44 protein-coding genes are annotated in these 57,671 nt (G+C 64.7%); 22 read left to right on the top strand and 22 right to left on the bottom strand.

From position 1 onward, the window contains the following. Positions 1-187: 187 nt before the first annotated feature. Entirely contained in the window at positions 188-1,414 is a 1,227-nt protein-coding gene (locus AWB75_RS27020; RefSeq protein WP_061127097.1) for a BaiN/RdsA family NAD(P)/FAD-dependent oxidoreductase, read from the bottom strand. Between the two features lie 75 nt (positions 1,415-1,489). Here AWB75_RS27020 and tsaD point away from each other — a divergent pair, with 75 nt between their 5' ends. Next, a complete protein-coding gene (gene tsaD, locus AWB75_RS27015) occupies positions 1,490-2,515 on the top strand; it encodes a tRNA (adenosine(37)-N6)-threonylcarbamoyltransferase complex transferase subunit TsaD (protein ID WP_061127096.1) in 1,026 nt (341 codons plus the stop codon). Positions 2,516-2,518: 3 nt separating this feature from the next. On the opposite strand, the gene AWB75_RS27010 is transcribed toward tsaD, so the two are convergent. Continuing rightward, positions 2,519-3,145, bottom strand: coding sequence for a glutathione S-transferase family protein (locus tag AWB75_RS27010; RefSeq protein WP_061127095.1), 627 nt, complete (start codon positions 3,143-3,145; stop codon positions 2,519-2,521). Between the two features lie 37 nt (positions 3,146-3,182). Then, the gene (locus AWB75_RS27005) at positions 3,183-4,403 is read right to left on the bottom strand and encodes an MFS transporter (RefSeq protein ID WP_061127094.1); all 1,221 of its coding nucleotides are present in this window, start codon (positions 4,401-4,403) and stop codon (positions 3,183-3,185) included. Positions 4,404-4,507: 104 nt separating this feature from the next. Here AWB75_RS27005 and AWB75_RS27000 point away from each other — a divergent pair, with 104 nt between their 5' ends. Continuing rightward, positions 4,508-5,425, top strand: coding sequence for a LysR substrate-binding domain-containing protein (locus AWB75_RS27000; protein ID WP_061127093.1), 918 nt, complete (start codon positions 4,508-4,510; stop codon positions 5,423-5,425). Between the two features lie 6 nt (positions 5,426-5,431). Here AWB75_RS27000 and folE2 read toward each other — a convergent pair whose 3' ends face one another. The 4 genes from folE2 to AWB75_RS26980 form a co-directional block, all read right to left on the bottom strand. Continuing rightward, positions 5,432-6,238 carry a GTP cyclohydrolase FolE2 gene (folE2, locus tag AWB75_RS26995; RefSeq protein ID WP_061127092.1) on the bottom strand — a complete coding sequence of 269 codons (807 nt, stop codon included), beginning with the start codon at positions 6,236-6,238 and terminating at the stop codon, positions 5,432-5,434. Positions 6,239-6,382: 144 nt separating this feature from the next. After that, positions 6,383-8,299, bottom strand: coding sequence for a 1-deoxy-D-xylulose-5-phosphate synthase (dxs, locus tag AWB75_RS26990; RefSeq protein WP_061127091.1), 1,917 nt, complete (start codon positions 8,297-8,299; stop codon positions 6,383-6,385). Between the two features lie 93 nt (positions 8,300-8,392). Then, on the bottom strand, positions 8,393-9,280 hold the full coding sequence (locus AWB75_RS26985) for a polyprenyl synthetase family protein (protein WP_061127090.1): 888 nt from the start codon (positions 9,278-9,280) through the stop codon (positions 8,393-8,395). Then, on the bottom strand, positions 9,277-9,612 hold the full coding sequence (locus AWB75_RS26980) for an exodeoxyribonuclease VII small subunit (RefSeq protein WP_061127089.1): 336 nt from the start codon (positions 9,610-9,612) through the stop codon (positions 9,277-9,279). Before AWB75_RS26980 ends, AWB75_RS26985 begins: the two co-directional genes overlap by 4 nt. 312 nt (positions 9,613-9,924) lie before the next feature. Here AWB75_RS26980 and AWB75_RS26975 point away from each other — a divergent pair, with 312 nt between their 5' ends. Both AWB75_RS26975 and AWB75_RS26970 read left to right on the top strand, forming a co-directional pair. Beyond that, a complete protein-coding gene (locus AWB75_RS26975) occupies positions 9,925-11,031 on the top strand; it encodes an aromatic ring-hydroxylating oxygenase subunit alpha (protein WP_061127088.1) in 1,107 nt (368 codons plus the stop codon). A gap of 106 nt (positions 11,032-11,137) precedes the next feature. Then, complete coding sequence (locus AWB75_RS26970; protein ID WP_061127087.1) at positions 11,138-12,007, top strand: sulfurtransferase; 870 nt, start codon at positions 11,138-11,140, stop codon at positions 12,005-12,007. A 7-nt stretch (positions 12,008-12,014) separates the two neighbouring features. On the opposite strand, the gene AWB75_RS26965 is transcribed toward AWB75_RS26970, so the two are convergent. The 3 genes from AWB75_RS26965 to polA form a co-directional block, all read right to left on the bottom strand. Continuing rightward, positions 12,015-12,890, bottom strand: a complete 876-nt coding sequence (locus tag AWB75_RS26965; RefSeq protein ID WP_061127086.1) for a dienelactone hydrolase family protein — start codon at positions 12,888-12,890, stop codon at positions 12,015-12,017. A 192-nt stretch (positions 12,891-13,082) separates the two neighbouring features. Further along, positions 13,083-14,447: an NAD(P)/FAD-dependent oxidoreductase gene (locus AWB75_RS26960; RefSeq protein WP_061127085.1), complete on the bottom strand. Its 1,365-nt coding sequence runs from the start codon at positions 14,445-14,447 to the stop codon at positions 13,083-13,085. A 160-nt stretch (positions 14,448-14,607) separates the two neighbouring features. Next, entirely contained in the window at positions 14,608-17,346 is a 2,739-nt protein-coding gene (gene polA, locus AWB75_RS26955; protein ID WP_061127084.1) for a DNA polymerase I, read from the bottom strand. Between the two features lies 1 nt (position 17,347). On the opposite strand from polA, the gene AWB75_RS26950 reads away from it, so the two are divergent. After that, positions 17,348-18,097, top strand: a complete 750-nt coding sequence (locus AWB75_RS26950) for an LOG family protein (RefSeq protein WP_061127083.1) — start codon at positions 17,348-17,350, stop codon at positions 18,095-18,097. A gap of 55 nt (positions 18,098-18,152) precedes the next feature. Here AWB75_RS26950 and AWB75_RS26945 read toward each other — a convergent pair whose 3' ends face one another. Continuing rightward, positions 18,153-19,679, bottom strand: coding sequence for an AMP nucleosidase (locus AWB75_RS26945; RefSeq protein ID WP_061127111.1), 1,527 nt, complete (start codon positions 19,677-19,679; stop codon positions 18,153-18,155). Between the two features lie 231 nt (positions 19,680-19,910). On the opposite strand from AWB75_RS26945, the gene AWB75_RS26940 reads away from it, so the two are divergent. The 3 genes from AWB75_RS26940 (at position 19,911) to AWB75_RS26930 (ending at position 22,236) form a co-directional block, all read left to right on the top strand. Beyond that, positions 19,911-20,321, top strand: a complete 411-nt coding sequence (locus AWB75_RS26940) for a hypothetical protein (protein WP_061127082.1) — start codon at positions 19,911-19,913, stop codon at positions 20,319-20,321. 117 nt (positions 20,322-20,438) lie between these two features. Then, the gene (locus AWB75_RS26935; protein ID WP_061127081.1) at positions 20,439-21,407 is read left to right on the top strand and encodes a homoserine kinase; all 969 of its coding nucleotides are present in this window, start codon (positions 20,439-20,441) and stop codon (positions 21,405-21,407) included. Positions 21,408-21,414: 7 nt separating this feature from the next. After that, on the top strand, positions 21,415-22,236 hold the full coding sequence (locus AWB75_RS26930) for a BPSS1780 family membrane protein (RefSeq protein ID WP_061127080.1): 822 nt from the start codon (positions 21,415-21,417) through the stop codon (positions 22,234-22,236). Positions 22,237-22,428: 192 nt separating this feature from the next. Here the strand turns inward: AWB75_RS26930 and AWB75_RS26925 are convergent, their stop codons facing one another. Both AWB75_RS26925 and AWB75_RS26920 read right to left on the bottom strand, forming a co-directional pair. Beyond that, positions 22,429-22,602: a DUF3563 family protein gene (locus tag AWB75_RS26925; protein WP_087086880.1), complete on the bottom strand. Its 174-nt coding sequence runs from the start codon at positions 22,600-22,602 to the stop codon at positions 22,429-22,431. 138 nt (positions 22,603-22,740) lie between these two features. Next, the gene (locus AWB75_RS26920; RefSeq protein ID WP_061127079.1) at positions 22,741-23,907 is read right to left on the bottom strand and encodes an extracellular catalytic domain type 1 short-chain-length polyhydroxyalkanoate depolymerase; all 1,167 of its coding nucleotides are present in this window, start codon (positions 23,905-23,907) and stop codon (positions 22,741-22,743) included. A gap of 332 nt (positions 23,908-24,239) precedes the next feature. Here AWB75_RS26920 and AWB75_RS26915 point away from each other — a divergent pair, with 332 nt between their 5' ends. Further along, the gene (locus AWB75_RS26915) at positions 24,240-24,926 is read left to right on the top strand and encodes a phosphatase PAP2 family protein (protein WP_061127078.1); all 687 of its coding nucleotides are present in this window, start codon (positions 24,240-24,242) and stop codon (positions 24,924-24,926) included. A 28-nt stretch (positions 24,927-24,954) separates the two neighbouring features. On the opposite strand, the gene AWB75_RS26910 is transcribed toward AWB75_RS26915, so the two are convergent. Further along, a complete protein-coding gene (locus AWB75_RS26910; protein WP_061127077.1) occupies positions 24,955-25,779 on the bottom strand; it encodes a TOBE domain-containing protein in 825 nt (274 codons plus the stop codon). 39 nt (positions 25,780-25,818) lie between these two features. Continuing rightward, entirely contained in the window at positions 25,819-26,613 is a 795-nt protein-coding gene (locus AWB75_RS26905) for a CHAD domain-containing protein (RefSeq protein WP_327219902.1), read from the bottom strand. A 420-nt stretch (positions 26,614-27,033) separates the two neighbouring features. Between AWB75_RS26905 and AWB75_RS26900 the strand changes: the two genes are divergently transcribed. Next, positions 27,034-27,192, top strand: coding sequence for a DUF3309 family protein (locus AWB75_RS26900; RefSeq protein ID WP_041731911.1), 159 nt, complete (start codon positions 27,034-27,036; stop codon positions 27,190-27,192). Between the two features lie 85 nt (positions 27,193-27,277). Here AWB75_RS26900 and AWB75_RS26895 read toward each other — a convergent pair whose 3' ends face one another. Together AWB75_RS26895 and AWB75_RS26890 are read right to left on the bottom strand one after the other, a co-directional pair. Next, positions 27,278-27,586, bottom strand: a complete 309-nt coding sequence (locus AWB75_RS26895) for a hypothetical protein (protein WP_061127076.1) — start codon at positions 27,584-27,586, stop codon at positions 27,278-27,280. 17 nt (positions 27,587-27,603) lie between these two features. Then, the gene (locus AWB75_RS26890) at positions 27,604-27,840 is read right to left on the bottom strand and encodes a hypothetical protein (RefSeq protein ID WP_061127075.1); all 237 of its coding nucleotides are present in this window, start codon (positions 27,838-27,840) and stop codon (positions 27,604-27,606) included. Positions 27,841-28,115: 275 nt separating this feature from the next. Between AWB75_RS26890 and AWB75_RS26885 the strand changes: the two genes are divergently transcribed. The 3 genes from AWB75_RS26885 (at position 28,116) to AWB75_RS26875 (ending at position 29,650) form a co-directional block, all read left to right on the top strand. Then, entirely contained in the window at positions 28,116-28,388 is a 273-nt protein-coding gene (locus AWB75_RS26885; protein WP_087086878.1) for a DUF2866 domain-containing protein, read from the top strand. Positions 28,389-28,481: 93 nt separating this feature from the next. Beyond that, complete coding sequence (locus tag AWB75_RS26880) at positions 28,482-28,919, top strand: MbcA/ParS/Xre antitoxin family protein (protein WP_061127074.1); 438 nt, start codon at positions 28,482-28,484, stop codon at positions 28,917-28,919. Positions 28,920-28,924: 5 nt separating this feature from the next. Next, positions 28,925-29,650 carry an RES family NAD+ phosphorylase gene (locus AWB75_RS26875; protein ID WP_061127073.1) on the top strand — a complete coding sequence of 242 codons (726 nt, stop codon included), beginning with the start codon at positions 28,925-28,927 and terminating at the stop codon, positions 29,648-29,650. A 34-nt stretch (positions 29,651-29,684) separates the two neighbouring features. Here the strand turns inward: AWB75_RS26875 and AWB75_RS26870 are convergent, their stop codons facing one another. From AWB75_RS26870 to AWB75_RS26850, 5 genes are all read right to left on the bottom strand, one after another. Next, on the bottom strand, positions 29,685-31,004 hold the full coding sequence (locus AWB75_RS26870) for a DNA topoisomerase IB (protein WP_061127072.1): 1,320 nt from the start codon (positions 31,002-31,004) through the stop codon (positions 29,685-29,687). Positions 31,005-31,098: 94 nt separating this feature from the next. Next, positions 31,099-31,836, bottom strand: a complete 738-nt coding sequence (locus tag AWB75_RS26865; protein WP_061127071.1) for a metallophosphoesterase — start codon at positions 31,834-31,836, stop codon at positions 31,099-31,101. A 153-nt stretch (positions 31,837-31,989) separates the two neighbouring features. Further along, positions 31,990-33,213 carry a cytochrome c gene (locus AWB75_RS26860; protein WP_061127070.1) on the bottom strand — a complete coding sequence of 408 codons (1,224 nt, stop codon included), beginning with the start codon at positions 33,211-33,213 and terminating at the stop codon, positions 31,990-31,992. Beyond that, the gene (locus tag AWB75_RS26855; protein ID WP_061127069.1) at positions 33,210-34,805 is read right to left on the bottom strand and encodes a GMC family oxidoreductase; all 1,596 of its coding nucleotides are present in this window, start codon (positions 34,803-34,805) and stop codon (positions 33,210-33,212) included. Before AWB75_RS26855 ends, AWB75_RS26860 begins: the two co-directional genes overlap by 4 nt. A gap of 40 nt (positions 34,806-34,845) precedes the next feature. Continuing rightward, positions 34,846-35,325, bottom strand: coding sequence for a sugar dehydrogenase complex small subunit (locus tag AWB75_RS26850; RefSeq protein ID WP_061127068.1), 480 nt, complete (start codon positions 35,323-35,325; stop codon positions 34,846-34,848). Positions 35,326-35,409: 84 nt separating this feature from the next. Here AWB75_RS26850 and AWB75_RS26845 point away from each other — a divergent pair, with 84 nt between their 5' ends. From AWB75_RS26845 to treY, 9 genes are all read left to right on the top strand, one after another. Further along, on the top strand, positions 35,410-36,066 hold the full coding sequence (locus AWB75_RS26845; RefSeq protein ID WP_061127067.1) for a DUF1345 domain-containing protein: 657 nt from the start codon (positions 35,410-35,412) through the stop codon (positions 36,064-36,066). A 292-nt stretch (positions 36,067-36,358) separates the two neighbouring features. Then, the gene (gene glgA / locus AWB75_RS26840) at positions 36,359-38,020 is read left to right on the top strand and encodes a glycogen synthase GlgA (protein ID WP_061127066.1); all 1,662 of its coding nucleotides are present in this window, start codon (positions 36,359-36,361) and stop codon (positions 38,018-38,020) included. 358 nt (positions 38,021-38,378) lie between these two features. Continuing rightward, positions 38,379-41,783: a maltotransferase domain-containing protein gene (locus tag AWB75_RS26835; RefSeq protein WP_087086876.1), complete on the top strand. Its 3,405-nt coding sequence runs from the start codon at positions 38,379-38,381 to the stop codon at positions 41,781-41,783. A 57-nt stretch (positions 41,784-41,840) separates the two neighbouring features. Then, positions 41,841-45,227: a maltose alpha-D-glucosyltransferase gene (gene treS, locus AWB75_RS26830; protein WP_061127065.1), complete on the top strand. Its 3,387-nt coding sequence runs from the start codon at positions 41,841-41,843 to the stop codon at positions 45,225-45,227. Next, positions 45,214-47,439 carry a 1,4-alpha-glucan branching protein GlgB gene (glgB, locus tag AWB75_RS26825; RefSeq protein WP_061127064.1) on the top strand — a complete coding sequence of 742 codons (2,226 nt, stop codon included), beginning with the start codon at positions 45,214-45,216 and terminating at the stop codon, positions 47,437-47,439. Before treS ends, glgB begins: the two co-directional genes overlap by 14 nt. 766 nt (positions 47,440-48,205) lie before the next feature. Next, on the top strand, positions 48,206-50,431 hold the full coding sequence (gene glgX, locus AWB75_RS26820) for a glycogen debranching protein GlgX (protein ID WP_061127063.1): 2,226 nt from the start codon (positions 48,206-48,208) through the stop codon (positions 50,429-50,431). 49 nt (positions 50,432-50,480) lie between these two features. After that, complete coding sequence (gene treZ, locus AWB75_RS26815) at positions 50,481-52,379, top strand: malto-oligosyltrehalose trehalohydrolase (RefSeq protein WP_061127062.1); 1,899 nt, start codon at positions 50,481-50,483, stop codon at positions 52,377-52,379. Continuing rightward, positions 52,376-54,583 carry a 4-alpha-glucanotransferase gene (gene malQ / locus AWB75_RS26810; protein WP_407642167.1) on the top strand — a complete coding sequence of 736 codons (2,208 nt, stop codon included), beginning with the start codon at positions 52,376-52,378 and terminating at the stop codon, positions 54,581-54,583. Before treZ ends, malQ begins: the two co-directional genes overlap by 4 nt. Beyond that, positions 54,580-57,498 (top strand): malto-oligosyltrehalose synthase, encoded by a 2,919-nt coding sequence (gene treY / locus AWB75_RS26805; protein ID WP_061127061.1) that lies wholly within the window; start codon positions 54,580-54,582, stop codon positions 57,496-57,498. Before malQ ends, treY begins: the two co-directional genes overlap by 4 nt. Positions 57,499-57,671 lie beyond the last annotated feature (173 nt).

Below are 57,671 nucleotides of genomic sequence, written 5' to 3'. Positions count from 1 at the left end.
TTTGGATTCCGGCTGCGCGCACGACCATCCCGCGAAAGCAAAAACCCGCTTGGGAACGCCTCCTCAAGCGGGATTTAGCAGGACGTTTTCAGAGCGCGAGCCAGAGCGGAGAGAATCCTCCGATGACCGTCCGAGTATAGCAAACGGGTCGGCTTTCCGAGGCTCGTCAAAACCCCGGACTGGCCGCTCACGCGGCCGTCGCCGCGCTGCGCGTGAACTCGGCGGCGGCCTTGCCCGCCGCGACGCCCGACGCCCACGCCCACTGGAAGTTGTAGCCGCCGAGCCAGCCGGTGACATCGACCGCTTCGCCGATGAAATAGAGGCCGGCCACGCGCTCGCTCATCATCGTTGCGGACGAAAGCTCGCGCGTGTCGACGCCGCCGCGCGTGACCTCCGCCTTGCGATACCCTTCGGTCCCGCTAGGCGTGAGCGTCCAGTCCGACAGCGACGCGCCGATCGCGCGCAACGTGCGGTCGGGCAAATCGGCGAGACGCGCATCGACGGGCACGCGCTGCGCCTCCAGCCACGCGTGCGCGAGGCGCGCCGGCACGTGCTCGGCGAGAAAATTGCCGATCTGCTTTTTCGCGCCCGCTTTGGCTTCGATCAGCATGTCGGTGGCGTCGGCATCGGGAAGCAGATCGACGTGGATCGGCTCCGACGTGTTCCAGTAGCTCGATATCTGCAGCACGCCCGGCCCCGACACGCCGCGATGCGTGAGCAGCAGGTCTTCATCGAACTCGCCGCGCATTTTGCCTTTACCCGTGCCGATGCGCACCGGCAGCGAAAGCCCCGACAGCGCAGCGAACGGCGCCCAGTCCGCGGACGTGAACGTGAGCGGCACGAGCGCGGGACGTGTATCGATGAGCTTGTGGCCGAACTGCTTCGCGACGCGGTAGCCGAAGTCCGTCGCGCCGATCTTCGGAATCGACAGGCCGCCCGTCGCGATCACGAGCGCCGCCGCGCCGATCGCGCCCGTAGTCGTGTCGAGCGCGAAACGCGCGCCATCGTGACGAATATCGTGAACGACGACCGGACGCCGCCACGCGACGCGGCCCGCATCGCACTCGCTTTTCAACAGGTCGATGATCGTTTCGCTGGAGTCGTCGCAGAAGAGCTGGCCCTTGTGCTTCTCGTGCCATTTCACGCGATACTGCTTGAGCAGCGCGAGAAAATCGCGCGGCGTGTAGCGCGCCAGCGCGGAGCGGCAAAAATGCGGATTCGCCGACAGGAAGTTGGCCGGCTGCGCGTTGATGTTGGTGAAGTTGCAGCGCCCGCCGCCGGAGATGCGGATTTTCTCGGCGAGGCGTTCGGCGTGGTCGATGAGCACGACGCGGCGCCCGGATTGCGCGGCCACTGCCGCGGACATCATGCCGGCCGCGCCCGCGCCGATGACGGCGATATCGAAAGATTCCATGCCGGCATTCTACCTGCGGGACGCGCTTCGACCGCCGCTGCTATACTTTTCTGTTCCCTCCAGCGCATCACGCTCATGCTAGTTCTAGGCATCGAAAGCTCCTGCGACGAAACCGGCCTCGCGCTCTACGACACCGAGCGCGGCCTGCTTTCGCACGCCCTTCACTCGCAAATTGCGATGCATCGCGATTACGGCGGCGTCGTGCCGGAGCTGGCTTCGCGCGATCACATCCGCCGCGCGCTGCCGCTGCTCGAAGAAGTGCTCGAGAAATCCGGCGCACGGCGCGCCGACATCGACGCCATCGCGTTCACGCAGGGACCGGGCCTCGCGGGCGCGCTGCTGGTGGGCGCGAGCATCGCCAATTCGCTCGCAATGGCGTGGGACAAGCCGACTGTCGGCATCCATCATCTCGAAGGGCATTTGCTGTCGCCGCTGCTCGTCGATGAACCGCCGCCCTTTCCGTTCGTCGCGCTGCTCGTGTCGGGCGGACACACGCAACTGATGCGCGTGACCGATGTAGGCGTCTACGAGACGCTCGGCGAAACCCTTGATGACGCCGCCGGCGAAGCCTTCGACAAAACCGCGAAGCTGCTCGGCCTCGGCTATCCGGGCGGACCGGAAGTGTCGCGGCTCGCGGAATTCGGCATGCCCGGCGCGGTCACGCTGCCGCGCCCGATGCTCCATTCCGGCGACCTCGACTTCAGCTTCAGCGGCCTGAAAACCGCTGTGCTCACGCAGAGTCGCAAGCTCGACAACGTCTGCGAACAGGCGAAAGCGGATCTCGCGCGCGGTTTCGTCGATGCGGCCGTGGACGTGCTTGTCGCCAAATCGCTGGCCGCGTTGAAGAAAACGGGCCTGAAGCGGCTCGTCGTGGCGGGCGGCGTCGGCGCGAACCGGCAGTTGCGCGAGGCGCTGTCGGCGGCGGCGGCGAAGCGGCGTTTCGACGTGCATTACCCCGATCTCTCGCTCTGCACCGACAACGGCGCGATGATCGCGCTCGCGGGCGCGCTGCGGCTTTCGCGCTGGCCGGAGCAGGCCGTGCGCGATTACGCGTTCACCGTGAAGCCGCGCTGGGATCTCACGTCGCTCGCGCGCGCCTGATTTTCATCGCGGCGGGTTGAACGGCTGCACGATGGCTTTGAAGACCGGCAGCGCTTCGCACCGGTCGCTGTGGCCGATCAACATCGGCCAGCGCGTCGGTGTAAATATCTCCGGATGGGCCTCGCGCGCAAAGCGCAGCGCGCACGCCACCGCGATATCCGCGTGACCGATCGAATCGCCGAACCAGAAAGGCGTCGCGCGCGGGGCGCGGTCGGCTTCCAGCGCGTTCAGCACGCGCTCGACCTGCCCTGTACAGCGATCGAGCCACGTCTGCGATTTCTCCTTGTGCATCACGCGTTCGTAGACGAGCGCGACGGCCTTGTCGGCGAGACCCGTCGCGAGCGCGCACACCTTCAGCGCCTGCCACCGCTGCGGCCCGCCCGATGCGACCATCGCGCGGGCGTCGCCAGCCTGTTCGTCGAGATAATCGAGAATCATCGTGCTTTCGATGAGCGCATCGCCCGAATCGAGCACGAGCGTCGGCACGCGGCATAGCGGGTTGTAGGGCGCGATCCTGTCGGCATCGCCGAATGTCGACCACGGGCGATGCTCGTACGCCACGCCGTAGAGCTTCAGCGCGATGGCGACACGCCGCACGAACGGTGAATCGTATTGGCCGATGAGGATCACGATGCGGCTCCGCGTGGTCGTTTGCAGGACGGCCAGTTTAAAGTGGCGCGGGCCCCGGAAACAACCAGAACGCGAACGACGCGCACACGCCCGCGGCCAGCCATACGATCGCCCACGAACCGGCCGCGAGCACGTGCGGAAGGACGAGCGGCGTCACGAAGAAGCTGGCGAACGCGGCCGTGTTTCCCATGCCGAGGGCGGTGCCGGCGCGTTGCGTGCCTGCGAGCGTCGCCAACTCCGTGTACGCGACGCCGTGCCACGCCGAGACGCAGATGCCCGCGAAGACGAGCATCGCCGCGAGCAGCCAGGGCGTGTGCGCGGCGCCATTCGCGATCGCCGCCGCCAACGCGACGAACGATGCCGACGCCACGATCACCGACACCCTCAGGTACGCGCGCCGGTTGCCGTGCCGGTCGGTGTGACGGCCGCTCCAGACACGCATCGCCATCGCGCCGAGCTGGATCGCGCCCATTGTCGCGCTGATCTCCGTCACGCCGAAACGGCCGGCATCGTGCAGGAAGACGGTCGCGAAGGTCACCACCGCGACCTGCGGCACGCACAGGATGCCGATGCCGAGCACGACGCGCCAGACCAGCACGTTCGCGAGCGGCGCGGGGCCCTTGTGCGCCGCCGCGCGATGCGTCGCGGCCGGTGGCTCGCGCAGCCAGCGCCAGGCGAACGCGCCGGACACCGCGCACATCGCCGCGAGCGCGCCGAACACCGCCGCGAAGCCATGCGACGACGCCAGCCACGGCAGCAACGCCGCGCCGATGCCGCCGCCGAGCGGCACCGCGGTCTGCCGGATGCTCATCGCGAGACCGCGCTCGCCTTCGGCGAACCACGCCATCACCGCGCGTCCACTCGATCCGTTCACGCTGCCGCCCAGAACCCCGAGCGTGCACATCGCGAAGACGAGCCAGGCGAGCGTGGCCGACGACGGCACCGCGAAAAGACTCATCGCGACGAGCACGGCGGCGGTCGACAGCAGACCGGTCAGCAGAACGGGACGATCGCCCCAGCGATCCGTCAACACGCCCCACGGAAGCTCCGATATCGCGATCCCGAGCCCCAGCGCGCCCAGCACGAGCCCGAGTTCGCCGTTGCTCAGGTGATAGCCGCCGCGCATCCACACGCCGGTGGTCGGGATGCCCGCCGCCGCAGCCGAAAAGCTGGCGTTGGCCGCCACGCCGACGCCGAGCACTTTCCAGCGATGTCCGACGCCGGATTCGGGGACATCCGTGACGAGAGAGGTGGCCATTGGAAGGTCCATATGCGATTGACTGCACGCAGTTTGCAGGCTTAGCATCGTCCTGAAAATCGCAAAGTTTTTCATCGACCATTCGGAAAATCAGGACGATCGCCATGAGGCAGACGACATTCGATCTCGCGGTGCTACGCAGCTTCGTCGCGGGCATGGATCTGGGCAGCTTCGCCAAGGCGGCGGATCGCGTCGGACGCTCGACGTCGGCGGTGAGCGCCCAACTGCGCAAGCTGGAAGAACAGGCCGGCGCGGTGCTGTTTCGCAAATCCGGACGCGGACTCGCGCTCACCGACGCGGGCGAGGTGATGCTCGCCTATGCGCGTCGTCTCGTCGATCTGAACGATGAAGCTTCGGCGGCGATTCGCGGCGTGGATCTGGAGGGCTGGATTCGGCTCGGCTTGCAGGAAGACTTCGGCGAAGTGGTGTTGCCGGACGTGCTCGGCCGCTTCGCGCGGGCGCATCCGAAGGTGCGGATCGAAGCGCGCGTCGGGCGCAACACGGAGCTTCTGGAGCGCATCGATTCCGGGCAACTCGATCTCGCGCTCGCCTGGGGCCCGACGAGCGTCACCGGCGACAGCAACGCCGCGATGATCGCCGAGCCGATCGCCGCGCCGCGGATGCGCTGGATCGCGTCATCGGCGGTTCCGTGGCACTTCGACGCAGACGAACCCTTGCCGCTCATCGCCTTCGATCGTCCGTGTCTCTTCAACAGCGCGGCGGCGGCGGCACTCGACCGCGCGGGCATCAAATGGCGCGTGGCGTTCACGAGCCCGAGCCTGTCGGGATTGTGGGCGGCGGCGGCCGCGGGTCTGGGTGTGACGGTGCGCACGAGCTACGGCTTGCCGGCGACCGTCCGCGCGATCGACGCCAGTGAATTCGGCCTGCCCGCGTTGCCGTCGATCCCGCTCGCGTTGCATCGCGCTGCGGGGAGCGCATCGCCGCCCGTCGAGCGGCTGGCGGCGCTGGTCGTCGCTTCGGTGCGGGAAGCGCACGTTTCGTCGGAAACGGCGCTCGCCTGAAAAGACTTACGCGTCGCGGCGCTTGTCCCGCTCGATGACCGCGTACGCGCTGTGATTGTGGATCGACTCGAAGTTCTCCGCTTCGAGCACGTACGCGACGATGCGCTGATCCGCGTTCAGGCGCGTCGCGACATCGCGCACGAGGTCTTCTACGAACTTCGGATTTTCATACGCGCGCTCGGTGACGAACTTTTCGTCGGGGCGCTTCAGCAAGCCCCACAGTTCGCACGACGCTTCTTCTTCCGCGATCCGAATCAGTTCCTCGACCGCGATGTCATCGGCGACTTCGGCCGTGATCGTCACGTGCGAGCGCTGGTTATGCGCGCCGTACTGCGAGATCTGCTTCGAGCACGGGCACAGGCTCGTCACCGGCACGAGCACTTTCATCGACATGCGCGTGTCACCGTCGCGGCGCTGCGCGATGAACGTCACTTCGTAGTCCAGCAGGCTTTGCACGCCGGAAACCGGCGCGGTTTTCATCACGAAATACGGCAGCGTGACTTCGATGCGCCCCGAATGCGCTTCGAGCTTCGACAACATCACGGCGAGCAAACCGCGCAGCGCGTGCTGATCGAGCGGATGGCGATTCTCCTCCAGCAGCGCGACGAAGCGCGACATGTGCGTGCCCTTCTGTTCGGCAGGCAGATGCACGTCGAGATTCCACACGCCGACGCTCGGCTTGACGCCGCTTTGCGTCACCACCGACAACGGATGCCGCACGCCTTTCACACCCACGCGCTGAATCGCGATCTGGCGCGTGTCGGGCGTGCTCTGGACGTCGGGCATCACGAAGGCGGGATTCATCTGATTCATTTTGTTATGTCCTTATGCGCCGCGAGCCGGAGAAACGCGAGCGGTTCGAAACGTTGAAGCGCACACGGCGCGGATGGAGGTCCGCGCCGTGTGCCAAAGCGTTGATGCACGACGCGCCCCGAGCGCGCCGTCCGAAGCGATGCGTCAGGCGACGCGCTTCGTCAGCTTGCCTGCGTGCGCGCTTTCGACGGCGTCGACGAAACGCTCGCGAATCGAGCGGACGATGCCGGCCGCGTCGAGCCCCACGCTCGACAGCAGCTTGGCGGGATCGCCGTGATCGATGAAGACGTCAGGCAAACCGAGTTGCAGCACCGGCTTGATGACGCCGCTCGCCAGAAGCGCTTCGACGCACGCGGAGCCCGCGCCGCCCATGATCGCCCCTTCTTCGATGGTCACGATGGCGTCGTGCGTCGCGGCGAGTTCGCGCAGCAGATCGGCGTCGACCGGCTTCACGAAACGCATGTTGGCAACGGTCAGATCGAGCTCTTCCCCGGCGGCCACCGACGGCGCGACCATCGTGCCGAACGCGCAGATCGCGATGCGCTTGCCCGAGCCGAGTTTCTGCGACGACTCACGGCGAATTTCGCCCTTGCCGACGGGAATCGCGGTCATCTGCTTGACCGTCGCGACGCCCGTGCCCGCGCCGCGCGGATAGCGCACGGCCGTCGGGTTTGGCTGCTGCAGCGCCGTGTAAAGCATCTGGCGGCACTCGTTTTCGTCCGACGCGGCCATCACCGTCATGTTCGGAATGCAGCGCAGGAACGCGAGATCGTAGTTGCCGGCGTGCGTCGCGCCGTCCGCGCCGACGAGGCCCGCGCGGTCGATCGCGAACACCACCGGCAGGTTCTGCAGCGCGACGTCGTGAATCAACTGGTCGTAGCCGCGTTGCAGGAACGTGGAGTAAATGGCGACGACGGGCTTCATGCCATCGGCCGCCAAACCGCCCGCGAACGTGACCGCGTGCTGCTCCGCGATGCCGACATCGAAATAACGATCCGGGAAGCGCTTCTCGAACTCCACCATGCCCGAGCCTTCGCGCATCGCCGGCGTGATGCCGACCACGCGCGAATCGAGCGCCGCGGCGTCGCACAGCCATTCGCCGAAGACTTGCGTGTACGTCTTCTTCGAAGGCGTCGCCGCAGGCTTGATGCCTTCGGCCGGATTGAACTTGCCGGGACCGTGATAGAGCACCGGATCGGCTTCGGCGAGCTTGTAGCCCTGGCCTTTCTTCGTGACGACGTGCAGGAATTGCGGGCCGCGCAGTTCCTTGATGTTCTGCAGCGTCGGGATCAGCGAGTCGAGATCGTGACCGTCGATCGGCCCGATGTAGTTGAAGCCGAACTCCTCGAAGAGTGTGGCCGGCACGATCATGCCCTTCGCGTGCTCTTCGAGCTTGCGGGCGAGATCGAGCACCGGCGGCGCATGGCGCAGCACGCGTTCGACGCCCGCGCGCGCGGCGGCGTAGAAACGGCCCGACATCAGACGCGCGAGATGGCGATTCAGCGCGCCGACCGGCGGCGAGATCGACATGTCGTTGTCGTTGAGGATCACGAGCAGCGGCACGTCGTCGGCGACGCCGGCGTTGTTCATCGCCTCGAAGGCCATGCCCGCGGTCATCGCGCCGTCGCCGATCACGGCGATCGAAAAGCGGTTGTCGCCCTGCAGCTTGTTGGCGATCGCCATGCCGAGCGCCGCCGAAATCGACGTGCTCGAATGCGCGGTGCCGAAGGTGTCGTATTCGGATTCGCTGCGGCGCGGGAAGCCGGAAATGCCGCCCAGTTGACGCAGGCCCGGCATCTGATCGCGGCGGCCAGTGAGTATCTTGTGTGGATACGTCTGATGGCCGACATCCCAGACGATGCGGTCATTAGGCGTATCGAACACATAGTGCAACGCGATCGTCAGCTCCACCGTGCCCAGATTGGACGACAGATGGCCGCCCGTCTGGGACACGCTGTCGAGCACGTAGGCTCGCAGCTCGTCGGCCAGCGGTTGCAGTTGGCGGCGATCGAGGGCGCGGAGATCGGCCGGATCGTCGATGGTTTTCAGCAAGTCGTACATCGTCGTCCCATTTTAGGAAAACTGGCGTGATTCGTTCGGCGCGATTGTTTCATCAAAGCTATCGCGCCGTGGGCTTCGTCACGCGTTCAACAATCAATTCACCCGGTTCACGACCAGGTCGGCGAGCTCCGCCAGGCGCTGGCCGCGCGCGCCGAACGGCTGGATCGCGGCATGCGCGTCGCGGCCGAGCTGCACGGCGAGTTCACGCGACGCGTCGAGCCCGATGATCGACACGTAAGTGGGTTTGTCGTGCTGCGCGTCCTTGCCGGCGGTCTTGCCGAGCGTGGCGGAGTCGGCGGTGACGTCCAGAATGTCGTCGACGACCTGAAACGCGAGGCCTACCGCGGCGGCGTACTGGTCCAGCGACGCCAGCGCCTCCGCGCCCGGATGCGCGCCCGCGAGCGCGCCCATGCGCACCGACGCGCGCAGCAGTGCGCCCGTTTTCTTGCGATGCATCGTTTCGAGCTCGGGCCGCGACAGCTTGCGCCCGACGCTTTCCAGGTCGATAGCCTGCCCGCCCGCCATGCCGAGCGAGCCGCTCGCGACCGCCAGTTCGCGTACGAGCGCGGCTTGCTGGGCATCGTTCAGGCCGTTGCCTTCGGCGGTCAGCGCGACGAACGCTTGCGATTGCAACGCGTCGCCGACGAGCAGCGCCGTCGCTTCGTCATATTGGATGTGTACCGTGGGCTTACCCCGGCGCAGCGCGTCGTCGTCCATGGCGGGCATGTCGTCATGCACCAGCGAATAGACGTGAATCATCTCGAGCGCCGCGCTCGCTGCTTCCACGGCTTGCGCGCTCGCGCCGGTCAGTTCGCCCGCCGCGTGGACCAGGAGCGGTCTCACCCGCTTGCCGCCGCCCAGCACGGCATAGCGCATGGCCTCGTGCAGGCGCGCGGGCGCGACGTCCGTGCCCGGAAGCGTGTGTTCGAGTGCGGTCTCGACGCGGTCGAGCGTCGCGCGCATCCATTGTTCGAAGGTCATAGGTCGTCGTCCCCGCTGTCGTTTCCGGCTCCTGCACTCTGGGTCGCACGCTTTACCTCGGCGGGCAGCGGCTTGAGCGTCTCGCCGTCGAGAACGCGCACCTGCTGCTCGACTTTTTCGAGCTGCTGTTGGCAAAAGCCCACAAGCGCCGCGCCGCGGCGATATGCCGCGAGCGATTCCTCGAGACTCAACGCGCCCTCTTCCATGCGCGCTACGAGCGATTCGAGTTCGGCCAGCGCCGCCTCGTAGTTCTGCGGAAGCTGCGCGGCGTCCGGGCTCTCTACGTCGGCGCCGGATTTCTCGTCTGTTTCCTGGGCAGCGGTCTTCGCCATGAATCGTGGATGTGCAATTGAATTTTTGGAACCAAGTCGCACATTCTACGGCAAAAGCCAAATTTTCGACCTGCATCCGGTCTATGCGGAACGGCTAGCACTGCGTTGCGGCATTCTCCGCCAATCCTTGCGGCGGCGTGTCCTCCACGGTCGTATGCCGCGCCGTTGCGAGGACCTCCCGCGACAATTTATACCCAAATCAAGACCTTAAGCGCCCCTCTGTGGCGAATTTCGGTATAATCGCGGGCTCCCTAAATCGAATCTTCGATGGTTGGGTTGTTCACTGCTTTCACGTTTTCATCGGGAGTGGGAATGTCCAATCTGAGCAATGCATTGCAGCTGAACGCCATTCACAGTCAGCTGCCAGTCACGGCTTACTTTGACGAAGCGCTTCTTACGCGCGAACTCGACACACTTTTCAAGCAAGGTCCACGCTACGTCGGGCACGAACTCATGGTTCCCGAAGCGGGAAACTATTTCGCGCTTCCGGGCGAAGGCGAAGGGCGCGTGCTCGTCCGTAATCAGCAGGACAATATCGAACTGCTGTCGAACGTGTGTCGCCATCGCCAGGCGATCATGCTCAATGGCCGCGGCAGCGCCGACAACATCGTCTGCCCGCTGCATCGCTGGACCTACGATCTCCACGGTCAACTGCTCGGCGCGCCGCATTTCGCGGACAAGCCCTGCCTGAACCTCGGCAAGACGCCGCTGCAGAACTGGCAAGGTCTGCTGTTCGAATCGGAGGGCCGCAACGTCGCTGCGGATCTCGCGAGGCTTGGCACCGCGCGCCATTTCGACTTTTCGGGCTTCATGTTCGATCACGTCGAAGTGCACGAGTGCAACTACAACTGGAAGTCCTTCATCGAGGTCTATCTGGAGGATTACCACGTCGCGCCGTTCCATCCGGGACTCGGCAGCTTCGTCTCGTGCGACAACCTCGAATGGGAGTTCGGCGACTGGTACAGCGTGCAGACTGTCGGCGTCCACAAGAATCTCGAGAAGCCGGGCAGCCCGACGTACCGCAAGTGGCACGACGAGGTCCTGCGCTTTCGCAACGGTGCCCCGCCCGAGTTCGGCGCGATCTGGATGGTCTACTACCCTGGTCTGATGATCGAGTGGTATCCGCACGTGCTGGTTGTGTCGTGGCTCATTCCGCGGGGAACGCAAAAGACGACGAACATCGTCGAGTTTTACTACCCCGAGGAGATTGCGCTGTTCGAGCGTGAGTTCATCGAGGCGGAGCGCGCCGCGTACATGGAAACCGCGCGCGAGGACGACGAAATCGCCGAGCGCATGGACGCGGGCCGCCGCGCGCTGATGTCGCGTGGCGAAAACCAGGTCGGGCCGTATCAGAGCCCGATGGAATCCGGCATGCAGCATTTCCACGAGTTTCTGCGGCATCAACTCGGCGCGATCTGACATAGGCTGTTTGGCTAGTGTTACGAAAAGGCGGGCTTTCGGGCTCGCCTTTTTGTTTAGACTAACGGTTCAAGCCCTCGCAATCGAGCGCCGCTCAGGAGCCGTCATGCCGCACACCCACTACACAACGCTCATCTCGGCGACGAACCTCGCCGAACGGCTCGCCGCCGCGCCCGGCAGCATCCTCGTATTCGATTGCCGCTTCGATCTGGGCGCGCCCGAATCGGGCGAAGCGGCCTACGCGCTGGGGCATGTTCCCGGTGCGCACTATCTTCATCTGGATCGCGATCTGTCCGGCGCCAAGACGGGCACGAACGGGCGGCATCCGTTGCCTGAGCGCGCGGCGCTCGTCGCGAAACTCGCGAGTTTCGGCCTGAACGAAGGCCAGCAAGTCGTCGCCTACGACGCGCACGGCGGCATGTATGCGGCGCGCGCGTGGTGGCTGTTGCGCTGGCTCGGGCACGATTCCGTCGCGCTGCTCGACGGCGGTCTGCAGGCATGGGAAGCCGCGGGCCATGCGCTCGACACGGCCGTGCCGCCGAAGACCCAAGGCACGTTCAAGGCGGGCGCGCCGCTGCAGGTGACCATCGACGCTCAGGCGATCGAGCGCAGCATCGGCACGCGCGATCATCTGCTGATCGATGCGCGCGCCGCTGATCGTTATCGCGGCGAGAACGAGACGATCGACCCCGTCGGCGGACATATTCCCGGCGCGCTCAATCACTTCTTCAAGAACAATCTCACGCAGGAAGGCCGCTTCAAGACCGCGCACGAACTGCGCGAAGCGTTCGGCGCGCTGGTCGGCACGACACCGGCTGACCGCATCGTCCTGCAATGCGGCTCGGGCGTGACGGCCTGCCACAACGTCCTCGCGATGGAGATCGCCGGCCTGCACGGCGCCGCGCTTTATCCGGGATCGTGGAGCGAATGGAGCGCCGATCCGGGCCGTCCTGTCGCGACCGGCCCGAATCCCTGAGGGTGGGTCACTTGACGCCGTGCTCGCGGAACCACGCGAGCGCGCGCTTCCAGCCGTCCTCGGCGTCCGCCTTCCGATAGCTCGGACGATAATCCGCGAAGAACGCGTGGCCCGCGTCGTCGTACACGACGAACTGCGAGTTTCTTGCGGGCGGAGGATCGTTCGCGAGCGCCTGTTTCATCTGTTCGAGGGTGTCCTGCGGGATGCTCTGATCCTGCCGACCGTAGAGCCCGAGCACCGGCACCTTGAGCTGGCTCGCGAGGTCGAGCGGATTGTTCGGCGTCATCTCCGTCTTGTCGCCGACGAGCCGTCCGTAAAACGCGACCGCCGCCTTGAGATTCGGATTGTGCTCCGCATACAGCCAGGAGATGCGCCCGCCCCAGCAGAATCCGACGATGCCCGCGCGCTTCGCATCGCCGCCGTGCTCGGCCGCCCATTTGATGGCCTGATCGATGTCGGAGAGCACCTGCGAATCCGGCACTTTCGATACGACCTGCTCGTTCAGCTGCTGCATCGACGGGTACGCCTTCGGATCTCCCTGACGCGTGAAGAATTCCGGCGCGATCGCCAGATAACCTTGTTTCGCGAAGCGCCGGCACACGTCGGCGATATGCTCGTGGACCCCGAAAATCTCGTGGACCACGATGACGACCGGCAAATCAGTCTTGCCCTTCGGCTGCGCGCGATACGCTGGGACGGGCGTGCCGTCCGCGCCGCGAATTCCGATTTCGCCGGCTTCGAGGCCGTTCGTATCGGTATGGATGGTTTGCGCGGATACCGGCAGCACCGCGGCTGCGAAACCGGTGCCGATACTCGCCTTGATGAAGGTGCGTCGACTGAACGGAACGTGCGGAATGAGGCGGTCGACTTCAGGGTCTAGCATGGATGGCTCCCGCGGCAGGGCCGTCGCGTCATTTTTGCTGTGAAGTGCGGCGGCGTGGGTCCTCGAAACCGCGCGGCGAGCTCAAGGCTGCACACTGCGCGGCACTGCACGACGATGAACGCGCGCCATGAATTAAGCGCGCCGCCCATTCTAAACAGCTTTGAACGAACGGCGCGGCCGATCTATTCCACATCAGTGCAACTTCACGCGGGGCGCGGTGGAGCGGCGCAGCCAGTGCGCGACGGTATCGAGCACCATGCGCGCATAGCCATGCAGCGCGGCGACGTGCAGCCGGTACAGCGACATGTACATGAAGCGCGCGAAGAGTCCTTCAATCAGCATGTTGCCGCCGATCAGCCCGCCCATCAGATTGCCGACCGCGCTGTAATGGCCGAGCGACACCAGCGAGCCGAAATCGCGATACGTGTATTCGGGCAGCGGCTTGCCCTGCAACATCCGCTCGAGGGACTTGAACAGAAAGCTCGCCTGCTGATGCGCCGCCTGCGCGCGTGGCGGCACGTTGCGCTCGTTGCCGGGCCACGGACACGCGGCGCAATCGCCGAGCGCGAAGACGTTGTCGTCGATTTCGGTCTGCAGCGTGCGGCGCACGGTGAGCTGGCCGAGGCGGTTGGTCGGCAAGCCGTCGAGATTGGTTAGGATCGCGGGCGCCTTGATGCCGGCCGCCCAGACCGTCAGGTCCGCGCGGATCATCTTGCCGCTGGCCGTATGGATCGAATCGCGCGACACCTGCGCGACGGTTTCGCCCGTCATCAGCTTCACGCCGAGCTTGGTGAGCAGCTCCGCGGTCGCGATGGACACGCGCTCCTGCAGCGCGGGCAGGATGCGCGGACCCGCTTCGATCAGCACGATGCCGATATCGTGCTTCGGATCGAGCTTGTGCAGACCGTATGCGGAAAGCACCTGCGCGGTGTTGCGCAATTCCGCCGACAATTCGACGCCCGTCGCGCCCGCGCCAACGATCGCCACCTGAATGCGCGGCACAGGATCGACGCCCGGCTCGTCCTCGGCATCGTCCGCGCCCGCCGCGACCGGCTCGGGCGCGAAGTGCTCGGCGCGCATGCAGGCGGCAATCAGGCGTTTGCGGAAGAGCTCCGCCTGACCGACCGTATCGAGTGCGATCGAGTTCTGCTGCGCGCCTTCGACACCGAAGAAGTGCGTCGTGCTGCCGATCGCGACGATGAGCGTGTCGTATTCCAGCTCGCGCTCGGGCAGGAGCTCGCCCACATGCTCATCGCGCAACGGGCCGACCGTGATGGTTTTCTTCGCGCGATTGAGCCCGACGAGTTCGCCCTGCTGGAATTCGAAGCCATGCCACAAGGCCTGCGCCGCATATTCGAGTTCCTGCGTGAACGGGTCCATGCTCCCTGCCGCCACTTCATGCAAAAGCGGCTTCCAGATATGCGTCGGGTTGCGGTCAATGAGCGTGACCTGTGCTTTGGGTGGCGTCTTTTCGTCCGTCGAGCCGAATCGGTCGCCGAGACGCGTCGCCAGTTCGAGACCGCCTGCCCCTCCGCCCACGATGATGAAGCGATGCATGGAACTCTCCCTGTGCTTTTATTCGATCGACTGTCTTGTTTCCCTGCCTCGTTTGACCCATTGTGCGTAGCTTCGATGACAGTCACAAGCGCGTCACCGACATGTAGGGCATATGCGACATGCGCCGCATATGCCTTGCGCAAAAAAATCCAGTGCGCTCTCAGTGTGCCTCTTCCCAATTGTTGCCGACGCCCACTTCCGCCACGAGCGGCACCTTCAGCTTCGCGACGCCGCACATCAGTTCAGGTAAGCGCTTCCTGACCTCGGGAAGCGCTTCCTCGGGGACTTCGAGCACGAGTTCGTCGTGGACCTGCATGATCATCTTCGCACCGATGCCCGACGCTTCGAGCCAGTCCTGCACGGCGATCATCGAGAGCTTGATGAGGTCCGCCGCTGTGCCCTGCATCGGCGCGTTGATCGCGGCGCGCTCGGCGGCCTGACGACGCGGTCCGCTGCCGCCATTGATCTCGGGCAGCCACAGACGCCGGCCGAACACGGTCTCGACGAAGCCGTTCATTTTCGCGCTGACACGCGTGTTCTCCATGTACGCGGCTACGCCCGGATAGCGCGCGAAATATCGATCGATATAAAGCTTCGCCGCATCGCGCGTAATGCCGAGATTCGACGCAAGCCCGAACGAACTCATGCCGTAAATCAGACCGAAGTTGATGACCTTCGCGATGCGCCGCTGATCGTTATCGACTTCGAGCGGCGTGACGCTGAACACTTCCGACGCCGTCGCGCGATGCACGTCTTCGCCTTGCGTGAACGCGCGCATCAGGGATGCATCCCCGGAAATATGCGCCATGATGCGCAGTTCTATCTGCGAATAATCAGCCGACACGATCTTGCTGCCCGCCGACGCGATGAACGCTTCGCGAATGCGCCGCCCTTCACCCGTGCGCACCGGAATGTTCTGCAGGTTCGGCTCGTTCGACGACAGGCGTCCCGTGACCGCGACTGCTTGCGCATAGTTCGTGTGCACGCGTCCCGTCGACGCATTCACCATGCGCGGCAGCTTGTCCGTGTAGGTGGACTTGAGCTTCGACAGCCCGCGATGTTCGAGCAGCACCTTCGGCAAGGGAAAATCTTCGGCGAGCTTTTGCAGCACTTCTTCGTCGGTGGAAGGCGCGCCGCTCGGCGTCTTTTTCACCACCGGCAATTGCAGCTTTTCAAAGAAGATCTGGCCGATCTGCTTCGGCGATCCGAGATTGAATTCGCCGCCCGCGAGTTCATACGCCTGTGCCTGCAAATCGATGAGACGCTTCGCGATCTCGTTGCTTTGCGTATCGAGCCTCTGGCGATCGATCCGGACTCCGTTGCGTTCCATCTTGCGCAGCACGCGCGACGTGGGCATCTCGATGTCGCGATATACGCGCAGCAAGCCTTCCTCTTGCGCCACTTGCGGATAGAGTGCGTGGTGCAGACGCAGCGTGATATCGGCGTCTTCGGCTGCGTAGGCCGCGGCTTTGTCGAGCGGCACTTCATCGAAACCGATCTGCGACGCGCCCTTGCCCGCGACATCTTCGTACTTGATCGTATTCACGCCGAGATGACGCAACGCGAGGTTGTCCATGTCGTGCGGACGATGCGATTCCAGCACATACGATTGCAGCAGCGTGTCGTGCTCGACGCCACGCATTTCGATGCCGTAGTTCGCGAGCACCTGTTCGTCGTACTTCAGATGCTGGCCGACCTTCTTCTTCGATGCATCTTCGAGCCAGGGCTTGAGCTTCGCGAGCACTTCATCGCGCGGCAATTGCACCGGCGCATCCGGCCCGCGATGCGCGACAGGAATATAAGCCGCATGCCCCGGCTCGGTTGCGATGGACATGCCGACGATCTGCGCGATCATCGGATCGAGCGACGTGGTCTCGCTATCGAACGACGTGATCTCCGCCTCGTTTATCCGCTTGAGCCACGCATCGAACTGCTCCCACGTCTGCACCGTTTCGTAGTGGTGCTCGATTTCGGTGACTTCGGCCGGCGGCGTGTCGGTCGGACCTTCGACGGCATCCGCGATTTCGATTTCGCGCAGCCATGTCTTGAAGCCGTGACGCAAGAACACATCGCGCAACTCCTCGCGCGATTCGGGACGCGTCGCGAGCGTGCTGTCGATCGACTCGATCTGCGCGGTGAGATCGCATTCCGTGTGCACGGTGACGAGCTTTTTCGCCATCGGCAGGAAGTCGAGAGCCTTGCGCAGATTGTCTCCTACCGCACCTTTGATCTCGCTTGCGTGTTCTACGATGCCATCAAGGGTTTCGTATTGCGTGAGCCATTTGAGCGCGGTCTTCGGTCCGCACTTCTCGACGCCCGGCACGTTGTCGACGGTATCGCCGATGAGCGACAAATAGTCGACGATGCGCTCCGGCGGCACACCGAACTTCGTGAGCACGCCGGCGCGGTCGAGGGTTTCGTTGGTCATCGTATTGATGAGGGTGACATGATCCGTCACGAGCTGAGCCAGATCCTTGTCGCCCGTCGACACGATCACCTTCATGCCGCGCTTCTCGGCAGCGACGGCAAGCGTGCCGATGACGTCGTCCGCTTCGACGCGCTCGATCATCACGAGCGGCCAGCCGAGCGCGCGAACGGCGACGTGAATGGGTTCGATCTGTTTGGAGAGGTCTTCCGGCATAGAGGGCCGGTTGGCTTTGTATTCGGCGTACCAGTCGTCGCGGAACGTCTTGCCTTTGGCATCAAATACGCACGCGCTATACTCTGCATTGATTTCGCGCCGCAGGCGCCGCAGCATGTTGATCATTCCATACAGAGCGCCGGTGGGTCCGCCGTCGGGGCCCCGCAGGTCAGGCATCGCGTGATAGGCCCGGTACAAGTAACTAGAACCGTCGACCAATAGCAGGGTCTTACCTTCAAGACTTAGTTCTTCAGGCATTATGAACAAGAGAAAAGTGATTCCGAGTCTGCGTTCGCTCGCAGATCAAGAGCGCGCGACGGCCAAGAAGGCTCGCGCATCGTGGCAGATGTTCACGATTATGGCAGAGTTTATCGAGGCGACCGAGTACCTCTCGGAGATCCGCCCTGCCATCAGCATCTATGGTTCGGCGCGTCTGAAACCGGAGTCGCCGTACTACCAGCGCACGATCGAAATCGCGCAGAAATTCTCCGATGCCGGCTTCGCGGTCATTTCGGGCGGCGGCCCGGGCATCATGGAAGCGGCGAACAAGGGCGCGCATGCGGGCAAGTCGCCATCGGTCGGCCTCAATATCGAATTGCCGCACGAGCAATCCGGCAATCAGTGGCAGGATATCTCGCTGCGCTTCCGTCACTTCTTCACGCGCAAGGTCACGTTCGTGAAGAACTCGGACGCGGTCGTCGTGATGCCGGGCGGCTTCGGCACGCTGGATGAACTCGCCGAAGTGCTGACGCTCATTCAGACGAAAAAGTCGCGTCATGTGCCGATCGTTCTCGTGGGCGCGGAGTTCTGGGCCGGGCTTCTGGACTGGTTCCAGAATACGCTGCTGACCAACGGCGTGATCGGCCCGAAGGATCTCAATCTGATGCAGGTGATCGACGATCCGGATCAGGTGCTCGAGGCCGTGCTGCGGTTCTATGAGGATCGTGAGGAAGCGGTCGAGCAGCCGGCGGAAAGCAAGTCGGATGAGGATCGGATGTTCTATCTGTGATCGATTCAGGGCGGGCGGCCTTCGGAGCCGCCCGCTTCGTTTCAGCGCCCACGGATCACTGAAACGCCACCTCCGCAAAGCTTCTCAACTTCCGGCTATGCAGCTTCGACAAGCCGTTCATCCGTAGCAGTTCCATCGCTTTCACGCCGATCTGCAAGTGCTGATCCACTTGCGCGCGATAGAACTGATCGGCCATCCCCGGCAGCTTCAGTTCACCATGCAGCGGTTTATCGGAGACGCATAGCAGCGTCCCGTACGGCACGCGGAAACGGAACCCGTTCGCGGCGATCGTCGCGCTCTCCATATCGAGCGCCACCGCGCGGCTCTGCGACAGGCGCCGCACGGGCTCACGATGATCGCGCAGTTCCCAGTTGCGGTTATCGACGCTCGCTACGGTGCCCGTGCGCATCACGCGCTTCAGTTCGACGCCTTCGAGCCTCGTCACCTGCGCGACCGCGCGCTCCAGTGCGACCTGCACTTCCGCGAGCGCAGGCACCGGCACCCACAACGGCAGATCGTCGTCGAGCACGTGATCCTCGCGCACATAACCGTGAGCCAGAACGTAGTCGCCCAGACGCTGCGTGTTGCGCAAGCCCGCGCAGTGACCGAGCATGATCCACGCATGCGGACGCAGCACCGCGATGTGATCGGTGATCGTCTTTGCGTTCGACGGCCCCACGCCGATATTCACCATCGTGATACCGCTGCCGTCCGCGCGCTTCAGGTGATACGCGGGCATCTGCGGCAGGCGCGCGGGCGGCGTGCCCTCTTCCGGCTGCTCGCCGAGATTGGCGTTGTACGTGACGACATCGCCCGGTTCGACGAACGACGAATACTCGCAGCGATACGCGCGCGTTTCCTCATCGTCGGCGCGCGACATCATCTTGCGGCCGAGCTTCACAAACTCGTCGATGTAGAACTGATAGTTCGTGTACAGCACGTAGTTCTGAAAATGCGTCGGCGATGTCGCCGTGTAGTGCCTCAACCGATGCAGCGAAAAATCCACGCGCGCCGCCGTGAAGAGCGCGAGCGGATGCGGCTCGCCCGGGCCCGGCTCATACGTGCCGTTGACGATTCGATCGTCGAGCAGCGCGAGATCGGGCGTATCGAAGATATTGCGCATCGCGAGCAGACGGTCGCGATCGAGGTCGCCTTCGAGGTGAATGCCTTCAGCGAATGCGAAGTGAATCGGAATGGGATGCGCGGACACGCCCACTTCGAGGCCCACGTGGTGATTCTTCGTGAGCAGCCGCAATTGCTCGCGATAGTAATCGCCGAAAAGATCGGGGCGCGTGAGCGTCGTTTCGTAAATTCCGGGGCCCGCGACGAAACCATACGAACGCCGCGAGTCGATCTGCGTATTCCATTCGGTGCGCACGCGCACGAACGGATAGCACGCGCGCACGCGATGCGTGAACTGCTCGTTGCGGCGATAGCGCGCGAAAGCATCGCGCAGAAACGCGGTATTCGCTTCATAGATCGCCGAAAGACGCGTGACGGCCGCGGCCGGGTCTTCGAAGGATTCAGTCGGGAAATCGTTGGCGGGTGTGCCTTGCGTGCTTTGGGTCCGGTCGTTTGTCATGATCTTGTGTCTTTCGTCGATGCCCTCGTAACGAATCGACATTAACACGGAAGAATGCGCGAACCATGAAGTCCCTCTTCGCGTGAGTGCGTGCGCTCACACCTCGCAACACCTTTTTGTTTTTCGAACTCAAAATTCGCGAAAGCGGCGCAAAATAAGGCGTTCGCCTTGCGCGCGCCGCTCAGCCAGCAACCGTTTTGTTAGAATCCGGCCATCGCCTGGAGAAAGATCATGAAGCCGCACCTTTGCGCCGCCGCCGCGGCAGTCCTCGCCGTCGCAAGCTTCGGCGCATTCGCGCAGCCGGCGCGGCAAGCCGCTCAACCGGCGCCGCAACCGGCCGCCCAGAAAATGTCGCCGGAAGAAGCCGCGGGCCTTCCCGACCTGAAAGCCATCAATCGCCCGCCCGCGGATGTCAGCTCGAAAGTCGAAATCTCGCCGCCGCGCACGCCGAGCTATCACGAACTGAGCACGAATGGCACTGAAATCACCGAGTTTCGCGACAAGGGCAAGCCCGTAGAGATCGACGTGCGTTCGAATTTCGGCACGCGTTATCAGATGAGCGCCCCCGCCGATACTTCGCCGCAAGTGCGCGACAACGGCAAGGCAAGCACGCGCCTGCCGTCCATCAACCTGCATTACTGATCCCGTAAGATGCTGCGGACCCGCTCCTGCCGAGCGGGTCGCGGCGCCGTGGCTTCTTGCCCGGCGCTACCGTTCACAGGCCGCTCCTGGCCGTCCAACCTCAACGACGTTTCCCGCATGGCCGTTTTCACTCCCGTCACCAACGCCGAGCTCGGCGACTGGCTGCAAGACTACGATCTCGGCGATGTCGTCGAATTTCGCGGCATCCAGTCGGGCATCGAGAACAGCAACTTTTTTCTCACGACGACGCACGGCGAGTACGTGCTCACCATCTTCGAAAATCTGAACGCCAGGCAGTTGCCGTTCTATCTCGATCTGATGCGCCATCTGGCTTCGCATCGCGTGCCGGTGCCCGATCCGATGCCCCGGCGCGACGGCTCGCTCTTCGGTCTGCTACATGGCAAGCCCGCGTCCATCGTGACGAAGCTCGAAGGCGCGCCCGAGCTCGCGCCGACGCCCGCACACTGCATCGAGGTCGGGCAGATGCTCGCGCGCCTGCATCTCGCGGGCCGCGATTTCACGCAGCATCAGCCGAATCTGCGCAGCCTCGCGTGGTGGCAGGAGAAAGCGCCGTCGATCGTCGACTTCCTGAGCCGCGAGCAGCGCGAACTGTTCGAAGGCGAGCTCGCGCATCAGGCCGCGTTCTTCGGCTCGGCGGATTACGCGTCGCTGCCCGACGGCCCGTGTCACTGCGATCTGTTCCGCGACAACGTGTTGTTTGCGCACGGCCGCGAGCACGCGCGTCTGGGCGGCTTCTTCGATTTCTACTTCGCGGGCGTCGATAAATGGCTGTTCGATGTCGCCGTAACGATCAACGACTGGTGCATCGATCTCGCGACTGGCGTGCTCGATCCCGCGCGCCTGGATGCGATGCTGCGCGCCTATCAGACGGTGCGCCCGTTCACGCCCGCCGAAGAGCGTCACTGGAACGACATGCTGCGCGCCGGCGCGATGCGTTTCTGGGTGTCACGCCTCTTCGACTTTCATCGCCCGCGCGAAGCACAAATGCTCAAGGCGCACGATCCCGGCCATTTCGAACGCATTCTGCGCGAACGCGTCAAATCCGCTTCTCCCGCCAACCGATAACAGCAACATGCGACTGATCGAAGTCCCCGCCAAAACCGGCTACGTGTGGTTCCGCCAAGGCATCTGGCTGTTCCGCCGCAACCCGTTTGCGTTCCTCACGGTGTTCTTCGCCTATCTGTTCGTGATGACGCTGATCTCGCGCGTGCCGCTCGTCGGCCCGGTTCTGCCGCTCTTGTTCATTCCGGGCGTCGCGGTCGGCTTCATGGCGGCGTGCCGCAACACGATCGCGGGCAAGCCCGTCTGGCCGACCATCCTCGTCGACGGATTCCGCTCGTACGGCAGCATCGTCGCGCGCAGACTGCTCGCGCTGGGCGCGCTGTACATCGTTGCGATGGCGGTGATCTTCGCGGCGTCGGCGCTCATGGACGGCGGCACGCTGCTCGGCATCATGATGGGCAGTGGCCCGACCGGTGACCCGGAAACGGTCGCGGCGAGCTTCAGCCCGCTCGCCGTGCTCGTCGCGATGGCGTGCTATATCCCGGTCGCGATGCTTTTCTGGTTCGCGCCGATTCTCGTCGCGTGGCACGAGGTGCCGCCCGCGAAGGCGCTGTTCTTCAGCCTCGTGTCTTGCTGGCGCAATCGCGGCGCGTTCATCTATTACGGCGTACTTTGGATCGCCATCGCGCTCGCGGTGTCGTTCGGCCTGACCGCGCTGATGCAGGCGCTCGGCGCCGGCCAGGAAATGGCGCTGGCGGTGCTGATGCCGGCGTCCATCATCGTGACGACCGCCTTGTATTGTTCGTTCTACGCAACCTATCGCGGCTGCTTCGGCGTGCAGTCGCCCGACTCGCCGGACATCCCCGACGCCCCCGGCACGCCCAACGCCTGAACGCATGCCGCGCCCTGCGTACCGGAGCGTAGGAGCGCGGCGATCTCGCACGCTTACGCACTTCGCTGAACGCATACAGCGTTAGTTGAACGCGGTTCGATCGTCTGATCGCCACGCAAGCGGAAATGAAAATGCCAGCCCGAAGGCTGGCATTTCAGCATTACGTCAGTCCGAACACGCCGGGCCAATCGCTCAGTTCGACATCCACGACGGATGACGAACCTGCGCGCGCCGATCCAGTTTTTTCATACGATATTCGAGATCGTAGATATCCGTGGCTTCGGCAAGATAGGCGTCGTCGCGCTCGCGATCACGCTGGTCGGCGGACTTGGTAAGGAACAGGAAAATGCGGCTGAGCAGGAACATGGTGGGCCTCGCTTGAATACTGGGGTTACTACCTATGAAAGCGATTATAGGGTAATCCCTGATGCAACGCCAGCCCTGAATGCTAGAACGCTGATACTAAAGACTTAATTGCAACACTCGAAATGCCCGAAGGCCTACTCACGCTACGTATGCGTCGCGCGCCGTAGCGCTCGGACGCCGCTGGAACTTGAAAAACTCCCACATCAGCGCCGACGAATCCGGCCCCTTCGACGAGTGAAATGCGACGGTATCGTCGCCACCGGCCCATGAATGGCCGAGGCCGCGCACGATCGACGTCTTCACGACGCGGCGTCCGCTCTTGATATAGTCCGTCACGACGCCTTCCGAATGCGTCTCCTCGCGCGCCTCGCCTGCGCGGCGATTGCCTGCCGCATCGATGAAACCATTGAGCCGCAAGAATTGCTTCGTCAGTTGCTCGGCGTTGACGGCCGAGACGACCGAATCCAGTTCGCCATGCACGATGATGGCCGGCATGCCCGGATAGTCGCGGACATCGACCGCGGCGTCGATCAACGTGACCGGGTCGCTACGGCTGCCGCGACGCATCACGTCCATCGCGCCGATGGCCGAGCGCGCTTCGCCGAAGACCACGCCCGAATGCACGCCGACAGCGGCAAACACGTGGGGATAGCGCACGGCGAGCAGCGCCGCGAGTCCCGCTCCCGCGGACATGCCCGCGAGATACACACGTTCGCCGTCGAGGTCGTGCTGTTCGACCATCGCGTTCACCAGCGAAACGACCGACGCGGCCTCGCCGCCGCCTCCACCGCCCGAATCGTCATACCAGCGCCAACAACGATGCGCGTGATCGTGCTTCGACTGCTCCGGATAGAGCACGGCAAATCCGTATCGGTCTGCAAGCAGGTTGATGCGCGTCCCTTGCGCGAACTCGTCGGCGTTCTGCTTGCATCCGTGCAGCATCACCACGAGCGGCATCGGCTCGAAATCCGTTTTCGGGGGCAAATAAAGCGCATAGGACATGTGATTCACGAAGCGGCCGGACGTGGGCGGCGCCGAGTGGAACGACCGCGCCCATTTCCCGCGCGCCCAGGCGGACGCACGCGGACGCACGCGCGATTCGCGCATTGGCGGGCGTGCACTCGCGCCGGCGCGGGGCGCGCCCGCCGCCTTCGCGGCGGCGTTCGACTTCAGTTTCGGCTTGGCGGTCTTTGCGCGCGCGGGCTTGGCCGCTGCACGGGGCTTGGGTGCGCGAATCGCTTCCACTTGGCCGGCGACAAGGCGTCTCAAGCCGCGCAACCAGAGCTTGGTAAGGCTTTTCGACATCGGCTGGGTCCTCTACAAATATGCGATCAGATGGCGCGGCGAAAAACCGCGCCGGATTGTGCATTGCACAATAACACCAAATCGACCAGACGGCGTGCCTCCCGGTCTCACAAATCGAGATGAAATGTGAGCGGTTCGACGGAGAAATAAAATTTAAACGAAAGTTACGCGATGTAACGACCAAGACGCTTTAGGCAATGTCGCATAATTCAGTATGTTCCCACGCGTTATACTGCGGTGAAATTGCTCTGACATGTGTTTAGCGCTTCAGACAACGCTTCGCTGGCTCGGTCACTGCGGCACCGCCGCAACCCTTATTCCCAAGAACAACCATGAACGTGGATTTGCCTGTATCCGCCTGGATTTCCGTTACCGCCCTCGGCAGCGTTGGCGTCATGGGGCCCGTGGCGCTCATCGTCGCTGCATGGCTTGCGGTAGGCTACCGCTGGAAGTACGCCGGCGCGTGGCTCGCACTGCTCGGCGCGGCGAGCGGCCTCGTCGCGTTGAGCAAGATCGCGTTCATCGGCTGGGGAATCGGCGTGCGTCATCTGGATTTCACCGGCATCAGCGGACATGCGCTGATGTCCACGGCGGTGCTTCCGGTTGCGATCTTCGTCGCGCTCCTGCCCGCGCGCGGCGCAATACGCGCGGGGGGCGTCGCGATTGGCCTGTTGCTGGGCGTGTGGGTCGGCGCGTCGCGCGTCGTGCTCGATGCGCACTCGGTGTCGGAAGTGATCGCGGGCTGCGCGCTCGGCGCGGTGGTCGCGCTCGCGTTCGTGTGCATCGCGTGGCGTGCCGAGTCCGGCAAGCTCTCGCCGACGCCCGTCGCCGCGAGTCTCGCCGCGGTCGTGGTGGCCTTGCATGGCGTGCCGGTGCCGACGCAGCACTGGATCACTGAAATCGCACTCGGGCTGTCGGGCCACGAACGCCCGTACGTGCGGGCGAGCTGGAAGGCGAAGAGCTATCGCACGCCGGATCGCCGCACCGAACTTCGACCACCACCGCGCGCGGCCGCCTGACAGTGCGGCCGCGCGAAGTACGTGTCGCTCAGTCGTTCACGCCGATGATCACGCTCGACGCCTTGATCACCGCCACGGCCTTCTGACCCTGCGCGAGGCCGAGCGTGTCGGCGCTCTGATTGGTGATGATCGCGGTGACGGTCGTGCCGCCGTCGAGCGTCAGCGTCACTTCGGCATTCACCGCGCCCTTCGTCACGCTGGCGACCGTGCCGCGCAACTGATTGCGCGCCGACAGCTTCGCGTTCGTGTCTTCCATCAGCATGACCCACGACGCCTTGATGAGCGCGAACGCGTCGCCGCCTTCCTTCAGGCCGAGTGTCTGGGTGCTTTCGTGCGTGACGACCGCGACAATCACCTGACCGCCCGGCAGGCCGAGTTCGATTTCATCGTTGACCGCGCCGCGCGTGATTTTCGTCACCTTGCCGGCGAGCTGATTGCGTGCGCTTGTTTTCATTCCTAGTCTGCCAATCAATTGCCAGTCATGGGCGAAGCCTTCGATGGCCGCGCCCGCCCGTTCCAAAAACTTTCGATGCTCGCGTTCCACCGCGCAATACGTGTCGATGAGACGCAGCGCGGCGGGCGTGAGCGTCGTGCCGCCGCCGCCCCGGCCGCCCGTCGCGCGCATGACGAGCGTCTGGCCGGCGAGGTTGTTCATGGTATCGACTGCATCCCACGCGGCCTTGTAACTCATGCCGACGGCCTTCGCCGCGCCGGTAATCGAGCCCGAATCGCGAATCGCGGCCAGAAGCGCGATGCGCGCCGCGCCGCCGAGCGTCTCCGTGCCGCTTTTCAGCCACACGGAGCCGCCGAGTTTCAGCGGGTTGCGCACCTTTCGCGGTGCTGTTTTGGTCATGTATTACCTTGTGGGGACTTACTGAAACAATGTGTCGCATTATATCGATGACTCGATGCGCGGACGGTGTATCGAGCGAAGCAGCCGTTCGCCTTCCTGCGCATTCTTCATCGCCGACGCTACGCTCCACGCACGCGCGAAGCCGCGCTGGTAATCGCTGGCCTCGGGCATCGACGCAAGTCTGTCGGCGGCGACGGCCGCATCGTTCGCTTCGCCGAGCACGCCTTGTAGTTCGCCGAGCAGTCTCGCCGCCTCCTCGCGCGTGCGTCGCGACATCACCGAACGGAAGAATTCAAGCGTATACCGCAGCCGTTTCGCGTGGATGCGCACGCGATGGCGCTCGTGCGGGTCGAGCGTAGCGAGATCGGGCACGCGGGCGATGCGCTGGTAATCCTTGCGGATGCGCTTCTCGGCATAACTCACGAAGCGCGTCGGCGACGCGTCCTCCTGCGACGCGAAACGCACGAGCCATTCGACGAACGCGAGCGTGAGTCGAGCGTAGCGCTTCGACGCGAGCGCGTCACGCACCCGCTCTCGCGCGACGCGGCGTTTCGCGTCCGCGGCGGCGATGAGGTTCTGCCAGCGCCCGGCGCTGTCGTCGGACGCGGCGTAGGCGGGCAGGGTCTTGTCGGTGAAGACGTCCCAGTCGCGCGCATCGGCGAGGAGGTCACCGAACCACTTCAGATCAGGCGCGATGCGCGTGTTCCAGTCATCGTCGGCATAGCCGCGAAAAAGCTTCAGCAGCGTCTTCAGCCGCCGCTGCGCGACGCGCAACTGATGCACGTGCTCATCGCCGAGCGTCGCGCTGGAAGCGGCCGCGTTGCCGAACCAAATGGCGCACCGTGCGCAGCCTCGCGCTCGCCTGGATTCTGACGCTGCCGGTGTCGATCGTGCTCGCGGGTCTGCTGTTCCGGGCGTTCCGTGGGATGTTCTAAACCGCGTTTGGCGTCTCGGCACGGCGCGGATCGAAATCGAATCCGCGCCGTGCAAGTTTTGCCCAAGCCGCCTCGTTTCGCCTCTCCTTTTCGACAATCGGCCGTTCGCGCGTGCACGCCGCGATGACGCCGCGCGCCTTGTCCCGTGGACTTTCGGGCTCATTGGCACGGGCATTGCTCGATTCATGCCGTCGATTGCACGACTGATCGTGCCGGCGGCCATGAACCGCCGTCCCCCGGCGTATGACTGCCGATGGCAGTTGGGAGGCCGCGCCGGGCGCCGATCGTTCACGCGATCATTTGAACAAGGAGAAGTCGAATGACGATCGGAACCATTTTGCTGATCATCCTGATCCTGCTCTTGATCGGCGCTATACCTTCGTGGCCTCACAGCCGCAGCTGGGGCTATGGACCGAGCGGGATCGTCGGCATCGTGCTGGTCGTGGTGATCGTGTTGTTGCTGATGGGTCGGTTGTGACACTGCGCGGCTGCGTTTGGCCGCGAAAGAAAAGGGGCGCCCCCCGTTCGGCGCCCCTTTTTTATCTTTCTTGCTTCCTGTGAGTTCAGACCCGCATCACCTGCCCGTTCGGCTCGATCTTGCGCGGGATGACCGGCTCCGCCTGTTTGCGCGACGACGCCTTCGGACGCGCCGAGGTCGAAGGCTGTTGCATGGCGGCCTTGTCGGCGACCTGTTTCACCGGCGTCGCGCTCTTGCGCTTTTTCTTGGCCGCAGCCTGCGTGGACGCATGCGGCTTGCTCTTGCCCTTGACGGCCTGTGCTTCGGGAGGATTCCAGACTTCCGAGTAACGCTCGGCCGCGAAAAGCGACGACGAGCCGATCAGAAGAACGACGATCAGGAAAACGCGCTTCAAGAGATTCGCTCCAACGGTTAGTGGCCCGCTCCGCGCGAGAGGATGGCGTCGAGCGACTGCTCGGAAGTTTCCAGTTCGCGCAACGCGGCGTCGAGACGCTCGAGCGAGCGCGCGACGGACTGCCCGTTCTGCTCCAGCCCATGCTCGCCTCGCGTGGCGTCGAACGCGGCGTTGACCGCGCGCGTCGCGCGCATGAAACGTTCGAGTGCGGCAGCTTCGGGCGCGCGTGCGAGCGGTTCGTTGAGTGGGTTCATCGGCAAGCTCCTGTTGCAGACAAGCTGTACGAATATACAGTAAGCCGCCGTCGCGGCAAACAGGCGCCGGGCGGCGTGGTGAAAATGCCGAAGCGCGTCTTGACCCGGTGCGCAAGCTTCGTCTCTCGTCACGCGGCGGCATTTCGCCGCGGCTCTTGTGACGGCGCGTCTAGTTAAGTCGCACTTAATTCTCCGGGGACACACTCGCCTTGCGATCCGGCTCCTTTGCCGCCGTCCGCACCGGACGGCCGGCCCCCCAACGTGAGGAATACGCCATGTCCGCCAACACCGCCGCGCGTCGACGCCCCGCCAATCTCGCACCGACGCTGCGAAAGCAGTATGCGCTCACCCTGCGCGAGTGCCGTCTTTCCCTACCGGTCGAGCCGCCGTGGGGGCCTGCCTATCGAACGGTCGAGTGGGTGATGAAGAACGATGCGCGTGTGCAGCGCCGCGTACTTCCCGCCGATTGCACCGCGTCCCAGATCGCCGACGCGTTGCGTTCCCACGTGCCGGGCCGCCGCTACGGCCCCTCCGACGACGACGATTAAACCGGCGCTGTCAGCACGACGCTCATGACGTGCTTGCTTTAATCCAGATGTGGACTAATATGCATAACTAGTTCCTTTTGGAGACTTACTAACATGTCTACCGCCGCACGCGCCGCGCACGCATCGGCCGGCCATCCGGTGCCGCACCCGGCGCTGGATTCGAGCGATCTGTCCGCCGCCGGCCTGCGCGCGTTTTTCCGTATCGCCCAGGATTGGGATCTGTCGGCCGAAGATCAGATTACGCTGCTCGGCTCGCCCGGGCGCTCCACCTTCTTCAAATGGAAAGCTGCGCCGCACACCGCGCGCCTGGCGCGCGACACCCTGGAGCGCCTCTCGCTGATCCTCGGCATCTACAAGGCGCTGCAGATTCTTCTGCCCGATCCCAAAGCCGCCGACACCTGGGTCCGCCGCCCGAATTCGGCGCCACCCTTCGGCGGACGTCCGGCGCTCGATCGCCTGCTGGCGGGCAACATCAGCGACCTCGTCGCCGTGCGCCAATATCTCGACGCAATGCGAGGCGGCTGGGCGTGATGGGGATGGCATTCGGCAAGGACACATCGAACTGGCGCGAACAGTGGCCGCACGGTCTGCTCCACTGGTCGCCCGCCTATCGCGTGATTCCCACGCGTTTTCCCGCCGTCAATCTCTTCGACCGCGTGGCGTCGCCGCAAGATTTCGAAGCGCTCTACGTGCTCGAGGCGATGACCAACGACCGCCTGCGCACCGAAGTCGGCGAACTGGATCTCGTGCCGCCCGACGAACGCTGCTTCGGGCCGGGCTGCGGGCCGATCATGGCGGCGTTCACGCATCTGAACCCGACCGGCAGCCGCTTCTCCGACGGCAGCTACGGCGTGTTCTATTGCGGCCGCGAGCGTCAGACGGCCATCGCGGAAACGCGCTATCACGCCGGTCTGTTTCTCGCCGCGACGAACGAAGCGCCGCTGCGTCAGCAGATGCGTCTCTACACGGTGATGGCGCACGGCGATGTGGTCGATTTACGCGGCGATGCGATCGCGCAGTCGGGACTCGATCCGCGCATTCTCGCGCCGGACGACTACGGCCCGGGCAAGGCGCTCGGACGCGCGGTGCGCGCAGCGGGCGCGCCGGGCATCGCGTATCCGTCGGTGCGCGATCCGGACGGCGAATGCCTCGCCGCACTGCGCACGACGATGCTGCGCGATTGTCGTCACGCGGCGTATCTCGAATACAACTGGAACGGCGAGGCGATCGACTATGTGTTCGAGCTGAATCAGGTCGGCTGAGCGGGCAAACGTTTCACTTCCTTTAGCCGCCGCTTCAGCCGATCGCGACCGCCGTCTCCGTGCGCGTGCGCCCGAGCTTCTTCGACGCCGGGCGCGCGGCCTTCCCCGCCGGCTTCTTCGCGACGTGATCCAGCGCCTGAGCCGCCGCGCTCTTCCCGCTTCCCTTCAAAGCCCCCGCACGCGCCTTGCGGCTCGATTCCGTGAGCAGCCGGGTGAGACGCGCGTCGCTCGGCGCGGCGCCCTTGCGGTTCTTGCGCGCCGCCTCGCGCGTGCGCCGCTTCGCGTCCTTTTCGAGGAAGATCGCGAGCGCGGCTTCGTCGGTCTTGAGGCCGTTGCGGCGCGACGCGGGCAGCGCTTGCGCGAGTTCACCCGCCTCGAACGCCTCGATCACGGCGGGATGCACATAGCACTTGCGGCAGACCGCGGGCGTGTTGCGCAGCAGTTGGGCGACGTCCTTGATCGTGCCGACGATGTGCTTGCGCGCCTGAGTCACCGTCTCCCATTCGAGCTTCCTGAGCGCCGCAAGCGCGAACACGCTGCCCGCCCACGTGCGATAGTCCTTCGCCGTGAAATCCGCGCCGGTGATCTCGCGCAGGTAATCGTTGATGTCCGACGAACTCACGGCATGCCGCTCGCCGTCCGCATCGAGGTACTGGAACAGATCCTGGCCCGGCAGATCCATGCAGCGTTTGACGATGCGCGCGACCCTCGCGTCGCTCACGGCGACATCGTGCTCGATGCCGCTCTTGCCCCGGAACCGGAACCTCAGCGTTCCCGCCGATACTTTCAGGTGACGCTTTCTCAGCGTCGTCAGTCCGTACGAGCGGTTTTCGCGCGCGTACTCCTCGCTGCCGACGCGGATCAACGTCGTGTCGAGCAGGCGCACGACGGTGGCGAGCACCTTGTCGCGCGGCATGCCGTCGAGCGACAGATCGCGTGCGACGCGGGCACGCAGTTTTGGGAGCACCGCGGAAAACGCGAGCATGCGCTCGTACTTGTCGGCGTCGCGCGTTTCGCGCCATTTGGGGTGATAGCGATACTGCTTGCGCCCGCGCGCATCACGTCCGGTCGCCTGCAGATGGCCGCGCGGGTCGGGGCAAATCCACACCGCCGTGTAGGCGGGCGGGATCGCGAGCGCGTTGATGCGGCGAATCTCGGCTTCGTCGTCGATCCGCTTGCCCTGCGTATTGAAGTACGCGAACGCGCCGTCGATCCACTCACGCGTGTAGCCGCGCCGCGAATCGTCCATGTAGCGCAAGCCCGGCGGCAGGTCTTCGGGGCAACCTTGCGCGCCGCCTGCGGCATTGTCGCCGGCCCCGCCGCCGGTCTCGCTGCTCTTTTCTGTTCTCGCCACGGTGCGCCTCGCCCGATCCGCTTTCGCTTCGATGGCAAAGCATCGAGCAACGTACGTGCCGGAGGTTTCGGACACGCACGAGCACGGCGTCGGATCAGGGCAGCGTGAGCGCCGCCGCGCCTTCCGATGCGGCCCAGCGCTCTTTCACGGACCAGCGCTCGTCGGTGCCGGCCTGGACGATCGTGAGCCGCCCTTCCGGCGCGAACGCAGCCGTATCGATGAAAACCTGCGAGCCGATCTGCCGCACGGTTTTCATCGGCGTATGGCCGCAATACGTGGTCGACAAGCCGATTTGCCGCGACGGGTCCGCGTGGCCGAGCGCGAGGCCGCGGCCCCACAAAATCTGACTGCGTGCGTCCTCCGAGAATTCGGCGGCGTCGAGATCGGCGTCGCTGCCGAAGAACTCAGCGTGCAGCACGTTGAAGCGCCGCGCGCCCTCGCCGACGATGCGCACGAGCGGCAGCTTCTCGAGCCGCACGGCGAGCGCGGCGAGTTCGTCGTCGGTGAGCGTGTCGGCCCAGATGCCGCCGATCGCGTACCACGACTGACGCCGCATCGCGCCGGACGCGACCGACATCAGCGCATCCTCGTGATTGCCGAGCACCGGATAGAACCACGGCTTGTCGATGAGATCGACCGCCGCGAGCGAATCCGCGCCTCGATCGACGAGATCGCCGACGGAGAACAGACGATCCCGCTCCGCATCGAAGCCGATTTCGTGCAGCAGATAGCGCAGCGCGTCGACGCAGCCGTGCAGATCGCCGACCACGAAGTCGCGGCCGATGTCATTGGCAGGATGCCTGCATACGATAGGAAAGGTAGGATCGTCCATGCGCCGATGATAGCGCGGCTCAATGACGACGTGTGCGAGCTAAATCGCTTTTTCCGCCTGTCCAGAGGCCGTGCGAACACTCGTTACAGCCGCGTTACTCGCGCAATTGTCCGGCAAGTAAAAGCTGCTGATCGTGCTCATGGAACCACGCATTTATTGCGCGATTGCACGCAACCGCGCGACCGCCTTCGCATCGATCGTCGCGCGCGCGTCGCCGAACTGGCGCGTGACGTAACCGGCGAGATCGGCGATCTGCTCATCGGTGAATTGCGCGCCGAACGCGGGCATGAGCGCGTGGGCGTCGCGCGTGCGACGGTTCACGCCGTGCAGGATCACGAGCACGAGATTGCTCGCTGTCGACATGCCCAGCGCGCCGGTCACGCCGTCATGCACGAGCGATGGAAACGGCCCGCCGCCCTCGCCCGTCATGCCGTGGCAACTGGCGCACGCGGCCGCATAGAGCCGTGCGCCGTCCGTATCGGCCGACGTGAGATCGACGCGCGCCGCCTGACCGAAACTCGTGCGCACGCGCGCGTCCTTTATCGCGACCGGCGGCACGGCGCGCAGATACGCGATCATCGCGCGCGAGTCGGCGGGGCTCAGATACTGCGTGCTCGCGGACACGACTTCGGCCATCGGCCCGATGGCATGGGCGCGACCTGGCGCTGCGCCCGTCGACAGGAAGCGCAGCAGCTCGTCGTCGCGCCACGCGCCGATGCCCGATACGCGCTCCGGCGTCAGATTGCCCGCCTGCCAGCCCGCGACCGTCGCGCCGGAGAGCCGCTCGCCGTTTTTCAGACCCCCGAGCCGGTTGCGCGGCGTGTGGCATTCGCCGCAATGCCCGAGTCCTTCGACGAGATACGCGCCGCGATTCCACTCGGCGCTCTTCGACGCATCGTGCACGAAGCGTCCCGGCGTGAAGTTGAAGAGATTCCAGAGCACCATCAGCCAGCGCTGATCGAATGGAAACGAGAGCGTGTTGCGCGGCGTCGCGGCGCGCACGGGCGGCAAGGTTGCGAGATACGCGCGCATCGCGAGGACATCGGCGTCGGAAAGCAGCGTGTAGGCCGCATACGGAAACGCGGGATACAGCCGTTCGCCATGCCTGCCGATGCCCTCGCGCATCGCACGGATGAACTGCGCGTCGGTCCATGCGCCGATGCCCGTCTCGCGGTCGCTCGTGATGTTCGGCGCGAACACGTCGCCGAACGGCGTCGCGATCGCGCGGCCGCCCGCGAACGGCCGCGCGGGATCGGCGGTATGGCAGGTCACGCAGCCGCCCGCGCGCACGAGGTATTCGCCTGGCGCGCCGTTCTGCGCCTGGGCCGTGAACGCGCAGCACATGGCGAAGAGCGCCGCGGCCAGCATCGACCTCATCGCAGCGACGCTTCGATCGCGCCCGCGAGCCGCAGCGACAGCGCCGCGATCGTCAGCGTGCAGTTGACCGAGCCGCCCGCCGGCATCACCGCGCTTCCGGCGATGAACAGATTCGGATGATCGTGCGCGCGGCAATCGGCATCGACGACGGAAGCGGCCGGATCGCGGCCCATGATCGCCGTGCCCATCATGTGGCTGCTGGCGTCGAACGTATCGTCGTATTCGATCTCGCTGCCCTCGAAAATCCCGGCGATGCGCGCGAACTGCGCGCGCGTGTCGGCGGCGCTCTTGCGCACGTAGTCGTCGATCGAATACACGATCTCCGGTCGCGGCAAGCCGAGCGCGTCCTTCTGCGCCGACAGCATCACGCGATTCGCGCCCGACGGCAGTTGCTCGTGAAAGCTGCCAAACGTGAGCCTGCGCGCGCATTGCTCGCGAATCTGCCGGTCGAGCTCGCCGCCCGACAGCCCTTTGCCGAGCAGTTTCCACGTGACGGCGAGCGTCGGCGCGGCGTTCGACACATGCAGCTTCTTCGCCGACTGCTGCGCGCGAAACGGCCCGTCGCGGAAATCGACGATCGAGCTCATCTCGACCGGGCCGCGCCCCGGCCACAACGCCTCGTTCGCGAGAAAGCTGACGCTCGTGCCGGGATGATCCATCAGATTGCGCCCGACCTGATCCGAGCCATTGGCGATGCCCTTCGGATAGCGCGCCGACGCCGACATCAGCAGCAGCTTGGGCGTCTCGATGCCGTTCGCCGCGATCACGAAGCGCTTGCCCGTCACGCGCGTCGACAGGCCGTTCGGGTCCTTGAAGTGGATCGCGGCGATCTCCCCGCGATCGTTCGCCTCGATGCGATAGGCGACCGCCTGCGCGATGAGCGTCGCGCCCGCGCGCTCGGCTTTCTCGGCGTGCGACGCAGCGCAATAGAGCGCGCCGATCGGGCAGATGGGCATGCAACTGTTGTTGCCGCAGCAGGCGGGGCGCGCGTCGTAGGGACGGCTGTTGCGCGCCATCGGCTCGGGCACCACGCGATACGACTGCGCGCCGAGCACGTCGGCGACGCGGCGGTCCATCCAGGAGAGCGGCAGCGCGTCCATCGGATACGGCGTCGAGCGCGGCGAGCCGAGGTCGATGTCCGGGCCCGCCACGCCCAGCTCGGTTTCGGCCTGACCGTACCAGGGTTCGAGCGTGTCGTAGGAAAACGGCCAGTCGCGCCCGACGCCGTACAGCGATTTCACCCGGAAATCCGCGGGCAGAAGCCGCCACGCGGCGCCCGCCCAGTGCCACGTCGTGCCGCCGACGAGCCGCAGGTATTGCGGCCGATACGGCGTGTCGCCGCGATCGATCAGATACGCGCCGGGATTCATCGGTTCGGGACGCGGCGCGTGACGCGCGAGCGGATACGGCGCGCTGAGATCGCGCTTGTCGGCGGCGCGCCTGAAGTTCTCGACGATCTGCCAGCGCGACAGCCGCGGCCCGGCTTCGAGCAGGATCACCGACGCGCCCGCCTTCGCCAGCCGATACGCGACGAGACTGCCCGCCACGCCCGACCCGACGACCACCACGTCCGCCGAAGTGGAACCCGCCATGCGCGTGCCTTTGTCCTTTGTGCGCCGCGTGGAACGCCGTTCAGGGCTTGCGCGCCCAGTCGGCCGGCTCGCCGCGGCAGTATGAGGGAATGGTGAGCATGTCGCCGACCGGATCGAACATCAGTGCGCGTTCGTACGCAACGACCTCGGCATGCGGCGGTCCGCCGACGACGCCGAGATACCACGCGCGCATCACCGCGCGCACGGTTTTCGCGAGCGCGGGGCGCGTAGCGTCGAGCGCGGCGATGATGACGTCGCTCGGCGTGCCGCCGTGCGTCGCGATCCATTGCTCGAGCGAGGCGATGTTCGCGGGGAAATCGGCGTCGTGCCGGACAAGCGCCGCATGTACGCGTTCCGCGAAAAGCGGATCGAAGCTCGCGCGGCCGGTGAGTTTCATCGATACGGCGAGAAAGGTGTCGAACCCGGACGTTCGCGCCGGTTGCGCGCGCGCCGGCATGAACGCCCACACGATGGAGGCGCACGCGCCACCCACGATTCCCCGCCGCATCACGAACGACATGCGCTCTCCTCAGCTTGCTGAAAGGCTAAAAGGCAATAATCGCGAGCATCGAGCGAGACTGCCTCTCATGCGGACAAAAACGAAATGAAGCACTTCCTCCCGCCCGTCCTGCGCACTCGGCCGCGCGCCCTGATCGGCCTGCTGATTGGTTGCGTCATCGCCGCTTTGGTTCCGGCGCACGTGCGGCCGGCGGCGCGCGCGCTGATCGGCTGGGACGCGGCGGTGTGGCTTTATCTCGCGCTGATCTGGCTCAAGATGGCGACCGCGCACCAGAGCGACGTGCAGGCGCTCGCCGAGCGCGAAGACGAAAACGCCGCGACGGTGCTGATGGTCGTGAGCGTCGCGGCGATCGCGAGCATCGTCGCGATCGTCGTCGAACTCGCGGCGGCGAAGAGCCTCGGCACGAGAGCCTTGCCGAACTATCTGCTGACCGCCGCGACGATGCTCGGCGCCTGGTTCCTCATCCCGACGATGTTCACGCTGCACTACGCGCGGCACTATTATCAGTCGCCGGAGAACGCTCCCGCGCTACGGTTTCCCGACAAACATCTGAAGCCCGGCTACTGGGACTTCCTCTACTTCTCCTTCACGATCGCCGTCGCGTCGCAAACCGCCGATATCTCGCTCGGCTCGACGTCCGCGCGCCGCACCGCGCTCGCGCAAGCGGTGATGTCGTTCTTCTTCAACCTCGCCGTGCTTGGCCTCTCCATCAATATCGCCGCGAGCATGGTCGGCGGCTGAAACTACGCTGTCACGCGCGCTCCATAAGCTCATGACTTACGCCGTGTAAAAACGCGGCGCGCGCTGCGGTCAGTTTTACACGCGGCACGTCCGTGCCATTTCGTGTTTGCCGGACGCGTGCGCGCCGGTGCTTCTACTCCATGCGCGGCCATGAACGTGCTGCAACGCGCACGCGACCCTCGCTGTGGCACGTCGATTGCTGCAATGCGCCAGCCCATTCAGACGAAATCCCGATCAGCGCTCGCATGCGCGGCTCTCCGCCGCGCGTTTTTGCTTCCACAGGAGCTCCATTTTGCCTTTGAATGTTTTGCTGGTCGCCTCCGAAGCCGTCCCGCTCGCCAAGACCGGCGGACTCGGCGATATGGTCAGCGCCTACGCCGTCGCGCTGCGCCAAGCCGGCGTCGATGCAACGATTCTGCTTCCCGCGTATCCGAACGCAGTCGCCCAAGCGGAAGGGCTGAGCCAGGTCGGCACGCTCAAAGGCCTGCCTGGCGGCGACGCGACGCTGTTGCGCGGCCGCATGCCCGGCAGCGGCGTGCCCGTGCTGCTGCTGCGCTGCGACACGCTCTTCGCGCGCACCGGTCTGTATCAGGACGCGCAAGGCCGCGACTATACGGACAACGCGATCCGCTTCGCGACCCTTTCGGCTGCCGCGGTCAGGATCGCTCAAGGCGTGCGCGGCGTGAAGAAGCCGGACATCGTTCATGCGCACGACTGGCATACGGGCCTCACGCCGCTGCTGATGAAGCATGCAGGCGTGCACGCGAAGAGCGTCTTCACGATCCACAATCTCGCATTCCAGGGCAACTACGCGCTCGCGCTTGGTGCGTCGCTCGGCGTGCCCGAGAAGTGGCTCGTGCATGCGTTCAGCGATCCGCAGAGCATCGAGTTCTATGGCGCGTTGAGTCTGATGAAAGCGGGCATCGTGCACGCGGATCGCGTCACGACCGTCTCCGAAACCTACGCGCGCGAAATTCTCACGCCGCGCTTCGGCCATCTGATGGAAGGCGTGCTGCAAAGCTGCGCCGACAAGCTGTCGGGCGTCGTCAACGGCATCGATGAATCGACGTGGAATCCCGCCGCCGATCCGCTCATCGAACGCAACTATTCGTTCGACGATATGCGGGGCAAGCACGCCTGCAAGCGCGCGCTGCAACGACGGTTCGGCCTGCCAGCCGATCCGTTCGCGCCGCTCATGGCGATCGGCAGCCGCATGACCGGGCAGAAGCTCGCCGATGTCGTGCTCGACGCGCTGCCGCGTCTGCTGCAAAAACATCCGCGCCTGCAACTGGCGGTGATCGGCAAGGGCGAAGGGTATATCGAGGCGGGCTTCAGGAAGCTCGCGCAGGCGTGGCCCGATCGCGTGGGCGTGCATATCGGCTATGACGAACGCCGCGCGCATGCCCTGCACGCGGGCGCGGACATTCTTCTGCACGCAAGCCGCTTCGAGCCCTGCGGCCTCACGCAGATGTACGCGATGCGCTACGGCACGCTGCCGGTCGCGTCGCGCGTGGGCGGTCTCGCCGATACGATCGTCGACGCGGCGCAAGAAGCGGGTCATGTCGCGCATGAGGTATTGCGTCCGTCGATGATGCTGCGCGACGGCACGCACGACATGCCGATCCCGTCGCGGCCCGCGCGGCGCGACATGCGCGTGCCCACCGGCTTCCTCTTCGAAGGCGAACAGATCGGCGATATCGTCGACGGCGCGAGCCGCGCGATCGATGCGTACATGCGACCGCAAGTCTGGCGCGCGCTGCAGCGCAACGCGATGTCCTGCGATTTCGGATGGAACGAAGCCGTGACGAAGATGGTCGCACTGTACGTCGGCCTCACCGACGCGCGCCCGAGCCGCACCGCTCTGCGCATGCGCCGCGTGCCCGATGTCATGCAGACGCCCGTGCCGCTGCCCGTGCGCGGCCGGGGTGCGCACACGCTCGTGCGCACTGCCTGAGCATGACTGCCTCAGTTGCTCCATAGTATTGCCTTGATGAAAGCGCAGAGCCGGGCACACGCCGGGCGCGGCACGCAACGTGCTGCCTCGCCCCGTGCGGTGCCCTGAAGGAAATCACTTGGGGACCGCGGCGCCCACCGGAGCGCGAAGCAGCGCTCGATGCACGGTGCATCGCGAAATGCGGCCAGGCAGGCGTCGGTGATTCGAACGGCGCCCGGGTGTAATCTGAGTTCCGCCTGAAGTCCGCGCGTGGTCCCTCACGTGCGAACCGGCTCTTCAGCCAGTTTGGCCCGTGAGCGTGATCGCGATCGATGCTCGCATCCCCGCCACCGCAGGACGACTCTGGAAAAGACGAACGATGGAAAACCATCAAGCTCATCATGCGTATGCGCCACGTATCTACTTCATCGACCCACTGCTCGTCGGACCGCTCGCGAACTGGCCCGCCCAGTTCGAGCATGCGGCCGGCCTCGGCTTCGATCACGTCCTGATCGGATCGCCGTTCGTGCCCGGCAGCAACGGGCATCGCGAAGCCGTCGCGGATCATCATCGGCTGCATCCCGTGTTCGAATTCGACGGGAACGCATCCGACGGCCTGCGCAAGCTCGCCGACGCCGCGAAGAAGCACAAGCTCACGCTGCTCGTCGATATCGTGATCGACCGCGTGAGCGCCGAAGGCGGCCTCTATCAGGACAACAAGCAGTGGTTCCAGCCTTTCGAGAGCGCCGACGCGCGGCTCGATCCGCGCAAGCCGCCGCGTCAGCGCGACGTCGCGCGGGCGAATTTCGCCGATGGCGAGGCCGCGCATCATCTGACCGAGTGGTGGGCGCGTGAGCTGAGCGCGCTCGCCGATGCGGGCGTCGGCGGCTTTCGCTTCGATGCGCCGCACGCGGTGCCCGCGCACGTATGGCGCAGGCTCGGCGCGGCGGTGCGCGAGAAGCATCCGGAGACGCGCTGGCTCGCGTGGACCGTCGGTGTCACGCGACACGACCTGCATGGTCTGGCCGATGCCGCGTTCGACGCCGTGTTCACATCGACACGCTGGTGGGACTTCAAAAGCGCGTGGCTCATCGACGAGCACGCGGCGCTCACGCGCATCGCCTCGCCGATCGCGTTCCCGGAAGATCCGTTCGGCGCGCGGCTCATCAGCGATCTGTCGGACACGAGCGACACCGCGCTCGTCGAGCGGGCCTACACGCGCGCGCTCGACACGGCCGCCGCACTCGGCACCGGCCTCCTGGTGCCGATGGGTTTCGAATACGGCGTCGGCCTGCCGATGTCGCCGCAATACGGCGTCGCCGCCGAATACGAGCGCGCCAGGAACGAAAAGCGCATCGATCTCACGGCGCGCATCCGGCGCGCGAACGACCTGCAGCGCAATATCGGCACGCTATCGAGCGTCGGCGAACTGCGCGCGCTGACGGGCGCCGGCACGCCGTACGCGGCGCTCATCCGCGCGGACGGCGGCGATCTGCGCCATAGCCAGAACGCGGTGCTCGCGATTGTCAATCCCGATCTGGTCGCGCCGGTGCATGTCGATACCCTGCATCTGCTCGAATCGGTGCCGGGCAACTACACGCGCTTCGCGCTCATCGACGATGCGATGGGCAAGGCCGAACGTCTCGCGCCATTCACGCTGAAGGCGGGCGAAGTGCGCCTCTTCCGCGCGGAAGCCGAGCCGTACATCCTGCTCGCGCAGCCGCAGGTCAAGCGCGGTGCGAAGGCCGCCGACAAGAAGGCGGTCGCCGATGCGATCATGGCGCCGCGCGTGTCGATCGAAAGCGTGACGCCTTCGGTCGATCACGGGCGCTTTCCGGCGAAGCGCATCGTCGGCGAGGCGGTCGAGATTCAGGCGGCGATCTTCGCCGAAGGCCACGACAAGATCGCCGCTTCGGTGCAATGGCGCGCCGCCGATGAAACCGAGTGGCACGAAGCGCCGATGCGCGCCGTGCAGCCCGCCGGCCTCGATCTGTGGAGCACGCGCATTCCGCTCGAACGCGTGGGCCGTCACGAGTTCGTCGTGATGGCGTGGCGCGACGATTACGCGTCGCTCGTCGATCACATGCAGAAGAAGCTGAAGGCGAACCAGACGGTCGAGCTCGAAATCGAGGAAGCGAAGCATCTGTTCGCGCTGATCCTCGCGGAAGTCAAGACCGCCGACGACGCCGATTCCGACAGCAAGCCGCTCGAAAAGATCGTCAAGGAATTCACGAAGGCCGATGACGCGCGCAAGCTCGAACTCGTGCTGGCCGCCGCGACCGCCAAGGCCGTCGCGGCGGCGCGGCACCGCCCGTTCCTGTCGCGTGATCCTGTCGTGTACCGCATCGATTCGGAACGTGCGGCCGCGCGTTTCGCGAGCTGGTACGAAATCTTCCCGCGCTCCATGAGCGATGACGTGAATCGTCACGGCACGTTCATCGACGTGATCGGCAAGATGCCGCGCATCCGCGAGATGGGCTTCGACGTGCTGTACTTCCCGCCGATCCACCCGATCGGCGTCGCGAACCGCAAGGGCAAGAACAACACGCTGACCGCGCAGCCGGGCGATGTTGGCAGTCCCTATGCGATCGGCGGCAAGGAAGGCGGGCACGATGCGCTGCATCCCGAACTCGGCAATTTCGATGACTTCAGGCGCATGCTCGACGCGGCGCACGAGCATGGCCTCGAAATAGCGCTCGACTTCGCGGTGCAATGCTCGCCCGATCATCCGTGGCTGAAGGAACATCCGACGTGGTTCGCATGGCGTCCCGACGGCACGCTGCGTTATGCGGAGAATCCGCCGAAGAAGTATCAGGACATCGTGAATCCGGACTTCTATGCACAGGACGCGAAGCCGGATTTGTGGCTCGCATTGCGCGACGTGTTCCTGCACTGGATCGCGGCGGGCGTGCGCATCTTCCGCGTCGACAATCCGCATACGAAGCCGTTTCCGTTCTGGGAATGGGTGATCGGCGACGTGCGCGCGCGCCATCCCGACGTGATCTTCCTCGCCGAAGCGTTCACGCGTCCGCGCGTGATGAACCGTCTCGCGAAGCTCGGCTTCTCGCAGTCGTACACGTACTTCACGTGGCGCGAAAGCAAGCGCGATTTTCAGGAGTACATGCACGACCTCACGCAGACCGACGCGAAGGAATTCTTCCGCCCGAACTTCTTCGTGAACACGCCGGACATCAATCCGCGCTTTCTGCAAAGCTCGGGGCGTCCTGGCTTCGTGATTCGCGCGGCCTTGGCGGCGACGCTGTCGGGGCTGTGGGGCGTGTATAGCGGCTTCGAGCTCTGCGAGTCCGCCGCGCTGCCGAACAGCGAAGAGTATCTGGACTCCGAGAAATACGAACTGAAGGCGTGGGACTGGAACCGGCCCGGCAACATCGTGACCGAGATCACGGCGTTGAATCGCATACGCCGCGCGAATCCCGCGTTGCAGACGCATCTCGGCGTGAACTTCCTGCCCGCGCATAACGATCACATCCTGTTCTTCGAGAAGGCGAACGCGTCGCGCGACAACGTCGTGCTCGTCGCGATCAATCTCGATCCGTTCAACGAGCAAGGCGCGGATATCGACTTGCCGTGGCAGACGCTCGAACGCTGGGGCGTGCATGAATGGGACGCCGTCGCGGTGGAGGATCAGGTGACGGGCGAACGCTTCGAATGGCGCGGACGGCGTCAGCATGTGCGGCTCGATCCGCATTCGCTGCCGTTCGCGATCTGGCGCATTTCACCGACATGGGGCTTGCCGAAGCCGCATCCCGAGAACGAGGCGTGATCCGTCGACGTACAAAAAGCACACCGAGAACATTGGAGCGAAACCGTGGATACAAGGGTGAAGCGCAACAAGAAGGCGTCGATTCTCAACGACGATCGGCTCTGGTACAAGGACGCGATCATCTATCAGGTTCACATCAAGTCTTTCTTCGATGCGAACAACGACGGCATCGGCGATTTTCCCGGCCTGCTCGCGAAGCTCGACTACATCGCGGAACTGGGCGTCGATGCGATCTGGCTGCTGCCGTTCTATCCATCGCCGCGCCGCGACGACGGCTATGACATCGCGGATTACCGCAACGTGCATCCGGACTACGGCACGATCGCGGACGTGAAGCGCTTCATCCAGGAAGCGCACGCGCGCGGCATCCGCGTGATCACCGAGCTCGTCATCAATCACACGTCGGACCAGCATCCGTGGTTTCAGCGCGCGCGCCATGCGAAGCCGGGCTCGGCGCATCGCAACTACTACGTGTGGTCCGATACGGACAAGAAGTACGAAGAGACGCGCATCATCTTCATCGATACGGAGCCTTCGAACTGGACGCACGATCCAGTCGCGGGCCAGTATTACTGGCATCGCTTCTATTCGCATCAACCGGATCTGAACTTCGACAATCCCGCCGTCCTCAAGGAAGTGCTTTCGGTGATGCGCTTCTGGCTCGACATGGGCATCGACGGGCTGCGGCTGGATGCGGTGCCGTATCTCGTCGAGCGCGAAGGCACGAACAACGAGAATCTGCCCGAGACGCACGAAATTCTGAAGAAGATCCGCGCGACCATCGACGCGGAGTATCCGAACCGCATGCTGCTCGCGGAAGCGAATCAGTGGCCGGAAGACGTGAAGGAATACTTCGGCGACGAAGACGAATGCCACATGGCGTTCCACTTCCCGCTGATGCCGCGCATCTATATGTCGATCGCGAGCGAAGACCGCTTTCCGATCACCGACATCATGCGGCAGACGCCCGATCTCGCCGAAACGAATCAATGGGCGATCTTCCTGCGCAACCACGACGAGCTCACGCTCGAAATGGTCACGGATTCCGAGCGCGACTATCTGTGGAACACCTATGCGAGCGATCGCCGCGCGCGCCTGAACCTGGGCATTCGCAGGCGTCTTGCGCCGCTGATGGAGCGCGATCGCCGCCGCATCGAGCTGATCAATTCGCTGCTGCTGTCGATGCCGGGCACGCCTGTCATCTATTACGGCGACGAGCTCGGCATGGGCGACAACATCCACTTGGGCGATCGCGATGGCGTGCGCACGCCGATGCAATGGTCCTCCGACCGCAACGGCGGTTTCTCGCGCGCCGACCCGGAACAGCTCGTGTTGCCGCCCGTGATGGGCTCGCTCTACGGCTATGACGCGGTGAACGTCGAATCGCAGAGCCGCGATCCGCATTCGCTGCTCAACTGGACGCGCAAGATGCTCGCCGTGCGCCGCTCGACGCATGCGTTCGGGCGCGGCACGATCCGTTTCCTGCGGCCCGCGAATCGCAAGATCCTCGCTTATGTGCGCGAGCTCGAAGGCGAGCCGCCGATTCTCTGCGTCGCGAATCTCTCGCGCGCGCCGCAGGCGGTGGAACTCGATCTGTCGGAATTCGAAAACTCGGTGCCGCTCGAGATGACCGCCGATTCGCCCTTCCCGGCCATCGGCAAGCTCACGTATCTCCTGACGTTCCCGCCCTACGGCTTCCTGTGGTTCCAGCTCTGCCCCGGCAACATGCGGCCCGCGTGGGCGCAGGCGCCTTCGGAGCAATTGCCCGAATTCGTGACGATGGTGATCCGCGCGGGACAGACCGGGCCGACGCCCGAAAACGTGCGCCTGCTCGAATCGGAGGTGCTGCCGAATTACCTGAGCAAGCGCCGCTGGTTCGCCTCGAAGGATCAGAAGCTGCATGCGGTGCGCCTCGCCGCGTTGACGACCATCGAGGGCGCGGGCTTCGCGTTCACCGAAATCGAAGCCGATGTCGGCGATCATTGCGAGCGCTACGTGCTGCCGCTGTCCATTGCGTGGGGCACGGAGACGACCTCGCCGCTCTACATGCAGCTCGCGTTGGCGCGCGTGCGGCGCAACCGCAATATCGGGCATCTCACCGATGCGTTCTCGGTGCCGCAATTCACCTTCGGCGTGTTGCGCAAGCTGAAGGAGCGCGCCGTCGTGCCGACCGTGCAGAAAAGCGAAATCCGCTTCATTCCGACCGAGCGTCTGAACGAGCTCAACTTCTACCCCGCCGATCCGCCCGAGATTCGCTGGCTCGCGGCCGAGCAGAGCAACAGCTCGCTCGTGATCGCGGACAAGATCGTGCTGAAGCTCGTCCGGCGCGTCGTCGGCGGCATTCATCCCGAAGCGGAGATGAGCCGCTATCTGACCCAGCTCGGCTATGCGAACACCGGCCCGTTGTTCGGCGAAGTCGTGCGTGTCGATCCGCAGGGCGTGCCGCATACGCTCATCATCCTGCAGGGCTACATCGACAATCAGGGCGATGCGTGGAACTACGCGCTCGATTATCTGCGCCGCACCGTCGATGAACTCGCGGTCGCGGTCGAGCCCGACGAGCATCAACACGAACGCGATGCGCAGGCCGAGGGCTTCCAGGGCTACGGCGACATCGCGGGCGTCATCGGCAAGCGGCTGGGCGAATTGCACGTGGCGCTCGCATCGCCGACGGAAGACGAAGCGTTCTCGCCGCAGCGCGCATCGCCCGACGACGTGAAGGGCTGGATCGACGGCACGCTGACACTGCTCGGTTCCGCGCTCGATATCCTCGCGCAGAAGATCGGCGAGTTCGGCGAGCACGAGCGTTTCCTCGCGCAAAGCCTGCTCGACCGGCGCGACATGCTGGTCGATGCCGTGAAGCAACTCGTCGGGCCCAGCGCCGATGCGCTGCGCATCCGCATCCACGGCGACTTCCATCTCGGCCAGGTGTTGATGGCGCAAGGCGACGCCTATCTGATCGACTTCGAAGGCGAGCCGGCGCGCGCGCTCGACGAGCGCCGCAGGAAGACGAGCCCGTTGCGCGATGTCGCGGGCCTCTTGCGTTCGCTTTCGTATGCGAGCGCGGCGGCGCAACCGACGACGGAGAACGCGCCCGCGCAGACGGCGGACCGCAAGCGCGCGCTGTTCGAGCGGCTGCGCGCGTTCGCCGAGGAGAGCTTCTTGCGGGAATACAGGACGGCGATCGCAGCGTCGCCGGAAACCATCGCGGCCGAAGACGCGTTTCAACCGTTGCTCGATCTTTTTCTGATCGAAAAGGCCGCCTACGAAATCCGCTACGAAGCAGCGAACCGGCCGACCTGGATCGGCCTTCCGTTGCGGGGTCTCGCGTCGCTCGCGAGCCGCTTGCTCGGCGACACGGGCGAGCCGCCCGCGCCCGGCACGCGGCCCGTGTTCGGAGCAACCAAGGACAATCCGGATGGAACCCACCATGAACAATCGTAGCGATCCGGCGGATACCAGGAATCCGGCGCACGGCCTCAATCCGCTGGACATCGACGCACTCGTCGAGGCCCGGCATCCCGACCCGTTCTCGATGCTCGGCCTGCATCAAACCGATCTCGGACATGTCGTGCGCGTGTTTCTGCCGGGCGCATCGTCGGTGAGCGTCGTGGAGGCGGGCAACGGCGAGCACCTCGGCACGCTCTCTCGCATCCACGACGCGGGTCTCTATGCGGGCTTCGTCGAAAGGCCGGCGGCGTACCGCCTGCAGGTGGACTGGCACGGCACGCCGCAGGAAACGCACGACACGTACTCGTTCGGCCCCGTTCTCACCGACGAATGGCTCGCGCGCCTCTCGCAGGCGGACCCGTATGCGGTGCTCGAATGCCTGGGCTCGCGGCCGGTCACGCATGGCGGCGTCGCGGGCGTGCGCTTCGCGGTGTGGGCGCCGAACGCGCGGCGCGTGTCGGTGGTCGGCGACTTCAACACGTGGGATGGCCGGCGTCATCCGATGCGTCTGCGGCACGGCTCGGGCGTATGGGAGCTGTTCATTCCGGGCATCGGCGCGGGCACGCGCTACAAGTACGAGATCGTCACGCGCGACGGGCACACGCTGCCGCTGAAAGCCGATCCCTGCGCGATGCAGAGTGAGAAGCCGCCGTCGACGGCATCGGTCGTCGCGGATGCCGATGCGATCGATCATTACGCCTGGACCGATGCCGAATGGATGGCGACGCGCGGCGGCAAGCAGACGCCGCAATCGCCGATCACGATTTACGAGGCGCATGCCGAATCGTGGCTGCGCGTGCCCGAAGAGGGCAATCGCGGCATGAACTGGCACGAGCTGGCGGAGCGCCTGATTCCGTACGCGAAGGGCATGGGCTTCACGCACCTCGAATTCATGCCGATCGCCGAACATCCGTTCGGTGGTTCGTGGGGATATCAGCCGCTCGGGCAGTTCTCGCCGTCCGCGCGCTTCGGCACGCCGGAGCAGTTCGCGGAGTTCGTGAACCGCGCGCACGAGGCGGGCCTGGGCGTGATTATCGACTGGGTGCCGGCGCATTTTCCGAACGACGCGCACGGCCTCGTGGAGTTCGACGGCACGCCGCTCTATGAACATGCGGACCCGCGCGAGGGCTATCACCAGGACTGGAACACGATGATCTACAACCTCGGCCGCAACGAGGTGAGCGCGTTCCTGGTCGCATCGGGGCTGGCGTGGCTGAAGCGTTACCACGTCGATGGACTGCGAGTCGATGCGGTCGCGTCGATGCTGTATCGCGACTATTCGCGCAAGGCGGGCGAGTGGGTGCCGAACATCTATGGCGGGCGCGAGAATCTCGAATCGATTGCGTTTCTCAAGCGCCTGAATCATGAAGTGCGGCAGATTCCCGGCGCGATTACCGTCGCGGAAGAATCGACGGCCTGGCCGGGTGTGACGGCTCCTGTCGAGAACGGCGGATTGGGCTTCGACTTCAAGTGGAACATGGGCTGGATGCACGACACGCTGCATTACATGCAGGAGGACCCGGTTTATCGGCAGTATCACCATCATCTCTATACGTTCGGCATGGTGTATGCGTATTCCGAGCGTTTCGTGCTGCCTTTGTCACATGATGAAGTCGTGCATGGCAAGGGATCGCTGATTAACAAGATGCCGGGCGATCGGTGGCAGAAGTTCGCCAATCTGCGCGCGTATTTTGGTTTCATGTGGACGCATCCGGGCAAAAAGCTCTTGTTCATGGGCGGCGAATTCGGGCAGTTCGCGGAGTTCAATCACGATGAATCGCCACACTGGCATTTGCTCGACGATTCATTGCATGGCGGGTTGCAGAAGCTCGTGCGCGATCTGAATCATCTGTATGCGAGCGAGCCGGCGCTGCACAAGCTCGATAGCGATGCGCGCGGCTTCGAGTGGATCGTCGGGGATGACAATGCGAACAGCGTGTATGCGTATCGGCGCACGGATGCCGAAGGGCGTGAGGTGGTTGTGGTTTGCAATTTGACGCCGGTGCCGCGGTTGGCTTATCGGATCGGATTGCCGCATCGCGGGCGTTGGTGTGAGGTTTTTAATTCCGATGCCTCGATTTATGGCGGGTCGAATATGGGGAATGGGGGCGTTATTCATACGGACGACTATCCTAGTCATGGGAGGGAGCAGTCAGCTGCGTTGACTTTGCCGCCGTTGGCTACGATTGTTTTGCGTGCTGATTAGGGTCTTTTTTTGTTGCTGGGTCCCGTTTTCGTGTCGGTTTATTGGTGTTGCCCCTGTGCGGGGCGGCAGTCACTTTCTTTGCTCGGGACCAGAGTAAGCGCTAAAGCGCCAACTCTGGTCGACGCAAAGAAAGTAACCAAAGAAACAGCTATCCCCAGCCTAAGCACTTCATGCCGGCCGCGGCACAGGCGATTGGCTGAATGGAACCCAGAGTAGCGAGTGTTCTCGTAGGTCTCATCGGGCGTGGACCGCGCACGGTCTGCCGCCCGATAACGTTAAGCATGCTGGTTCAGCACGAAAGAGTTCCGGCACAGCGCTACGCGCTGCCGAAGGGTCTGCAAGGGAAACCAACGGTGGGCCAGCAGTTGCAGTGAGATGGAACCGTCAGCAACGAAGCACGCGCAGACCCGCTTGACCGGTCGGCCGCGAAGCGGGCCGGAGCTTGCAAGAGCTGCACCGAGTTGTTAAGTGGTGCGATGTGACGGACCGTGCGCGATCCAAGCCGCGCGAGTTTTGTGAGGGCACTCGCTACTGCCGGACCACGAGAGTAGTTCTGTGCCGCGGCCGGTGTGAAGTGCTCAGGCTGGGGATAGCTGTTTCTTTGGTTACTTTCTTTGCGTCGACCAGAGTTGGCGCTTTAGCGCTTACTCTGGTCCCGAGCAAAGAAAGTGACTGCCGCCCCGCATAGGGGCAACGCAAATAGACCGACGCGAATACGGGATCCGGCAAAAAAAGCCGCAAGGCAAAACCAAAGGAAAAGGCCGCAATGCCAAATGCACTCCCCGATAAGTTGCTCCCGGGCGCGCCCTACCCGCTCGGAGCCAACTGGGACGGTCTGGGCGTCAACTTCGCGGTGTTCTCATCGAACGCACACCGCATCGAGGTATGCCTCTTCGACAGCACCGGCCGCAAAGAATTGATGCGCTTCGACCTGCCGGAATGCACCGACGAAATCTGGCACGGCTACCTGCCAGGCGCGCACCCCGGCACGGTCTACGGATTCCGCGCGCACGGACCATATCAGCCGCAACACGGGCATCGCTTCAATCCGCACAAACTCCTCCTCGATCCCTACGGGAAAAAACTCGTCGGTCCCTGGCGATGGTCCGACGCGCTCTTCGGCTATCGCGTGCATTCGAATCGCCTCGACATGTCGATGGACCGCCGCGACTCCGCACCCGCCATGCCGAAGTGCATCGTCACCGACGACGCCTTCGACTGGTCCCGCGACGTGCGCCCCGACACGCCCTGGGGCGAAACGATCGTCTACGAAACGCACGTGCGCGGCACATCGATGATGCGCGACGACATTCGCCAGCACGAGCGCGGCTCGTTCGCCGCACTCTCGTCGCCGTGGTTCATCGAGCATCTGCAAAAACTCGGCATCACCGCCGTCGAATTCCTGCCGGTGCACGCGTTTCTCAACGACCGCTTTCTCGTCGAACGCAGCCTGCGCAACTACTGGGGCTATAACACCGCGGCGTTCTTCGCGCCGGAACCGAGCTATCTGTCGACACATCGGCTCAACGAAATGCGTATCGCCGTGCGCCAGTTGCACGCCGCAGGCATCGAAGTGTTTCTCGATGTCGTCTACAACCACACGTGCGAAGGCAACGAGCTCGGGCCCACGGTCTCGTGGCGCGGTCTCGACAACGCGAGCTATTACCGCCTGATTCCCGGCGACGAGCGCCATTACATCAACGAGACCGGCTGCGGCAATACGCTCAACCTGTCGCATCCGCGCGTGCTGCAAATGGTGATGGACTCGCTGCGCTACTGGTGCACCGCGTTCAATATCGACGGCTTTCGTTTCGATCTCGGCGTCACGCTCGGCCGCGAAGGACACGGCTTCGATCCCGGCTCCGGATTCTTCGATGCGGTCCGCCAGGACCCCGTGCTCTCCACGCGCAAGCTCATCTCCGAGCCGTGGGATATCGGGCCGGACGGTTATCAGGTCGGCAATCATCCGCCGGGCTTCGCGGAATGGAACGACAAGTATCGCGATGGCGTGCGGCGCTTCTGGCGCGGCGACTCCGGCATGCGGCCCGATCTCGCCGCGCGTCTCACGGGGTCCGCCGAGCTTTTCAACCGGCGCTTCAGGAAGCCGTGGGCATCGGTTAACTTCGTCGCGTCACATGACGGCTTCACGCTTGCCGATGTCACCGCGTATTCGCACAAGCACAACGAAGCGAATCAGGAAGGCAACAACGACGGCCACAACGAAAATTGCAGCGCGAACTGGGGCGTCGAAGGCCCGACCGACGATCCCGCGATCCTCGAATTGCGCGCGCGCCTCGCCCGCTCGATGGTCGCAACGACGCTGCTCTCGCTCGGCACGCCGATGCTGCTCGCGGGCGACGAATTCAATCGCACGCAACAAGGCAACAACAACGCCTACTGCCAGGACAACGAGATTTCCTGGCTCGACTGGAACGCCGCGAAGAGTCCGCAAGGCATCGTGATGACAGAGTTCGTCGCAAGAGTTATTGCACTGCGCAAAAAATACCCGGTGCTGCGCGAAACGCGCTTTCTGTACGGCGACCGCGAAGTGCTGCCGGGGCTCTACGATGTGAGCTGGTTCGATGAACGCGGCAACGCGCTCGCGATCGAAGCATGGCAGGACCCCGAGGGCCGCGCGCTCACGCTGCGGCGCGCAGGCCCCGGCACCGATGGCGAAATCGACGTGCTGCTCCTCATGTTCAACGCATCGTCGCAAGCGCTCGTGTTCACGCCGCCCGCGCCGCACTTGGAATGGAATGTGCTCGTGGATAGCGCGGAGCCCGATTCGGTGACGCGGCCGCTCGTCGGCAGCGAGCTGGAGGTGGCCGCGCACAGCATCGTCGTATTGCTGGCCGAGCCCACCGGCGAGGCCGACTGGCAAGCGGTCTGGATGGCGGGCGCGCATCAGGGGCCGCGTCTTCTGACGGCACTGCCGCCCGATCCCGGCACGATGACGCCGCATCGGCCATCCGAAACCGATATACCGCACTGAACGCCCGCTAGACTCATCGCCGAAAACCGCAGCATTGAGGCAGGAAATCATGTCCGAACGTCCGATCGATCCGCACAAGCACCATCATGCGTATTGCCTTCCTTTCGGCGCTCATCTGACGGGCGCCGTGCGCGAGAATCCGCGCACGCGCTTCCGTTTCTGGGCGCCATCGCGCGAGTCCGTGCAAGTCGAGATTCAGCGCGCGGGCGGCGCGCCCGAACTCATCGACATGCATCCGACCGGCGACGGCTGGTTCGAAGCCGAAGCCGATGGCGGCGCGGGCACGCTCTATCGCTATCGGCTCGATGAAGCGCTTGCCGTGCCCGATCCGGCCTCGCGCTTTCAACCGCAGGACGTGCATGGCCCGAGCGAAGTCATCGATCCGCGCGCGTACAAATGGACGCACACGAACTGGCACGGCCGTCCCTGGGAAGAAACCGTGCTTTATGAACTGCACGTCGGCGCGATGGGCGGCTATGCGGGCGTCATCGCGCGCCTGCCGGAACTCGCGCAGCTCGGCGTGACGGCCATCGAACTGATGCCGCTCAACGATTTCTCCGGCACGCGCAACTGGGGCTACGACGGCGTGCTGCCCTATGCGCCCGACTCGTCGTATGGCCGCCCCGAAGAACTGAAGCAACTCGTCGATACCGCGCATGGCCTCGGCCTGATGGTGTTTCTCGATGTCGTCTATAACCACTTCGGGCCGGACGGCAACTATCTGCATGCCTATGCGAAGCCTTTTTTCCGCGAAGGCATCGATACGCCGTGGGGCCCGGCGATCGATTTCGAGCGTCCGCAAGTGCGCGATTTGTTCTTCGACAATGCGCTGTACTGGCTCAGCGAATATCGTTTCGATGGCCTGCGCCTCGATGCGGTGCACGCGATCAACGACGACGAATGGCTGCGCGAGCTCGCGCATCGCGTGCGCAGTTCCGTCGAGGCGAGCCGTCACGTGCATCTCGTGCTGGAGAACGAGCACAACACGGCGAATCTGCTCGAAACCCATTTCGACGCCCAATGGAACGACGACGCGCACAACACGCTGCACGTTCTTCTGACGGGCGAAGACGAAAGCTATTACGGCGCGTATTGCGACAAGCCCATCGAAAAGCTCGCACGCATCCTGAAGGAAGGCTTCGCGTACCAGGGCGATCCGTCGCCGATTCATGACGGCAAGCCGCGCGGAGAGATGAGCGCGCACTTGCCGCCGACGCGCTTCGTGATGTTCCTGCAGAACCACGATCAGATCGGCAACCGCGCGATGGGCGATCGCCTGCGCGCGTTGACCGACGATGAATCGCTGTTCGCCGCGACGGGTCTTCTGTTGTTGTCGCCGCAAATTCCGCTGCTGTTCATGGAAGAGCAATACGGCTCGAAGCAACCGTTCCTGTTCTTCACCGACTATCACGACCAGCTCGCCGATGCGGTGCGCGAAGGCCGTCGCAAGGAATTCGCAAAGTTCTCCGCATTCACCGATGAAAAACGCCGCGCGCAAATCCCCGATCCGAACGATAAAAAGACCTTCGAGATGTCCTCGCCCAGGATCAGCGACAAGCAGGACGAAGTGGACCGGCTCGAATGGCTGCACTTCTATCGCTCGGCATTGACGGTGCGCGCGAAGCTCATCACGCCGCGTCTGAAGGGTGCGAAATCGCTCGGCGCGGACGTGCTCGGCGACAAGGCGCTCGTCGCGCGCTGGAAGCTCGGCGACGGCGAGACGCTGTCCATCGCGCTCAATCTCGGCGATGCGGCCATCGCGCTGAAAGACACGCCGCCGGGCAAGATCATCTTCGAGACGCCCGCGCGCGCGCAGGACACCGCAGCCAAGGGCGAACTCGGCGGCCGCACCTTCCTCGCGTGGCTCAGCGGCGAAGTGAACGAATATGCGCTCGCGCACGATGCGCGCCGCTTCGAACCGGCATCGGCCGAAGGGAAAGCCTCGTGAGCGCCGCCACCAGCAAGAAGAGCGACGTCCGCGCCGCACGTCCCGTCAGCGGCATCGAAGCGCTCGCGGAGCGCGCGGGCTTCGAGATCGAATGGCAGGACGCGCACAAGAACACGCAGCGCGTGCCGGAAACGACGCTGCGCATCCTGCTCGACAAGCTCGGCTTGCCGTGCGGCAACGCCACGCAGATCAAGCAGAGCCTGTCCGCCGTCGATGCCGAAATGAGCGGCCGCAAGCTGCCGCCGCTCATCACCGCGGAAGTGGATCGCGCCATCGCGCTACCGGTGTCGGCGGCGAAGCAAGGCGCGCGCTATCGCATTGAGCTGGAAAGCGGCGAGGTCATCGACGGACGCTTCACGTCGCCGAAGGGTGAGATCGCGCTGCTTTCGCCGATCGCGGAGCCGGGCTATCACACGCTCGTCATCAACGACCATCGCACGACGCTGGCGGTCGCGCCCGCGCGCTGCTTCACCATCGACGATGCCTGGCGCACGCTCAGCGACGACGCAACCGACGCGCCGCCGCTCTGGGGCGTCGCGGCGCAGGTGTACGGCTTGCGGCGCAACGGCGATGGCGGCATCGGCGATTTCACCGCGCTTGCGTCGCTGGCGACGCAGACGGCGAAGCGCGGCGGCCATGCCGTCGCCATCAGCCCGATGCACGCGATGTTCAGCGCCGAGCCGAACAAGTTCAGCCCGTATTCGCCGTCGTCGCGGCTCTTTTTCAACATTGCGCACGTGGACCCCGCCGCCGTGCTCGGCGCGCCGGCCGCGCGCGCCGCGATCGACAAAGCCGGCGTCGCCGATGAGCTTGCCGAACTCGAAGGTCTCACGCTGATCGACTGGCCGCGCGCATCGAAAGCACGTCTCGCGGTGCTGCGCGCGCTCTTCGAACCGTTTTCCGCAGACCGCGATTCGCCCTTCGCGAAGGACTTCGCCGCGTTCGTCGAGGCAGGCGGGCGTCCGCTCGAAGACCACGCGCGCTTCGAAGCATTGCAGGCCGCGCAGATCGCGCAGAACGGCGACGGCCACTGGCGCAACTGGCCCGAAGCCTTGCGCGATCCGCGCAGCGACGCAGTCGCCGAATTCGCCGATGCGAACCGCCGCGAAGTCGACTTCCACCTCTTCGCGCAATGGCTCGCCGCCAAAGGCCTCATGCACGCGCAGCACGCCGCGCGCGATGCGGGCATGGCGGTCGGTCTGGTCGCGGACCTCGCGGTCGGTTGCGACAGCGCGGGCAGCCACGCATGGTCGTATCGCGATGAAATGCTGACGGGCGTGTCCGTCGGCGCGCCGCCCGATCTCTTCAATCAGGCCGGGCAATCGTGGGGACTCACGACGTTCTCGCCGCGCGCGATGCGCACGCAAGGCTTCGCGGCGTTCATCGACATGCTGCGCTGCGCGTTCAAGTGCGCAGGCGGCATCCGCATCGATCACATTCTCGGCTTGCGGCGTCTGTGGCTCGTGCCCGAAGGCGAAAGCGCGAAGGACGGCGCGTATCTGCGCTATCCGCTCGACGACATGCTGCGGCTGATCGCGCTCGAATCGTGGCGGCATCGCGCGATCGTGGTCGGCGAGGATCTCGGCACTGTGCCGCCCGGCTTCACGGAGCGCTTGCAGGAGCACGGCTTGCTGGGTATTCGCGTGCTCTGGTTCGAGCGCGAGGTGGACGGCCCGGGATTCAAGCCGCCGCGCGAATGGGATGCGGGCGTCACGGCGACGACGACGACGCACGACCTGCCGACCGTCACCGGATGGTGGCGCGGCGAGGACATCGTGTGGCGCTCGAAGATCGGCCAGACGATGGCGCGCGCCGATGGGCGCGACCCGGTCGAAGCCGCGCTCGAAGAACGCGGCGAGGATCGCGAGCATTTGTGGCGCGCATTTCAGGATGCGGGCATCGCACCGGACGACGTGAAGGCCCCCGATATCGACAACGCGCCCGTCGATGAAGCGCTGGCCTTCGTCGCCGCGACGCCCGCGCCGCTCGTCACGTATCCGCTCGAAGACCTGCTCGCGCTTGCGGAGCAGCCGAATCTGCCCGGTTCCATCGACGAGCATCCGAACTGGCGCAGGCGCCTGGTCCGGCCGGTCGACGAACTGTTCCTCGACGACGCCTTCGCCGATCGCCTGCTCGCCGTCGATACCGCGCGCAAGCGCGCCGGGCAGCCGAACGAACCTACATCGAAATCAGAAACACCATGACCGTACCGCGTTCCACGCTCAGGCTTCAGCTTCACAAGGGCTTCACGTTCGACGACGCCGCCGCGCTCGTCGACTACTTCGCGCGGCTCGGCGTGAGTCACGCCTATGTGTCGCCGATCACGACCGCGACCGCCGGCTCCACGCATGGCTATGACGTCGTGGACCCCACGAAGGTCAATCCCGAGCTGGGCGGCGAGGACGGCCTGCGACGCTTCGTCGAGAAACTGCGCGCGCACGAGATGGGCCTCATCGTCGATATCGTGCCGAATCACATGGGCGTGGGCGGGTCGGAGAACGCGTGGTGGCAGGACATCCTCGAATGGGGACGGCACGCTACCCATGCGCGCTTCTTCGATGTGGACTGGCATTCGCCCGATCCCGCGTTGCGCGGCAAGGTGCTCGCGCCGTTTCTCGGCGCGCCCTATGGCGACGAGCTGCAAGGCGGCAAGATCAGGCTCGCCTATCGCGCGGACGAAGGGCGTTTCGTCATCGAGTATTACGCGAATGTGTTTCCGGTCTGTCCGGTCGATTACCCTGCCGTGTTGCAGGAAGCGCCCGAGCTCGCGCAACGCTTCGCGGGCCTGACGACCCAGCCCGCCGATCAGCCGCGCGCCGCCGATGCGCGCACCGCGTTAGTCACGATCGCGCAGACCGAGGGCGGCCAGGCCGCGATCGAAGCCATTCTCGCCGCGCATTCGCCGGATACGCCGGCGGGCCGCGACCGGCTGCATCGACTGCTGGAGCGCCAGCATTACCGGCTCGCGTGGTGGCGCACCGCGGCCGACGAAGTGAACTGGCGGCGCTTCTTCGATGTGAGCACGCTGGGCGGCGTGCGCGTCGAGCGGCCGGAGGTGTTCGAGGCATCGCATGCGCTCATCTTCAGACTCTTCACTGAAGGTCTGGTCGATGGCGTGCGCGTCGATCACGTCGATGGCCTCGCCGAGCCGCGCGAGTATTGCCAGCGCCTGCGCGCGCGGCTGGAAGAGCTGTCGGTCCAGCGACCCGAGGCGTTGCGGCACGGTAACGGGCGCACGTATTTCGTCGTCGAAAAGATTCTGGCGCGCGGCGAGCCGTTGCGCCGCGACTGGCAGGTCGACGGCACGACCGGCTACGACTTCATGAACGACGTCGGCGCGCTGCTGCACGACCCGGCTGGCGCGGCGCCGCTCGCCGCGCTGTGGGCGGACATCACGGGAAAGAGCGCCCGTTTCGCCGACGAAGCGCTCGCCGCGCGCCGCAAGATACTCGCCGAAAATCTCGCCGCGGAACTGGATCGCGTCACGCGTGCGCTGCATCGCATTGCCCGCGATGCGCAGAACACGCGCGATTTCACGTTCACGTCGATACGTCGCGTCGTCGCGGAGCTCGTCGTGCAGTTTCCGGTGTATCGCATCTATCCGGTGGGCGGCGTGCGCAGTCCCGAGGACGAACGCTTCTTCTCGCAGGCGCTCGACGCCGCGCGCGCGGTGCTCGCGACGGCGGATCATGTCGTGCTCGATCAGGTCGCGCAATGGCTCGGCGGCAAGCTGCCCGACGAGGCGCCGCAACCCGAACGCGCTGAGCGTGGCCAGCGCGCGACGGAGCGCAATCGGGAGCGTGATCGCAATCAGGCGCAGGCGGGGCAGATTCCGCCGTCGTCGAGCGGATCGCAGCGGCGCGCGGCGCAGACGCTGTTTTCGCAATTGACGTCGCCGGTGGCGGCGAAGGCCGTCGAGGATACGGCGTGTTATCGCTATGGACGGCTTGTGTCGCGCAACGAAGTCGGTGCTGATCCGGGCGAGTTCGCGTTATCCGTCGATGAGTTTCACAAGTGCAATCGCGAACGTTTCGAGACCTTCCCGCACGCGATGCTCTGCACGGCGACGCACGATCACAAGCGTGGGGAAGACGTGCGCGCGCGCATTGCGGCGTTGAGCGAGATTCCTGACGAATGGTCCGCGACGCTCAGGCAATGGTCCACGTTGAACACGCCGTTGCGACGCGGTCCGGGCGGCGGGCACGATGAGACGAGCGATAGCCACGAATGGGCGCCGGGACCGGCAGCCGAGGCGATGCTTTATCAGATGCTCGTCGGGTGCTGGCCGACGACGCTCGCCCCCGATGACGAAGCCGGCGTTCACGCGCTTGCGGAACGCGTGGCGCAGTGGCAGTTGAAGGCGCTGCGCGAGGCGAAGCTGCGCACGAGCTGGTTCGCGCCGGACGAAGCGTATGAGAACGCGTGCAGGGACTTTCTGTTCGATATCGTCTCGCCGCAGCGGCGCAATGGCTTTCTTCAGGAGTTATCGGCGTTCGTCGCGCGTATCGGGCCGCTGGGCGCGATCAACAGTTTTCAGCAGACGCTATTGCGGCTTACGTCGCCGGGCGTGCCCGATCTTTATCAGGGCACGGAGTTGTGGGATTTCAGTCTGGTCGATCCGGACAATCGCCGGCCTGTCGATTATGAGTTGCGCCGTGCGTGGCTTGCGGAAATCGAAGAGAAGGGGCCGCCTTCGGATCAGTTGTCCAATTGGCGCGATGGACGGGTGAAGCTTGCGCTCGTGCGGCGTGCTTTGGCATTGCGAAAGCATTGCGAGTCGTTGTTTGCTCAGGGCGAGTATGTGCCGCTCGAGGTGCGGGGGGAACATGCGGGGCATGTGATTGCTTATGCGCGGCATGCGGGAAGCGCGTTTGCCATCGTGGTTGCTACTCGGCTTGCTGAGCCGCTGTTGGGGAGTGGGCGGGATGTGCCGCTCGTCGAGGCTGAGCGGTGGGGGGATACGGCTATCGTGTTGCCGGAGGCGCTGCATTCGCGGGCGTTGTTTGATTGGCTAAGCCCTAATGCGCCTAAGGCCGATGGAGAGAGGCTTTTCTTGCGGGACGCGTTGGGGGTTATGCCGGTGGCGTTGTTGGTGGAGGAAGGGGTTCCTCGGCCTTAGGAGTTCTATCTTTGCTTTTGCTTTCGCCGGATCCCATATTCGCGTTGGTTTATTAGCACTGCCCCTGTGCGGGGCGGCAGTCACTTTCTTTGCGGCTGTGTATAGACCGGAGACATGGGTAACACCTGTTCCAGGACATGGGTAACACTTCGGACGAATGGTTCGTCCGGAGT

The organism is Caballeronia catudaia, from assembly GCF_001544755.2.
GTDB classification, from domain to species: domain Bacteria; phylum Pseudomonadota; class Gammaproteobacteria; order Burkholderiales; family Burkholderiaceae; genus Caballeronia; species Caballeronia catudaia.
Note: the sequence above shows the minus strand (reverse complement) of the source record. Positions and strands in the feature narration are given on the sequence as shown.

Coding starts and splice junctions, on each gene's coding strand:
- AWB75_RS26910 (WP_061127077.1), bottom strand. CDS start 25,779: ATGACCAAAACAGCACCGCGAAAGGTGCGCAACCCGCTGAAACTCGGC.
- AWB75_RS26920 (WP_061127079.1), bottom strand. CDS start 23,907: ATGTCGAAAAGCCTTACCAAGCTCTGGTTGCGCGGCTTGAGACGCCTT.
- AWB75_RS26950 (WP_061127083.1), top strand. CDS start 17,348: ATGAACAAGAGAAAAGTGATTCCGAGTCTGCGTTCGCTCGCAGATCAA.
- AWB75_RS27020 (WP_061127097.1), bottom strand. CDS start 1,414: ATGGAATCTTTCGATATCGCCGTCATCGGCGCGGGCGCGGCCGGCATG.
- AWB75_RS26985 (WP_061127090.1), bottom strand. CDS start 9,280: ATGACCTTCGAACAATGGATGCGCGCGACGCTCGACCGCGTCGAGACC.
- AWB75_RS27005 (WP_061127094.1), bottom strand. CDS start 4,403: ATGGCCACCTCTCTCGTCACGGATGTCCCCGAATCCGGCGTCGGACAT.
- treZ (WP_061127062.1), top strand. CDS start 50,481: ATGTCCGAACGTCCGATCGATCCGCACAAGCACCATCATGCGTATTGC.
- polA (WP_061127084.1), bottom strand. CDS start 17,346: ATGCCTGAAGAACTAAGTCTTGAAGGTAAGACCCTGCTATTGGTCGAC.
- AWB75_RS26890 (WP_061127075.1), bottom strand. CDS start 27,840: ATGAACCCACTCAACGAACCGCTCGCACGCGCGCCCGAAGCTGCCGCA.
- tsaD (WP_061127096.1), top strand. CDS start 1,490: ATGCTAGTTCTAGGCATCGAAAGCTCCTGCGACGAAACCGGCCTCGCG.
- folE2 (WP_061127092.1), bottom strand. CDS start 6,238: ATGAATCAGATGAATCCCGCCTTCGTGATGCCCGACGTCCAGAGCACG.
- AWB75_RS26845 (WP_061127067.1), top strand. CDS start 35,410: ATGAAGCACTTCCTCCCGCCCGTCCTGCGCACTCGGCCGCGCGCCCTG.
- AWB75_RS26960 (WP_061127085.1), bottom strand. CDS start 14,447: ATGCATCGCTTCATCATCGTGGGCGGAGGGGCAGGCGGTCTCGAACTG.
- AWB75_RS26940 (WP_061127082.1), top strand. CDS start 19,911: ATGAAGCCGCACCTTTGCGCCGCCGCCGCGGCAGTCCTCGCCGTCGCA.
- AWB75_RS26835 (WP_087086876.1), top strand. CDS start 38,379: ATGGAAAACCATCAAGCTCATCATGCGTATGCGCCACGTATCTACTTC.
- AWB75_RS26975 (WP_061127088.1), top strand. CDS start 9,925: ATGTCCAATCTGAGCAATGCATTGCAGCTGAACGCCATTCACAGTCAG.
- AWB75_RS26885 (WP_087086878.1), top strand. CDS start 28,116: ATGTCCGCCAACACCGCCGCGCGTCGACGCCCCGCCAATCTCGCACCG.
- AWB75_RS26875 (WP_061127073.1), top strand. CDS start 28,925: ATGGCATTCGGCAAGGACACATCGAACTGGCGCGAACAGTGGCCGCAC.
- AWB75_RS26970 (WP_061127087.1), top strand. CDS start 11,138: ATGCCGCACACCCACTACACAACGCTCATCTCGGCGACGAACCTCGCC.
- AWB75_RS26850 (WP_061127068.1), bottom strand. CDS start 35,325: ATGTCGTTCGTGATGCGGCGGGGAATCGTGGGTGGCGCGTGCGCCTCC.
- AWB75_RS26880 (WP_061127074.1), top strand. CDS start 28,482: ATGTCTACCGCCGCACGCGCCGCGCACGCATCGGCCGGCCATCCGGTG.
- AWB75_RS26855 (WP_061127069.1), bottom strand. CDS start 34,805: ATGGCGGGTTCCACTTCGGCGGACGTGGTGGTCGTCGGGTCGGGCGTG.
- AWB75_RS26860 (WP_061127070.1), bottom strand. CDS start 33,213: ATGAGGTCGATGCTGGCCGCGGCGCTCTTCGCCATGTGCTGCGCGTTC.
- AWB75_RS26935 (WP_061127081.1), top strand. CDS start 20,439: ATGGCCGTTTTCACTCCCGTCACCAACGCCGAGCTCGGCGACTGGCTG.
- AWB75_RS26945 (WP_061127111.1), bottom strand. CDS start 19,679: ATGACAAACGACCGGACCCAAAGCACGCAAGGCACACCCGCCAACGAT.
- AWB75_RS26930 (WP_061127080.1), top strand. CDS start 21,415: ATGCGACTGATCGAAGTCCCCGCCAAAACCGGCTACGTGTGGTTCCGC.
- AWB75_RS26915 (WP_061127078.1), top strand. CDS start 24,240: ATGAACGTGGATTTGCCTGTATCCGCCTGGATTTCCGTTACCGCCCTC.
- dxs (WP_061127091.1), bottom strand. CDS start 8,299: ATGTACGACTTGCTGAAAACCATCGACGATCCGGCCGATCTCCGCGCC.
- AWB75_RS26965 (WP_061127086.1), bottom strand. CDS start 12,890: ATGCTAGACCCTGAAGTCGACCGCCTCATTCCGCACGTTCCGTTCAGT.
- AWB75_RS26900 (WP_041731911.1), top strand. CDS start 27,034: ATGACGATCGGAACCATTTTGCTGATCATCCTGATCCTGCTCTTGATC.
- AWB75_RS27000 (WP_061127093.1), top strand. CDS start 4,508: ATGAGGCAGACGACATTCGATCTCGCGGTGCTACGCAGCTTCGTCGCG.
- AWB75_RS26865 (WP_061127071.1), bottom strand. CDS start 31,836: ATGGACGATCCTACCTTTCCTATCGTATGCAGGCATCCTGCCAATGAC.
- AWB75_RS26980 (WP_061127089.1), bottom strand. CDS start 9,612: ATGGCGAAGACCGCTGCCCAGGAAACAGACGAGAAATCCGGCGCCGAC.
- glgB (WP_061127064.1), top strand. CDS start 45,214: ATGAACAATCGTAGCGATCCGGCGGATACCAGGAATCCGGCGCACGGC.
- treY (WP_061127061.1), top strand. CDS start 54,580: ATGACCGTACCGCGTTCCACGCTCAGGCTTCAGCTTCACAAGGGCTTC.
- AWB75_RS26925 (WP_087086880.1), bottom strand. CDS start 22,602: ATGTTCCTGCTCAGCCGCATTTTCCTGTTCCTTACCAAGTCCGCCGAC.
- glgX (WP_061127063.1), top strand. CDS start 48,206: ATGCCAAATGCACTCCCCGATAAGTTGCTCCCGGGCGCGCCCTACCCG.